This window comes from Rathayibacter sp. VKM Ac-2804 (assembly GCF_009866655.1).
Lineage (GTDB): Bacteria > Actinomycetota > Actinomycetes > Actinomycetales > Microbacteriaceae > Rathayibacter.
Window position 1 is genome coordinate 2,079,537 of record NZ_CP047420.1, and the last position, 57,264, is coordinate 2,136,800.

Sequence of the window (57,264 nt, forward strand, 5' to 3'; positions counted from 1 at the left end):
GCTCGTGCGGATGGACGACGTCTACCCCGGCTGGTCGGGGCTGGACCGCTCGGTCGCGATCGCAGCGGAACGGATCGTCCGGCCGCACGCGCTCGGGCTCGGCGCGCGCTGGCAGACGTGGAACTGGGCGGCCGACACGACCGGGGGGCCGCGCACGGCCGGTGCACCGCTCCTTCTGCTGGAGGGCTGCGGCGCCGCGGGGGAGCGGAGCCGGCGCTTCGCCGATCTGACCGTGTGGATCGAAGCGGACGAGGCGCAGCGGAAGCAGCGCGCGCTCGCCCGCGACGGCGCGCTCTTCGAGCCGCACTGGGACTCCTGGGACGAGCAGTTCCGGCGCTACTGCGCGCGGGAGCGACCGCGCGAGGGTGCTGACCTGGTGCTCGACTCGAGCGACCCCGTAGGCGTTCGGGAGGACTGAGGAGTCAGGCCCAGCCGAGCTCGTGCAGCCGGTCGTCGTCGATCCCGTAGAAGTGCGCGATCTCGTGGACGAGGGTGACGTGGATCTCGTCGCGCAGCTCGTCGAGAGTCTCGCAGGCGGCGAGGTGGGGCTCGCGGTAGAGGATGATCCGGTCGGGCATCTCGCCGAAGCCGTAGCGCTCGCGCTCGGTCAGCGCGACGCCGTCGTAGAGGCCGAGCAGGTCGAGCGAGCCGTCCTCCGGGCGGTCCTCGACGACGAAGACGACGTTCTCGAGTCCGTCGACCATGTCGTCCGGGAGGGCGTCGAGCTCGGCGACGACCAGCGTCTCGAACCCGGCCTCGTCGAGGGTGAGCATCGCCTGGCCTCTCGTCGTCGATCGGGTCGTGTCGCCGGTCTGCTCGTGTCGTCGGCCGGGAGGAGCGGCGGGAAGACGGAAGGCCCGGAGTCCACGACTCCGGGCCTTCTCGACTGGGGTGAGTAACGGGGCTCGAACCCGCGACCTCCTAGACCACAACCAGGCGCTCTGCCAACTGAGCTATACCCACCAGGACGGTGTTCCGCGGGGGTGACCCGCGAAGCAACTGTACGAGAGTACTACATCCGCGAGGCGAACTCGTCCACGACGGCGGCCGAGATCGCCTGCACCTCGGCGGAGGTGGGGCCCGGCTCGGGGACGAAGACGGCCCGCCGGTAGAAGCGGAGCTCGCGGATGCTCTCGAGGATGTCGGCGAGGGCGCGGTGGCCGCCGTGCTTGGCCGGGGCGTTGAAGTAGATGCGCGGGAACCAGCGGCGGGCCAGCTCCTTGACGGTCGAGACGTCGACGTTGCGGTAGTGCAGGTGCGCGTCGAGACGCGGCATGAACTTGACCAGGAAGGCGCGGTCGGTGCCGATCGAGTTGCCGGCGAGCGGCGCCTGCTGCTCGGCGGGGACGTGCTTGAGCACGTACTCGAGGACCTCGTACTCGGCCTCGGCGACGCTCACGCCGTTCGGGATCTCCTTGAGGAGGCCCGAGGTCTCGTGCATGTTCCGGACGAAGTCGCCCATGTTCTCCAGCGCCGAGGCGTCGGGGCGGATCACGATCGACAGCCCCTCGTCGAGGGGTTCGAGATCGAAGTCGGTGACGATCACGGCGATCTCGACGAGCTCGTCGACGGCGAGGTCGAGTCCCGTCATCTCGCAGTCGATCCAGACAAGACGGTCGGGGGCGCTACTCATGCGCCGCAGTCTATCCGCGGCCACCGACACGGCCGCGGCGCCGGGGGAGCGCCTCCTAGACTCGGTCTCCGTGATGATCCTCGTCTGCGTGCTGCTGATCGCCAACGCCGTCTGGAACGCCGTCGTCTGGCCGCCGTTCCTCCGCCGGGTGCGCAAGGACCCGCGGGCCCGTGACGCCTCGGGCCGGGCCACGACCTTCCTCCGCGTCCACACGGTCCTGATCGGGATCTCGCTGCTGCTCGCGGTCGTCTCACTGGTCGTCGGCGTGCTGGGGCTCGTCCGGGGCGCCTGAGGTCGCTCTTCCTCCGGCGCCGTGGCGACGCCGCCCCCCGGAAGCCCCGTAGTACCCTGGCGAGACGCCCCCGTAGCTCAGCGGATAGAGCAGCAGCCTTCTAATCTGACGGTCGCAGGTTCGAGTCCTGCCGGGGGCACTTCCGCGTCCGCGGGCCCCGTGCCGGCTCTTCCCCGGGGCCTCGTTCTCCGTCGCCCGTCACCGGCTCGCGGACGTGCCCCGGACGCGGGCCAGGACGTCCCCCGGACGCGGGCTCGCGGTCCGGGTGCCGCTAGCACAGTGCAGAAATCTGAGCAACACCGGCGTGTTTCGTCGCATCAGCGGTTCCGGCCCTCCACCCGCCCCTAGGCTGGGCGAGCACCGGAATTACAACGACGTAAGAAACGGAGGTACGACCATGTTGCTCCTCGCCATCCTCGGCGGAATCGCCGTCGCGTGGACGATCATCGCGGCGCCCCTCGCTGTGCTGGTCGGTCGAGTCGCTCGTGCTCGAGATGCGCACGTCTGAGGCGTACGAACTGCACCACGGAGAAGGCCCCGATCGCACTCGCGATCGGGGCCTTCTCTTCGTCCCGGAGGTCGGCTACTCGGCCGGGCGGGCGGTCGCGGTGCTCTGATCCCGGTCCGCCGGAGTGTCGTCCGACTCGTCCGCGGGGGTCGCCGGGGTGCTCGCCGCGGGCTGCTCGACGGGCGGGAGCTCCTCGACGGTGCGCTCCCGCGAGGGGACGTCGAGGCGGTCGACGTCGGCGAGAAGTCGGCGCGTTTCGTCGGTGTGGGGGCCCTCCGCGGCGGGCGGCAGGACGATGGTCGGCGTCGACGGACGCTCGAACGCGGCGGTCGGCTCCGACGATGCGGCTCCGATGACGACCGGGGTGGCCGCGGCGGCGGGAGTGGAGCGCGCCGGCTCCGGGGCGCGGTCGCTCGACGTCTCCGTCGAGGCGCCGGTCTTCGGCGTCTCGGGACGCGAGGTCTCCGAGAAGCGCCAGCGCTCGAGGTCGGCGAGGAAGGCCTTGCGGGCGCGGTTCGGCTTGTCTCGCCAGAGGACGAGGCGGTCGCGGAACTCGCCCACGCTCGCCTGCGTCTGGTAGCCGCCCGTCGACGAGGTGTGCTTGAGGTCGGCGAGCTCGTGCGCGGCCCAGTTGGCCGCCACTCCCGAGCCCTTGACCGGCAGGAGGCGGAGGTGCGTCTCGGCCTGCGCCGCGGCGCGGTCGCTGAGGATGCGCTCGGACTGGCTGAGCACGTTCCACGCCGACGCGTCGACCGCGGCATCGATGAGCGTCGCGATGACCGCGTTCTTGCGCTCGTGCTCCTGCTGCCGGATGAGGCGCGCGACCGCCGAGCGGAGGACGAGCGCGGCCACGATCACCCCGACGATCACGGCGAGGAGGACGAGCGCGGCGACGAACACCGACTGGCGCCCTTCGGCCGTCTGGACCCAGGTCACGAATTCGTTCCACCACTGCATGAGCCGAACGTTAGCCCGGGGCCCGGCGGCAGGCGGGTCAGGCGCGCCGACCCCCGGGGGATCGGCGCGCCGAGCCGGGGCTCAGGCGACCCGGAAGACCTCGATCGCGTCCTCGACGCTCCAGAACTCGCCGATCTCGGGTCCGGACGGCATCCCGGCACGGAGGAGCCGGGCGCGGTACTTCTCGCCCTGCGGCCCCTCGACGAGCTCGACGTGGCCCACGATCGAGCCCGCGCCGGTGCTCACGCGCCAGAGGCGCGCGTTCACGCGGGTGAGGGTGGGCGGGACGCGGGTGGCGTGAAGGGTGGTGAGGGACACTGCTTCCTCCTGCTGGTCGTCGTGTGCGGGAGCACCCACCGGCCGAGTGCTCTCGCAGACTACGAGCGACCACCGACATCGCCGCCGGCCCGCCGCGGTCGGTTCGGAACGTCAGTTCAGCGACGTCCCGTGCACCGCGAACTCCTCGATCGCGGCGGTCTCCGACTCCGTCAGGGGTCCGGCCTCGAGGGCCGCGATGTTCTGCTCCAGCTGGGCGACGCTCGAGGCGCCGATGATCGCGCTCGTGACCGTCGGCACGCGCAGCACCCAGCTCAGGGCGAGCTGCGCGAGGGTCTGACCGCGGCCCTGGGCGATCGCGTTCAGGCCGCGCGCTCGCTCGAGGTACTTCTCGTCGATCCGGTCGGAGGAGAGGAAGCGCGACGTCGCGGCGCGGGAGCCCGCGGGCACCGTGCCGTCGAGGTAGCGGTCGGTCAGCAGCCCCTGCGCGAGCGGCGAGAAGACGATGCAGCCCGTGCCGATCTCGTCGAGGACCGGGAAGAGGCCGTCCTCGATGTGGCGGTCGAAGAGGGAGTAGCGCGGCTGGTGCAGCAGCAGGTGCACGCCGCTGCCGGCGAGGGCGGCCTCGGCGGCGCGGGTCTGCTCGGGGCTGTAGTTCGAGATGCCGACGTACAGCGCCTTGCCCTGCTCGACGGCCGAGACCAGCGCGCCCATCGTCTCCTCGATCGGCGTCTCGGCGTCGGGGCGGTGCGAGTAGAAGACGTCGACGTAGTCGAGCCCGAGCCGGGTCAGGCTCTGATCCAGCGAGGAGAGCAGGTACTTGCGCGAGCCGCCGTCACCGTAGGGGCCGGGCCACATGTCGTAGCCGGCCTTGGAGGAGATGACCATCTCGTCGCGGTAGGGGCGGAAGTCCTCGGCGAACAGGCGGCCGAACGCGGTCTCCGCGGCGCCGTAGGGCGGTCCGTAGTTGTTCGCGAGGTCGAAGTGGGTGATCCCCAGATCGAACGCGCGGCGCAGGATCGCGCGCTGGGTGTCGAGGGGGCGGTCGGATCCGAAGTTGTGCCAGAGGCCGAGCGAGAGGGCGGGCAGCATCAGCCCGCTCCGTCCTGCGCGTCGGTAGTCCATGGCGTCGTAGCGGGCGGGGGCGGCGTCGTAGCTCACCCGGCGACTCTATTCCAGGGGGTGAGCGCTGCGGAATGCGGACGCGGCGGAGCGTGTTGGATCGGAGGACGCGCCCGGCACCCCGGCCGCGTCGATGCGACAGGAAGTGAGTCACACGCAATGCGCACATTCGTACTCGCCGGAGGATGCTTCTGGTGTCTGGACGCCGTCTACCGCGTCCTCGACGGCGTGACCGACGTCGTCTCCGGCTACACCGGCGGAACCACCCCGAACCCCGATTACGAGTCCGTCTGCACGGGCCGCACCGGGCACGCGGAGGCCGTCGCCGTCACCTTCGACCCCGAGGTGATCCCGGAGCAGGTGATCCTCGACGTGTTCTTCACGCTGCACGACCCGCGGCAGCTCAACCGCCAGGGCAACGACGTCGGCACCCAGTACCGCTCGGCGATGTACTACTCCTCCGACGAGGAGAGGGAGCTGTTCGAGACCGCTCGCGACCGCGCGTCCGAGTGGTGGGACGGCCCGATCGTCACCGAGATCGCGCCGCTGGGCGCCTACCACGAGGCCGAGGACTACCACCAGGACTTCTTCGCCAAGAACCCCGGTCAGGGCTACTGCCTCGCCGTGGCGCTGCCGAAGGTGAACAAGATCCGCAAGTCCTACTCGAAGTACATCCTCGCGTCCTAGCGCTCCTCCCCAGGCGACGATCTCGCCGGGTCTCCACCGAAGGGCCCGCCTCCACCACGGAGGCGGGCCCTTCGTCGCGACACTGTCCCTGCGTCGCCCGGGTGGTTCCAGCCCCCTCCGCCCGGGCGGCGCCCCCGTCGCAGTCGCGTCGGGAGCAGAGGAGCGTCGCCCGTAGCGGCGACCGAGGAGAGGACAGCAGCATGACCGACACCCTGACCGTCATCGGAGTCATCGGCACCGAGCCGCGCAGCGTCGACACGACGAGCGGCACCGCGATGACGACCTTCCGCCTGGCGTCCGCCCAGCGGCGCTACGACCGCTCCACCCAGCGCTGGGTTGACGGCGCGACCAACTGGTACACGGTGAACGCCTTCAACGGGCTGGCCGGCAACGCCCTGGCGTCGCTCGCCCGCGGCGACCGCGTCCTGGTGACCGGTCGCCTCTCCGTCCGCTCCTGGGAGTCCGGCGGCAAGGCGGGCACCGACGTCAGCGTGATCGCCGAGGGCCTCGGCCACGACCTGGCCTGGGGCACCACGCGCTGCACCCGGACGGTCGGGCGGGCGAAGGCGGCACCGCCCGAGTCGGCAGCGCCCGAGTCGGCGACGGCCGAGGCGGCAGCGCCTGAGGCGGTCGCGACCCGCGCGAGCGGCTGGAGCGCGGAGGCGCCGGCCGCCGTCGAGAGCGCCTCCTCCGGCTCCTCCTCCGGCGCCTCCTCCGGCTCCTCCTCCGGCTCCTCCGGCTCCTCCGGCGGCGACTGGGGCGCAGCGCGCGCCTGCGCGCCGGAGCCGTCCGAGGCGTCGTTAGAATCGGTCGACGCCCCGTTCTGACGCGGCGTCCGGCGCGCGTCCGGCCGCCGCGGGAGGGATTCGAGTGAGCACACGGACCGTCGTCCGCGCCGGCCTGCGAGCGGGAGCGGTGCTCGCGCTGCTCATCGGGATCGCCGGCTGCACGTCCCCCGCCGCGCCGCCCGCCGCCGAGAGCCCGTCGGCCTCCGCCGCCCCGTCCGCACCCGAATCGGCCGCTCCCGTCGCGCTGGTGCCCGGCGGCACCGCCGAGGAGAACCTGCCCTTCTTCCGGCAGATCGTCACCGCCGCCGCCGGCTCGGATCCCGAGACCCCGGGCCGGAGCGTCGTCGACGCCCTCGTGGCCGCCGGCTTCGCGAAGGAGTCGATGCAGCTGACCGCCGACGAGACGTCGGTCGGCCTCGAGGCCGACTCCGTCCAGGTCTCGGTGAAGGCGAGCGACGCCTGCCTGATCGGGCAGTACGGGCCGAATGTGGACGGCGTGCGCGCGATCGTCGCCGCGCCGATCGCGACCGGCGCCTGCCTCATCGGCAGCACCGTCCCGCTCGACGGCTGAGCCGACGGCAGGAGCCGGAGCACGGAGCCGAACGCCACGAGCCTCCAGCCGGTATCCTCGGTACCGGCCCGGCCTCCGACCTTCCCGCCCGCGCTCCCGCGTGCGGTGGTCGATCACCGGCGACATTCCGGCCGAGGGGCACCCGAGCAACGGGGCGCCCGCGGCGGAGAGCGGGGCTCCGAGAACGTACGAGCGGTTGAGGGACTGAAGTGGCTGAATACATTTACTCGATGGTGCGCGCCCGCAAGGCGGTCGGCGACAAGCTGATCCTGGACGACGTCACCATGTCGTTCCTGCCCGGAGCGAAGATCGGCGTGGTCGGCCCGAACGGCGCCGGCAAGTCGACGATCCTGAAGATCATGGCGGGGCTCGACACCCCCAGCAACGGCGAGGCGCGGCTGAGCCCGGGCTACACCGTCGGCATCCTGATGCAGGAGCCGGAGCTCGACGAGACCAAGACGGTGCTCGAGAACGTCCAGGAGGGCGTCGGCGAGATCAAGGGCAAGATCGACCGCTTCAACGAGATCTCGCTGGCGATGGCCGACCCGGACGCCGACTTCGACACGCTCCTCGCCGAGATGGGCACCCTGCAGGAGGCCATCGACGCCGCCGACGCCTGGGACCTCGACTCGCAGCTCGAGCAGGCGATGGACGCGCTGCGCACCCCGCCGGGAGACTCGCCCGTCACCAGTCTCTCCGGCGGCGAGAAGCGCCGCGTGGCGCTGACCAAGCTCCTGCTGCAGAAGCCCGACCTGCTGCTGCTGGACGAGCCCACCAACCACCTCGACGCCGAGAGCGTGCTCTGGCTCGAGCAGTTCCTCTCCAAGTACCCCGGCGCCGTCCTCGCCGTCACCCACGACCGGTACTTCCTCGACAACGTCGCGGAGTGGATCGCCGAGGTCGACCGCGGCCACCTCTACCCGTACGAGGGCAACTACTCGACCTACCTCGAGAAGAAGAGCGCGCGCCTCGAGGTGCAGGGCAAGAAGGACGCGAAGCTCGCCAAGCGCCTGACCACCGAGCTCGAGTGGGTCCGCAGCAACGCCAAGGGCCGCCAGACCAAGTCGAAGTCGCGCCTCGCGCGCTACGAGGAGATGGCGGCGGAGGCCGAGAAGACGCGCGTCCTCGACTTCGAGGAGATCGTCATCCCGGTCGGCCCGCGCCTGGGCTCGCAGGTCATCGACGCGAAGAAGCTGCACAAGTCCTTCGGCGACCGCGTCCTGATCGACGACCTCAGCTTCACACTGCCGCGCAACGGCATCGTCGGCGTCATCGGCCCGAACGGCGTCGGCAAGACCACGCTGTTCAAGACCATCGTCGGCTTCGAGCCGCTCGACTCGGGCGACCTGCGGATCGGCGAGACGGTCGACATCTCCTACGTCGACCAGACCCGCGGCGGCATCGACCCGAACAAGAACCTGTGGGAGGTCGTCTCCGACGGGCACGACTACATCCAGGTCGGCAAGACCGAGATCCCCTCGCGGGCCTACGTCTCGCAGTTCGGCTTCAAGGGCCCGGACCAGCAGAAGCGCGCCGGCATCCTCTCCGGTGGCGAGCGCAACCGCCTCAACCTGGCGCTGACGCTCAAGCAGGGCGGCAACCTGCTCCTGCTCGACGAGCCCACCAACGACCTGGACATCGAGACGCTCGGCAGCCTCGAGAACGCGCTGCTCGAGTTCCCCGGCTGCGCCGTGGTGATCACCCACGATCGCTGGTTCCTCGACCGGATCGCGACGCACATCCTCTCCTACGAGGGCACGGAGGACGACCCGGCGAACTGGTACTGGTTCGAGGGCAACTTCGAGTCCTACGAGCAGAACAAGATCGAGCGCCTCGGCCCGGACGCGGCGAAGCCGCACCGCTCCGCGTACCGCAAGCTCACCCGCGACTGATGCGCCTGCACGTCGCCATCCCGCTGCGCTGGTCGGACTTCGACGCCTACGCGCACGTCAACAACGCCGAGATGCTGCGCCTGCTCGAGGAGGCGCGCATCCAGGCGTTCTGGCGCCCCGACTCCCCGGAGCCGGGCGGGAGGGCGACGGCGGTGCTCGACGCCCGGCCGGGCGCGCGCACGATCAGCCTGATCGCGCGCCAGGAGATCGAGTACCTCGCGCCGATCCCGTACATGCGCGCCCCGCTCGACATCGAGCTGTGGATCGGGCGGATCGGCGGCGCGAGCCTCGAGGTCTGCTACGAGCTGTACTCCCCGGTCGGCGTCGAGCCGCGCGTGCTCTACACCAAGGCCGCCACCACGCTGGTCATGGTGACGGCCGCGACGGGCCGCCCCGAGCGCATCCCGGAGGAGCTCCGCGAGGTCTGGGCGCCGTACGTCGAGGAGCCGGTCGCCTTCTCCAAGCGGAGCTGACGGCGGCCCGTCGGGCGGGCGGCAGCGGCGCGAGCCGGGCCGCTCAGCCGAGCGGGACGCGGACCATGCCCTCCTGGGCGACGCTCGCCACCAGGCGGCCGTCCCGAGAGTAGATGCGGCCGAGCGAGAGACCGCGCCCGCCCGAGGCGCTCGGCGCCTCCTGGACGTAGAGCAGCCACTCGTCGACGCGGGCGGGGCGGTGCCACCACATCGCGTGGTCGAGACTCGCGATCCGCAGCCCCGGGGTGATCCAGGCCGCGCCGTGCCGCCGCAGCGTCGACTCGAGGATCGTGTAGTCGCTCGCGTAGGCGAGGGCGGCGCGGTGCAGCAGCGCGTCGTCGGGCAGCGGCCCGAGCGCGCGCATCCACACGCACTGGTGCGCGGTGCGGTTCGGATCCGCGCGCAGGTAGACCGGCTGCTCGACGTGGCGGACGTCGAACGGCCGCTGGGTCGCCCAGAAGCTGCCGACCGGGTGGTCGACGCCCTTCAGCACCTCGGCGGTGCTCGGCAGCGACTCGGGGTCGGGGACGCCCTCCGGCATCGGCGTCTGGTGGTCCAGGCCCTCGTCCTCGGTCTGGAACGACGCGATCATCGAGAGGATCGGCGCGCCGTTCTGGTAGGCCTGCGTCCGCCGGGTGGCGAACGATCGGCCGTCGTGGATCCGGTCGACCGAGAAGGTGATCGGCAGCGAGACGTCGCCCGGCCGGAGGAAGTAGCCGTGCATCGAGTGCACGCTGCGCTCGTCGACGGTCCGGCCCGCCGCGATCAGCGACTGCGCCAGCACCTGGCCGCCGAAGACGCGGCCCTCCGGCATCCACTGCGAGGGACCGGTGGAGATGTCCTCGCTGGTGCGCGCGCCCGTGTCGACGAGATCGAGGGCGGTGAGGAACGAGGAGAGCGGATCGGACACGGGACCTCCGGGGTGTCTGCCGATCAGGAGAGCGGCCTCGGGTAAGTTTATCGACGCGATGATGTCGTCCTTCTCCCTGGCGGATCCGCCCAGCCTCTCCGATCTGCGCGTGTTCCTCGGCCGGTCCGCGCGCGTCGAGGACGGCGCCGTGCGCCTGCTCGCCCAGGACCGGATCCTGGCGGCGTACACCGCGATCCTCCAGCCGCGCGGCCTGCTCGACCGGTCCTCCACCGTGCTCGGCCTGCGCGTCTTCGCGCTCGACGAGCCCACCTCCTTCGATCGGGTGGTGCCGATCCGCGCCCTCTCCGACCGGCTCGCCCGCCTGCAGTGGGAGCCGGGGGGAGCGGACGGCAAGCCGGTCGTGCTGCCCGACGGCGACGACGCCACCGCGGGCGCCTGGGCCGGCATCTCGCCGCCGCGCGGGGGCTGGCAGCGGCGCGAGCCGGTCGATCCGGCGTTCCTCGAGAAGGTCGCCCGCGACGGCATCGACGAGATCGCCGCGGCCGTCGGCTCTGAGACCGGCGAGCAGATCGTCGGCCGCGTGCGCTCGACCGTCTGGGGCCGTCCGCTGGACGGCCTGGAGGATGTGCCCGCCGGCGCCGCCTTCGCGCTGTTCGCCCTCGGCTTCCTCGGCGCCGACGACCCCGTCGCGCTGCTCGAGAGCGGGCAGTGGCGGCGGCTCACCTCGCGGCGCGGGCACGTGCTCGTCCGCACCCCCGCCTGATCCGAGGCCGGCGGGAAGCGCCGAGCGCTACTCCTCGAAGGTGTTGACCATCGCGTGCGCCGCGCGCTCCAGGTAGTCCCAGAGCATCGCGTCGTCCGCCGGAGCCAGCTCCAGCTCGTCGACCGCGACCCGCATGTGCGCGAGCCAGTGGTCGCGGGCCTCGGGGTTCACCTTGAACGGCTGGTGGCGCATCCGCAGCCTCGGGTGCCCGCGCTCCTGGCTGTAGGTGCCGGGGCCGCCCCAGTACTGCTCGAGGAAGCCGGTGAGCCGCTGGATCGCGCCCTCGAGGTCGTGCTCGGGGTACATCGGCCAGAGGACCTCGTCCTCGCGGACGCCCTCGTAGAAGCGGCGGACGAGGCGCTCGAAGGTCGGTCGTCCACCGAGGTGCTCCCAGAAGGAGCGCATCGGGGGAGTGCCGCCGATCTGCAGCCCGCTCACGAGCGCGGTCCCGTCTGGGGCGGCACGGAGCCGCCGTCCTGCGGGCGCTGAGCGGGCTCAGCCGCCTTCGGCCGTCGCAGCGCCCTCGGCAGGCGCACCGGCTTGCCGTGCTCGGTCGTGACCGTGGCGGTCGGCGTCGTGCGCGGTCCCTTCACGCCGCCGACGCTCGTCGCGCCCTCGAAGCCGCTGAGCACCACCGCGCTGAGCGAGGGCAGCTTCACGTCGAGGCTGTCCAGCGCGCGCTTCAGGCGGATGCGGAGCTCGCGCGCCACGTCGTCCTTCGCGGTGGTGCGGGTCTTCAGCACCACGCGGATGACCAGCGCGTCGTCGGCGATCGACTCGAGGCCCCAGAGCTCGGGCTTGTCGATGATCCGCGCCCGCCAGCGGCTGCTCGAGGCGAGCTCGTTCGCGGTGCTGAGGATCGTGCTCTGCACGGATTCGAGGTCGGTCTCGTAGGGCACGGCCAGGTCGATGATCACTCGCGACCAGCCCTGCGACATGTTGCCGACCCGGACGATCTCCCCGTTGCGGACGAACCAGAGTGTGCCGTTCACGTCGCGGATCTGCGTGATCCGCACGCCGACCGCCTCGACGACGCCCGTGGCCTGACCGGTGTCGACGACGTCGCCGACGCCCAGCTGGTCCTCCGCGACCATGAACAGGCCGTTGAGGACGTCCTTGACGATGTTCTGCGCGCCGAAGCCGAGGCCGGCGCCGAGCGCGGCGGTCAGCAGCGCGAACGAGCCGATCAGGGTGTTGTCGATGGTGTTCACGATCATCACCACGGCGACGACGACGATCAGGATCGAGCTGATGTTGTTGAGGATCGAGCCCAGCGTCCTCGTGCGCTGCACGACCCGGACGGCCGCGAGCGGAGAGGCGGCGATCGCCTGGGTGTCCTCGACCCGCTGGCGCTTCTTCACCCCCGAGACGATCTGATCGACGACGCGCCCGACGACGAAGTGCGCGATGACGCGGGCCAGCAGGGCGCCGAGCACGATCGCGAGGACGGCGACGCTCTTCCAGAAGAGCTCGGAGTCGAAGAAGGAGATGGTCGCGGCGACGGGGTCTGGGGTGGAGGTCTCGAGTAGCAGCATCCCGTCCAGGCTAAGGGACGGGCGCCTGCGAGCTCGGGTGACGCCGGAGGGACGCGAGGCGGCATCCGGGGGATAGATTCGACGGGGGCCGGCCCGGCCTCCGCACTCCGCACCCGAACTCCGCACCAGGGGAAGGACGCCCGATGCTCCACTCCACCCGGACTCCCGCCGAGAAGCGCCGCCTCTTCCGCGAGCGGCTCGCGACCGACGAGCTGCTGCAGCTGCCGGGGGCGTTCACCCCGCTGTCGGCGCGGCTGATCGAGGAGAAGGGCTTCGACGGCGTCTACGTCTCGGGCGCGGTGCTCTCGGCCGAGCTCGGCCTGCCGGACATCGGCCTGACCACGCTGAGCGAGGTCGCGAGCCGCGGCCAGCAGATCGCGCGGATGACCGACCTGCCCGTCCTGATCGACGCCGACACCGGCTTCGGCGAGCCGCTCAACGTCGCGCGCACCGTGCAGATGCTCGAGGACGCCGGAGTGACGGCCCTGCACATCGAGGACCAGGTCAATCCCAAGCGCTGCGGACACCTCGACGGGAAGGCCGTCGTCGACGAGAGCACCTCCGTGCGGCGCATCGCCGCTGCGGTCGACGCCCGCCGCGATCCGGGTCTCGTGATCATGGCCCGGACCGACATCCGCGCGCTCGACGGGCTGCAGGCCGCGATCGACCGGGCGAAGCGCCTCGTCGACGCGGGCGCCGACGCGATCTTCCCCGAGGCGATGCGAGACCTCAGCGAGTTCGAGGCCGTCCGCGCCGCGATCGACGTCCCGGTGCTGGCGAACATGACCGAGTTCGGCAAGAGCGAGCTCTTCACGACGCAGCAGCTCGCCGACGTGGGGGTGAACATCGTGATCTACCCGGTGTCGCTGCTCCGCATCGCGATGGGCGCGGCGATGCGCGCGCTCGACGCACTGAAGGCCGAGGGCTCGCTGCAGTCCGAGGTCGCCGGGATGCAGACGCGGGCCGAGCTCTACGAGCTGCTCGACTACTCGTCCTACAGCCGCTTCGACGAGGGCGTCTTCGACTTCAGCCTCGCCGGCCACCACGGCGTCTGAGCCACGACCCAGCCGGCGGCTCCGGTCGCCGATCCGATCGCGAAGGAGCGAGCGATGAGCACCACCGAGCAGGACATCCGCAAGGGACTCGTGGGGGTCGTCGTCGACGCCACGGCGATCTCGAAGGTCGATCCGGAGTCGAACTCGCTGCTGTACCGCGGCTATCCGGTGCAGGAGCTGGCGGCGTCCTGCTCCTTCGAGGAGGTGTCCTGGCTGCTGTGGAAGGGCGAGCTGCCGACGCCGGCCGAGTCCGAGCAGCTGCGCGCCTTCGAGCGAGCGCACCGGGAACCGGCACCGGAGGTGCGCGCGGTGGTCGAGCTGCTGCCGGTGACGGCGCATCCCATGGACGTCGTGCGCACCGCGGTGAGCGTGCTCGGCGCGCTCGAGGATGACCCGGACGACGAGTCGCCGGAGGCGGTCCTGGAGCGCTCGATGCGGCTCTGGGCGGTGCTGCCCGCGGTCGTCGCCGCGATCCAGCGCCGCAGGCACGGGCAGGAGCCGATCGCCGCGCGCGACGATCTCGACTACTCCGAGAACTTCCTCTGGATGACCTTCGGCGAGCTGCCCGATCCGGTGGTCGTCGACGCCTTCCGGGTGTCGCTCGTGCTGTACGCCGAGCACTCCTTCAACGCCTCGACCTTCACGGCGCGCGTGGTCACGTCGACGCTGTCGGACGTGCACTCCGCCGTGACGGCGGCGGTCGGCGCGCTGAAGGGCCCGCTGCACGGCGGGGCGAACGAGGCCGTCCTGCACGTCTTCGACGAGATCGGCATCGGGCCGGAGGCGGGGCCGCGCGCGCGGGCCTGGCTGGCGGAGGCGCTCGGGGCGAAGCGCAAGGTGATGGGCTTCGGCCACCGCGTCTACAAGTCGGGCGACTCGCGCGTGCCGACGATGGAGGCGGCGCTCCGCCGGGTGGCGGAGCAGACCGGGGCGGACGACATGCTCGAGCTCTACGACGCGCTGGCCGCCGAGATGAGCGAGCGCACGGGGATCCTGCCGAACCTCGACTACCCGTCCGGTCCGGCCTACCGCCTGATGGGCTTCGATACGGAGCTGTTCACGCCGCTGTTCGTCGCGGCCCGCGTCGTCGGCTGGACCGCGCACGTCCTGGAGCAGCGCGCCTCGAACGCGCTCATCCGCCCGCTGTCGGCGTACGACGGGCCGGCCCGCCGCTCGGTCCCGGAGCGCTGACCCCGCGCCATCTCGCTGTCCAGCGGAGCCGGCGCGGCCGGCGCGGTTCCCATCGTGCGCTGTGCGCGCTCCGCATGCTGGTCGAGTAGCCGCGGAGCGGCGTATCGAGACCCACCCCTCCTGGTGGCGGGGGACCTCGATACGCCGCTGTGCGCGCTACTCGATCAGCAGGGCCGGCGTGCTCAGAGCGCCGCGTCGCGCTCCTGCGCGCGCAGGGCGCGCTCGACGCCGGCCAGGTTCTCGATGACCAGACGGCGCAGCGCCGGCACATCCGGGTTCGCGTCGAGCCACGCGCGGGTGGCGTCCACGATCGCCGGCGTCGGCGTCGCCGCCGGGTAGAAGCCGACGACGAGGTACTCCGCGATCTTGTAGCTCTTCGCGTCCCACAGCGAGCGGAGGGCATCGAAGTACACCGGCACCATCGCCTCGAGGACGGCGGGGTCGCTGGTGTGCTGGAAGCCGAGACCCGTTGCGCGGACGATCGTGTTCGGTGCCGAGTCGTCGAGCGTCACCGAGTCCCAGGCCGCGCGCTTGGCCTCCGCCGTCGGGATCGCCGCGCGGGCGTTCGCCGCGGACTGCGCTCCCGTCGCGGTGTTGTCGGCCGCGAGGGCCGCGTCGATGTCCGAGGCGTCCGCCCGTCCGCCGGCCACGAGAGCGATCAGCAGCTCCCAGGAGAGATCGGTGTCGATCTCGAGCCCCGGCAGCGTCGTGGTCCCGTCGCGCAGCGCCTGCACCGCGTCCAGGTGGGCCGGCGTCGTGGCGACGGCGGCGAGCACCTTCACGAACTGGAACTGCGCGTCGCTGCCGGCCTCGGCGCCCTGCGCGAGGGTCCACAGCCGGTCGCCCACCTCCGCGAGGACCTCGTCGCGGTGCTCCGGCGCGACGTACTGCGAGGCGGTGCTCACGAGCTGGCCGAGGACCGTGCGCAGCGTCGTCGACTCCGTCTCGGTCGCGATGTTGCCGAGCACGAGGCGGACGAAGTCGCGCGGCGCGGACTCGGCGTCGCGCGTCGCGTCCCAGACCGAGCCCCAGACCAGCGAGCGCGCGAGCGGGCTCGAGATGCTCGCGAGGTGCTCGATCGCCACGGCGAGCGAGGCGTCGTCGAGCCGGATCTTCGCGTAGGCGAGGTCGTCGTCGTTGAGCAGCACCAGCGCGGGGCGGGTGCGGCCGATCAGCTCGGGCACCTCGGTGCGCTCGCCGTCCACGTCGAGCTCGAGCCGGTCGACGCGCACGAGGCGGTCGCCCTCGAAGTCGTAGAGGCCGATCGCGAGGCGGTGCGGGCGGATGGTCGGGTAGTCGGCGACCGCGCTCTGCAGGATCGCGAACGAGGCGATGGCGCCCTCGTCGTCGACCTCGATCTCGGGGCGGAGCGTGTTCACGCCGGCCGTCTCGAGCCACTGCGCCGACCACTCGGTCAGGTCGCGGCCGCTGGTCGCCTCGAGCTCGACCAGCAGGTCGCGCAGCTCGGTGTTGGAGAACGCGTGCTTCACGAAGTACTCGTGCACGCCGGCCAGGAACTCCTTCTCGCCGACCCAGGCCACCAGCTGCTTGAGCACCGAGGCGCCCTTGGCGTAGGTGATGCCGTCGAAGTTGACCTGGACGTCCTCGAGGTCGTTGATCGTCGCGACGATCGGGTGCGTCGAGGGCAGCTGGTCCTGGCGGTAGGCCCAGCTCTTCTCCATCGCGGCGAAGGTGGTCCAGGCCTCGGTCCACTCGGTCGCCTCGGCGGTGGCGAGGGTCGAGGCGTACTCGGCGAACGACTCGTTCAGCCAGAGGTCGTTCCACCACTTCATCGTCACCAGGTCGCCGAACCACATGTGCGCGAGCTCGTGCAGGATCGTGACGACCCGGCGCTCCTTGACCGCGTCGGTCACCTTCGAGCGGAAGACGTAGGTCTCGGTGAAGGTGACGGCGCCCGCGTTCTCCATCGCACCCGCGTTGAACTCGGGGACGAAGAGCTGGTCGTACTTCGCGAACGGGTACGGCACCCCGAACTTCTCCTCGTAGAAGGCGAAGCCCTGCTTGGTCTTCTCGAAGACGTAGTCCGCGTCGAGGAACGGCGCGAGCGAGGCGCGGGCGAACACGCCCAGCGGCACGGTGCGGCCGTCGGAGGAGACCAGCGAGTCGGTCTCGACGACGTAGGGGCCCGCGATGAGCGCGGTGATGTACGAGGAGATCCGCGGGGTGGGCTCGAAGCTCCAGGTCGCGACGCCGTCGCCGGCGGGGACCGGCTCGGGGGTCGGCTGGTTGGAGACGACCTGCCAGGCGGCGGGCGCGGTCACCGTGAAGGAGAAGGCGGCCTTGAGGTCGGGCTGCTCGAACACCGCGAAGACGCGGCGCGAGTCCGGGACCTCGAACTGCGAGTAGAGGTAGACCTCGCCGTCGACCGGGTCGACGAAGCGGTGCAGGCCCTCGCCGGTGTTCGTGTAGAGCGCATCGGCATCGACGCGCAGCACGTTCTCGGCCGCGAGAGAGTCGAGGCGGATCCGCACGCCGTCGGCCACGTCGGCCGGGTCGAGCTCCACGCCGTTCAGCGTCACCGTGTGCACGGTCTTCGTGATCGCGTCGATGAAGGAGGAGGCCCCCTCCGTCGCCGTGAAGCGCACGGTCGTGGTGCTGCGGAAGGTCTCGGCCCCCCGCGTGAGGTCGAGGGCCACGTCGTAGGCGTCGACCTGGATCAGTGAGGCGCGCTCCTGCGCTTCGCTCCGGGTGAGGTTGTCTCCAGGCACAGGGTGCTCCATCCGTTCGTCTCGGCGCTGCCGCTTCGGCGCCGGGGTGCGGGCGCCACCGAACCACCCTAGGGCCGTGCCGGGCCTGCGCACCCGGGAGGCGCCGAGAGGCGTAGCGTGGCCTCATGACCGCCGTTGACTTCTGGTTCGATCCCTCCTGCCCGTGGGCCTGGATGACCTCCCGCTTCGTGGACGAGGTGACGCCCGGCCGCGACCTCGACGTCACCTGGCACATCATGAGCCTCGCCGTGCTCAACGAGGACCAGGACGTGAGCGACGACTACCGCGCGTTCTTCCCGCGCGCCCTGCGCTACACGCGCCTCGTCGCCGCCGTCGGCGAGCGCGAGGGGCAGGACAAGGTCAAGCCGCTCTACGACGCGCTCGGCACGCGGATCCACAACGGCGGCCGCACGGACGTCGACGCGGTCATCGCCGAGTCGCTCGCCGAGGTCGGCCTCGATGCCGAGCTCGCCGCCTACGCCGACACCGACCAGTACGACGAGCCGATGCGCGCCTCGCACTTCGACGGCATCGGCCGGGTCGGCCAGGACGTCGGCACGCCCGTCATCGCGATCGGCGACATCGCCTTTTTCGGACCCGTCATCTCGCCGATCCCGCGCGGCGAGCAGGCGCTCTCGCTCTGGGACGGCCTCGTCGCCGTCGCGTCCTACGACGGCTTCTTCGAGCTCAAGCGCTCGCGCACCCGCGACCCGATCTTCGACTGAACCGCGGTCCGCGCGGGGGCCCGGTCCTCTTCTGAGGACCGGGCCCCCGCGCGAGCGGTACCCTGACTCCCGGCCCCGGATCCACGGGCCACGAACGGCTTTCCGGAGGACGAGCGCGTGCGCATCCACATCGCAACGGACCACGCCGGGCTGGACTTCAGCCGGCACCTGATCGAGCACCTCGGTGCCGCCGGCCACGACGTGGTCGACCACGGCCCCACCTCGTACGACCCGCTCGACGACTACCCCTCGTTCTGCATCAACGCGGCCGCCGCGGTCGTGCGCGACCAGGAGGCCGGCGTCGAGGCGCTCGGCGTCGTCTTCGGCGGCTCGGGCAACGGCGAGCAGATCGCGGCGAACAAGGTCGCCGGCGTCCGTGCCGCCCTGGTCTGGAGCCTCAGCACCGCGGTGCTCGCCCGCCAGCACAACGACGCGAACGTGATCTCGATCGGCGCGCGCCAGCACTCGGTCGAGGAGGCGACGGACTTCATCGACGCCTTCGTCGCCGAGCCGTTCTCCTTCGAGGAGCGCCACGTGCGCCGCATCGCGCAGCTCGCCGAGTACGAGGCCACGGGCGACATCGCCGGCCGCACGGTCGACTCCGCCGCGAGCGGCCGCTAGGTGCCCGAGGGCCACTCCGTCCACCGCATCGCGCTGCAGTTCGAGCGCGACATCGTCGGTCACGCCGTCGCGACCAGCAGCCCGCAGGGCCGCTTCGCCGAGGGCGCCGCGCTGCTGGACGGCCGGACCGTGCTCGAGTCGACCGCGGTCGGCAAGCACCTGCTGCTGCGCTTCGAGGGCGACGCGACGCTGCACGTCCACCTCGGTCTGTACGGGGCCTGGGACTTCCTCGGCCGCGTCTCGCCGCTCTTCGACGACGGCAAGGCGGGCAGCAGCATCGGCGCCCCGCGTCGGCGACGGGCCGTCCGGCTCTCCGAGACCGAGCACGAGACCGACAGCGATCTCGAGGAGTTCCCGCCGCCGCCGATCGGTGCCGTGCGCGTGCGCATCCAGACGGAGGAGACCGTCGCCGACCTGCGCGGCCCGACCGCCTGCGAGGTGATGGACCCCTCCCAGGTGGAGGTGCTGCTCGCCCGGCTCGGACCGGATCCTGCGGCGGACGACTCCGACGAGGCGCGCGACCGCTTCGTGAACCGGCTGCGCAAGACGGCCACACCGGTGGGCCTGGTGCTGATGGACCAGTCGGTCGTCAGCGGGATCGGCAACATCTACCGCGCCGAGCTGCTCTACCGCGCCGGCCTCGACCCGCACACGCCCGGGAAGCTGGTGCCCCTCGAGCTCGCCCGCGAGCTCTGGGCCGACTGGGCGCTCCTGCTCGAGGACGGCATCCGGACCGGGATGATGATCACCCGCCGGGGGCTGACGAAGACGCAGCGCTCCGCGGCCGTGCGCAGCCGCGCCGAGCGCAACTACGTCTACAAGCGCGAGGGACTGCCCTGCCGGGTCTGCGGCACGAACGTCCTGCTCGAGGAGATCGGCGCCCGCAAGCTCTACTGGTGCCCGGTGTGCCAGTCGTGACCGCCTGATCTGCTCTCCGTGACCGACGATCGAGAGGATCCCGTGACTCCGAGCCTGCTCCTGCGCACCGCGCGGCTCCTCGGCCAGGACGAGCCCGTGTCCGTGCTGCTCCGCGAGGGGCGGGTCGAGGCGATCGCTCCGGACGGCGCTCTCGACGCCGCCGGGGCGGGGGACACCGAGGTCCTCGACCTCGACGGCCGCTGGCTGCTGCCGGGTCTCTGGGACGAGCACGTGCACTTCTCGCAGTGGTCGATGACCGCACCGCGCCTCGATGTCTCCACGGCGCGGTCGGCGGCGGAGACGGTGGAGGCGGTCCGTGCGCGGCTCGCCCTCGCACCCGACTCGCCGGCGACCCTCGTCGGCTTCGGCTTCCGCGACGGACTCTGGCCCGATCTGCCGACGACGGCCCTGCTCGACGCGGTGGCGCCGGAGCGACCGGTGGTGCTGGTCAGCGGCGACCTGCACTGCGCCTGGGTCAACTCCGCCGCGCTGCGTCGCTACGGCTTCGCGCCACAGGACGACATCCTCCGCGAGGAGCCCTGCTTCCGCCTCGTCACCGCTCTCGGTGCGCTGAGCGACGAGGAGCTCGACGATCTGGCCGACGAGGCGGCGCGCCGTGCGGCCGCCCGCGGCGTCGTCGGGGTCGTGGATCTCGAGATGCGCTGGAACGCGGGGGACTGGATGCGGCGGATCGCCCGCGGCACCCGCGCGCTGCGCGTCGACATCGGCGTGTACCGCGATCACCTCGACCGCGCGATCGTGGAGGGGCTGCGCACCGGGGACGAGATCGCCGGCGGCGAGGGGCTGCTCCGGATGGGCCCGCTCAAGGTGCTGATCGACGGCTCGCTGAACACCCGGACCGCCTACTGCGTTCATCCGTACGCCGGGCACGAGGGCCGCGGCGTCCTCACCGTGGACCCCGTCGAGCTCGACGAGCTGCTCGCCCGGGCGGCCGCGGCGGGCATCCGCCCGACGGTGCACGCGATCGGCGACGCGGCCGCGACGGTCGCGCTCGACGCGCTGGACAAGGTCGGCGGCGGCCGGATCGAGCACGCGCAGCTGCTCTCGGACGCCGACCTGCCCCGCTTCGCCGGGCTCGGCGTCGTCGCGGGAGTGCAGCCGGCGCACGCGCTGGACGACCGGGAGGTCGCCGACCGCTACTGGGCCGGACGCACCGGCCGGGCCTTCGCGCTGCGCTCGCTGATCGACTCCGGCGCGACGGTCGTGCTCGGCTCCGACGCCCCGGTCGCGCCGCTGGACCCGTGGGTCGCGATCGCGGCCGCCGTCGCGCGGGCCCGCGACGGTGACGAGCCGTGGCACCCGGAGCAGGGGGTCACGATCGCGGAGGCGCTCGTGGCGTCGACCCGGACCCGCCGCCTCCGTCCCGAGGCGGGCGACGTCGCGGATCTGGTCGCCGTCGAGCGCGACCCGCTCGCCTCCGACGGGGAGCAGCTGCTCACCATGCCGGTCGCGGCGACCCTGCTCGCCGGTCGGCTGACGCACCACGGCTGACCGGCCGCGAGTGCCGGGACGACGAACGGCCCGCCGGATCCGAGGATCCGACGGGCCGTCGCAGCGCGGTCGGCGCCTGCTCAGCTCTCGCTGACGTGGGCGAAGAGGAACCAGCGGTCCTTCTCGAGACCGCGGCCGATCTCGATCGCGACGTCCTGGCTGCTCGCGTCGATGTCGGCGAGCTCGGCGATCGCGGTGTTGACCGTGGTGATCGCGACGTCCATCAGGCCGATGACCTCGACGATGGCGTTCTCGGAGCGCTGGAAGCCCGGGGTGAGCGGGGCGGTCTGCGTCGCCGAGGCGACGGTCTGGATGCGGGCGTCGACGGGGAGGCCGAGGGCGACGACGCGCTCGGCGGCCAGGTCGGCCCACTCGATGGCGTGGCCGACGACGACGTCGAGCAGCTCGTGCACGCCGATGAAGTTGGCGCCGCGCACGTGCCAGTGCGCCTGCTTGCTGTTGACGGCCAGGGCGGTCATCTCGACGACGACCGGGCTGAGGAACTGAGCGACTCCGGATGCGACGTCCGGGTTCGACGAGGTGAGCGACGTGACGGATGCAGTGGACATCGTCTGTTCCTTTCGAGAGGGGGTGACTGATCGTCAACACTACGCCGCAGCCCAGTGTTCGCAAGGAAGTGCAGGCTCGGCTTAGGCGGGAGAAGGCGAGCCTGGCCTGTGCTCGGGGAGCGTCCCGACGGCCGCCGGGGCCGGTTCGGGCAGTCGTCCCTGGCAGCCGTTCCGGGGGTCAGCCCCCGCCTCGCGCGCACGGGCCGCCGGTACCCTCGAGAGGATGCCCGCCACCCGCGCGGGCCGGGGGAGGAGACGCGCGTGCCCGCAGCGCCGACCGCCCTCGGAGAAGCCTCCGCCGCCTACCTCCGGCTCTGGCGCGATCTGCCGCGCGAGGCGCTCTCGCTCCTGCTCGCCGTGCCGCTGGCGCTGATCGGAGCGCTCGCGACCGGCCTCGCCCTCGCCCTGGGGCTCGGCCTGATCGGCGTGCTGATCGGCGCGGTCTTCCTCCCGCTGGCGCTGCACACCGCCCGCGGCTTCGGCCGCGCGTCTCGCGCGCTCGACGTGCTCGCCGGCCGTCCGCGGATCGACGAGCCGCAGTGGCGCCGGCCGCCCGGCTCCGTCGCCCCCGCCACCTTCGCGCTCTACGGGCCGGTCGTGGACGGGCACTACTGGCTCGCGCTGCTGCACACGCTCGTGGTCGCGCCGCTGCTCGCGCTCGTCTTCGCCGCCGTCCTCGGCCTCTGGAGCTGGGCGGGCTCCGACTCGCTGGCGGCGCTGATCAGCGGCGACTCCTCGTCGGTCGTCCGGCTCGTCTCCGGGCAGTCGAGCGCGGTGCTCGGCGTCCCCGGTCCTCCCGCTGTCCTCCTGGTCCTCGCCGATGTCGCTCTGGTCGTCGTGCTCGTCTCGACGCTGCCGTTCGTCACCCGCGGCCTCACGCTCGGCCGCTTCCTCGTGGATCGGCTCCTGCTCGGGCCCTGGGGCTCGGAGGCGCTGCAGCGCGAGGTCGCGGAGCTCAGCGTCTCCCGCGGCGCGGCGGTCGCCGCCGAGGACCGGGCGCTGCGCCGGCTCGAGCGCGACATCCACGACGGTCCGCAGCAGCGCCTGATCCGGGTGCAGATGGACCTCGGATCCGCTCTCAACCGGGTGCGCTCCGATCCCGACTCGGCGGCGGCACTGATCGACGAGGCGCGCGAGCACGTCCGCTCGGCGCTCGACGAGCTGCGCGCGCTCTCCCGGGGAGTCGCGCCGCCGATCCTGCAGGACCGGGGCTTCACCGCTGCGGTGCACTCGCTCGCCGCGATGAGCCCGGTGCCGGTCGAGGTGCTGGTCGAGCATCCGGTGGCGGAGGTGCCGCCCGAGGTCGAGCGCAGCGTCTACTTCGTCGTCGCCGAGCTGCTCGCGAACGCGTCGAAGCACGCGTCGGCGCGGTCGATCCGCGTGCACCTGGACGTGCGCGGCGTCGGCGGCGCGGGTGAGCGCTGGCTCGACGTCTGGGTCGTCGACGACGGAGTGGGCGGCGCCTCGCCCCGGCCCGGGCACGGCCTGGAGGGAGTCGCCGGGCGCGTCAGCGGGCTCCGCGGGCTGTTCACCGTCGATTCGCCCCCGGGCGGCCCGACCACGGCGGGCGTGCACGTGCCGTTCCTGCCCGCACCGCCGCCCGCCCTATCCTGAGGGCGTGCCGCCCGCCTCACCGATCCGCGTCGCCCTCGCCGAGGACTCCGTCCTCCTCCGCGAGGGCCTGGTCCGACTGTTCGAGGACGCCGGGTTCGCCGTCGTCGGCGCGCACGGCGATGCCGAGGGACTGCTCGCGGCCGTCGCCGCGGAGCCGACCTCGGTCGACGTGGCCGTGCTCGACGTGCGGATGCCGCCGACCTTCCGCGACGAGGGCGTGCGCGCGGCCCTCGATCTGCGCCGCCTGCATCCGCGGATCGCGGTGCTCCTGCTCAGCCAGTACGTCGAGGTGACCTACGCGCACGAGCTGCTCGGCTCGGGCGAGGGCGGCATGGGCTACCTCCTCAAGGACCGCGTCGCCTCGGTGGAGGAGCTGCGCGACGCCGTCGAGCGCGTCGCCGCGGGCGGGACGGTGCTCGATCCGCAGGTCGTCGCCTCGCTGCTCCAGCGCAACCGCGACCCGCTGGCCCTCCTGACCCCGCGCGAGCGCGAGGTGCTCGAGGCGATGGCCGAGGGGCGCACCAACGCCGGCATCGCCGCCGCGCTCTTCATCGGCGTCGGCGCGGTCGAGAAGAACGTCACCTCGATCTTCCAGAAGCTCGGGCTCGAGGACTCCGGCTCGGACCACCGCCGCGTCCTCGCCGTCCTGACGTGGCTCCGCTCGGCGCGTTGAGCCGCTGCGAGCCCCGCTCGCGCGCCCTGCCGACCGGATAGCCGAGCGCCCGCCTCCCTTGCTGGTCGAATCCGCCCCACGGTGGTGAGGGCCTCCCCTGCTGGCCGAGCAGCCCCGCAGGGGCGTATCGAGACCCACCGTCGTCCGCAGGGCGCGTCTGCAGGCTCGTCCTTCCGACGCGGGTGGATCTCGACGCGCCCGCTGCGCGGGCCGCTCGATCAGCATGGGCTCGCCCACGCGGACGAGGCCGTCCTCGCGGGCTCAGTTCAGGGCCGTGCGCTCCGTGTCGTAGAGCGCCTTGACCTGGTCGGCGGTCAGCGCCCTGTCCCAGACCCGGATCTTCGCGAACGTGCCCTTCGCGTAGTTGCCGGGACCCGAGGTCAGCTCGACCGCGCCGACCGTGAAGTCTCCGGCGTCGGGGTTGAGCCCCTCGGTGAAGAGGTACGGGTTCTTCGCGTAGGTCGCGCCCTTGTTGTCGACGAAACGGGGGTAGGCGACGGAGGTGCCGTCGAGGTACGAGACCGCGTAGGTGCCGTCGTAGGTGCCGACGTGCAGCTGCCAGGTGTTCCGGGTGAACTTCTCACCCGAGGCCGAGTAGTCGCGGGAGTAGGGGTAGCCGGGGGTGGGCCCGCCCGTGCGCGAGACGTGGAAGTTCGATCGCTCGTCACCCCCGTAGAGGCCGAGATCGTAGAACAGTCCGTAGGAGCGGCCCGCCCGCTCGCCGTGCTCGTTCCAGGCGCCGGCCACGTACCCCGTGCTGTCGTCGGTCATGTAGACCCAGCTCGCCACGGTGACCGCGTTGCCCGTCGCGCCGATGGTCAGGCGTCCGGCGGACTCGAGCGGCACGCGGAGGAAGCTCGTCCCGGTCATCGTGATGCCCGAGCCCCAGGGAGTCGTCGCCGTCGTCGCCTTCGTCTTTCCCGCCTGCATCAGCGGCAGGTCGTTCGAGGTGGAGTAGTAGGGCGCCGCGGGCTGGGTGAAGTCCCACTGCGCGAGCGGGGCCGGCACACCCGGAGCCTTGGGGGGAGTGGTCGGCGTCGCAGTGGGGGTCGGGGTGGCCGTCGGCGTCGGCGTCGGCGTGGCGGTGGGAGTGGGCGTGGCGGTAGGAGTGGGCGTGGCCGTCGGGGTCGTCGTGGGCGTGGCGGTCGGCGTCGGGGTGGCCGTCGGCGGCGTCGTCGGTGCCGTCGCCGAGACGGTGAGCGCGATCGAGCCGCTGCTGCCGATGTTGCCGGCGGCGTCGCGGGCCTTGGCGATGATCACGTGCGAGGTCGCGGTGAGGCTCGAGGTGGTGAGCGACCACTCGCCGGAGGCCTGCTGCACGGCGTTCCCGACCCGGGTGGAGCCGGACCAGAACGACACGGCCGTGACGCCGACGGCGTCCGACGCGGTGGCGACGAGCGTCACGGTCCGCGGGACGGTGCTCCCGGTGGCGGGCGAGGTGATCCGCGCGGTCGGCTTGGTCGTGTCGGGCTTCGGGGTGCCGGAGGCGGTCGGCGTGGCGCCGGGGGTCGGCGCGGTCGTCGGGCTCGCCGTCGGCGAGGCGGTGGCCGTCGCGGTCGGCACGGGGGTCTGCGTGGGGGAGGGGCTCGCCGTCGGAGTCGGTGTCGCGCCCGAGTTCTGCACGGTGACGCGGGTGGCGGCGCTGTTGCCGATGTTGCCGGCGGCGTCCTTGCCCTTGGCGACGAAGACGTGCGAGCCCTCGGCCAGCGTCCGCGTGTCGAGCGGCAGGGTCCAGACACCGGCCTGCACGGTCGCGTAGCCCATGCGGCGGGTGCCCTCCCAGAACGAGAGCTGCGTGGTCCCGACCGCGTCCGTCGCGATCGCCGTCAGGGAGATCGTCCCCGCGACCGTCGATCCGCTCGTCGGCGCCGTGATCGTGACCACCGGCTTCACCGTGTCGGCAGCGGCGCTCGCGGCACTGCCCGGGGCGGTCGCCACCATCGGCACCAGGAGGAGGGCCGCGAGAGCCCCCATGATCGATGCCCGTGCGGTTCGTCGTCGCATTGCCGTCCCCTTGGTCCGTCGCCGCGGAAATCCCCCCGTAGCCCGGAAAGCCTAAGCCGTGCTCCCTCCGCGGCGCGTGCCCCGGATGGGGACACGTCGCGCCCGGGACCCGACGACCGGCCAGGATCCGCACTCCTGCCGTGCGCCGTCGCCCTGCGACACTGGGATCCGGCGTCCGTCGCGTCCGCCGAGGAGGAGGACCGATCGCCGTGGCACGAGGAGCGCACCCGGACGCCCGACTGATCGCGCTGCCGGGAGGATCGCCGGTCGTCGCCGACTCGGCCTGGGTCGCCCCGGGCGCCACCCTCGTCGGAGCGGTCGAGCTCGAGGAGGAGTCGAGCGTCTGGTACGGCGCGGTCCTCCGCGCGGAGAGGGCGCGCATCCGGATCGGCCGCGGCAGCAATCTGCAGGACGGCGTGATCGTGCACGTCGACGAGGGCTTCGACGCGACGCTCGGGTCGGGCGTCTCGGTCGGCCACAACGCCGTCCTGCACGGCTGCACCCTCGAGTCCGACGTGCTCGTCGGGATGAACGCGACCGTTCTGAACGGCGCGGTGATCGGCTCCGGGTCGCTCGTCGCCGCGGGCGCCGTCGTCCTCGAGGGCACGGTCGTGCCGCCCGGCTCCCTCGTCGCCGGCGTGCCGGCGAAGGTCCGCCGGGACCTGTCCGAGCAGGAGCGCGACGGGATCCGCGGGAACGCCGCGTCGTATCTCGTCCTGGCCGATCTGCATCGGGGAGCGGCCACCGCCGGCGGAACGGCCTGAGGCGGTCAGGGAGCGCCAGGGGACCGAACGGCGCCAGAAGTTCCGGAGCCGGCGGGGCCGTTCTCTATCGTTCGGGGACAGGTTCCGCCGACGCTCTCCGGTGCGCGGTCGCCGCCCTCGGATCGACGGCTCTCACGTCGATCGGACACCTCCGTCTCCGTCCCCGACCACTCTTCTCGAGGAGAACCGTGTCCCAGCACCGACCCCGCCGTTCGCCCCTGATCGCCCTCGCTCTCGCCGCGGCGGTCCTCGCCGGAGGGGCGGTCGCCCCGGCCGCGTCCGCTGCGGCGCCGCCCGACCTGTCCGTCGTCGCCTTCGGCGACTCGATCACCCGAGCCGCGGCGACCTGCGGCACGGAGGACGACTGCCCGGTCAACTCCTGGGCGACCGGTTCCGCGCCCGAGGTCCGCTCCATCGCGACCCGCCTCCAGGAGGTGGACCCGCAGCGCACGGTCACGACCGACAACCGCGCGAAGTCCGGCAGCCGGATCGCCGAGGTCTCGGCGGCGGTCACCGCGGCACAGGCGGCGGGAGCGGCCCCGGACGTGGTCACTCTCCTCATCGGCGGGAACGACCTCTGCAGTCCGGAGGTCCCGGCCGGGCCCGACGGCTACGCGATGACGACTGCCGCGGACTTCTCCGCCTCGGCGTCGACGCTGCTCGGGCAGATCAGCTCGACGTGGCCCCGGGCGACCGTGCTCCTCGGGTCGATGCCGGACATCGCGTCGGAGTGGCAGGCCGTCCAGGGGACACCCGGGAAGCTCTTCTGGGGGCTGTTCAGCGTCTGCCGGACGACTCGCGGCGCCAAGGCCGACAACCACGTCCAGAAGGGGGCGGCCTACGAGGCGGCGGTGGCCGCCGCCGCGGAGCGCACGCAGCAGTACAACGACGCCCTCGCCGCGGCGTGCTCCGCAGCGGGACCCCGCTGCGTCTGGGACGGCGGCGCTCTCACGCGGACGCCCGTCACGAAGGACGTCCTCTCGACCGTCGACTACTTCCACCCGAACGTCGCCGGCCAGGCGCTGGTCGCGAGCGTCCTGTGGGGCCCGGCGGCGGTCCCCGGCTGGGCGGTTTCACAGCCCTCGGCTCCTCCGGTCCCTGCGGACATCCCGACCCTGGACGAGATCGGCACCGCCGATTCGAGCGACGGCGCTCCCGACCACTCGAGGACGCGGGTCGGCATGCCCGAGAACGTGACCGAGAGGGTGAAGCTCGGCCGCCCGGCCGGAGCGCAGCCGTCCGAGGGAACCGGGTCTCCGGCGGAGATCCCGCAGCCCGTGAGCGTCGGCCGCTAGCCCCGAGGCGGCGCGATCGTCATCGGATCACGCCAGATGATCAGGAACGGACAGGGGCCCAGGAAGCGCCAGTTGATCGGTTCGCGCCACAAGGTGGCGGGAGGTGGACGGCCGGAATTACCGTTCCCCACTAGGTTCCGCCGACCTCGTCGCGAGCCGTCCTGCGGCCACCCGGCCGACGGAGCCGAAGGCCGATCGGTCTCGCTCCGCCCTCCTTCATCACCGCCTTCGAGAAGAGCCATGTCCGTCCGTTCCCGCCTGTCCACCCTCGCCCTCGCAGCTCTGCTCCTCGCCGGAGGAGCGGCCGCCGCCCCGTCCGCCGTCGCCGCGGAGGCCCCCGCGCTCTCGGTCGCCTCGTTCGGCGACTCGATCACCCGCGCCGCCACCACCTGCGGGGGCCGGGGAGACTGCCCCGTCAACTCCTGGGCCACCGGGTCCGCTCCCGCCGTCCACTCCGTCGCGACCCGCCTTCAGGAGCTGAACCCGGGTCGTCGCGTCACGGCGACGAACTACGCGAAGTCGGGCAGCCGGGTCGCGGGAGTCGCCTCGGCGGTCTCCGCCGCGGCGGCCGCTGGGGCCCGGCCCGGCGTCGTGACGCTGCTCATCGGCGGCAACGATCTCTGCCACCCCGATCTCCGCGCTGCCGCCGACGGCTACGCGATGACGCCCGCCGACGCGTTCGCCGCGTCCGCGACGAGTGCGCTGCACCGGATCAGGTCCGCCTGGCCGGAGGCGACCGTCCTCGTCGGGTCGGTCCCGGACGTGGCGTCCGAGTGGGCTGCGGTGCAGACCGGCGCGGGTGCGAGGACCTGGCCGTCGGCCAAGCTGTGCCGGACGACGCGAGGAGCCCTCGCCGACGACGTCGTCCAGACCGGTGACGCCTTCACCTCGACGGTGGCGGCCGCGGCCGAGCGCACCCGTCAGTACGACGACGCCCTCGCCTCGGCGTGTGCCGCCCTGGGTCCGCACTGCGTCTGGGACGGCGGCGCCCTCAGTCGCACGGAGATCCGCCCGGAGATCGTCTCGAGCGTCGACTTCTTCCACCCGAACGTCCAGGGCCAGGCCCTGATCGCGCGGGTGCTCTGGGGTCCGGACGCGATACCCGCCTGGGCGGCGCAGCTCACGTCGAGGGCCTCTGCTCCGACCAGCACCTCTGCTCCGACCAGCACCTCTGCTCCGACCAGCACCTCTGCTCCGACCAGCACCCCTCTTCCGACGAGCTCTCCTGCTCCGACGGCGGCTCCTGCTCCCAGCGGCACTCGCCGAGCGGCGAAGACGGTGACTCCCGCACGACCCGCCACTCCCGCGCCCGCGGCCTCACGCACGCCGGCGCCCCGTCCGGCCCCCGAGTCGTCCGGTCGAGCGCTGGTCGGCGCGAAGGACTCGACCGCCCCGGCGGTGCGGATCACGAGCCCGATCACCGGAAGCACCGTCACCGGGAACGCCGTGCTGACGGCGGTCTCGGACGCCGACACCGCCTCGCTCGTGTTCTCGAGCGGTGGCCGCCGGATCGGCGCGGCGAAGCAGGCCTCGAGCGGTGACTGGTCGCTGACGGTCTCGACGAGGGGCTTCCCGAAGGGCGAGCACGACCTCGTGGCCATCGCGACGGACCGCTCGGGCGACACAGGGACGAGCGCCCCGGTCACCGTCACGATCCGCTGAACCGGCCGGACACCTCCGCGCGGGGGAGCGAGGCCTTGCCGCGCGGACGCCGCCGCGCCATGCTCGTCTCAGCTCCCCTCGTCCCACCCCGCTCAGCGGCGGATCACGCCCGGCTCGCCGTGCCGTGCGACCTCCCCTCGACGCTCCACGAAGGCACCGCCATGCGCGCGCGTCCGAACCGCCACCCGCTCCGCTTCGCCGTCGCCCTGGCGGCCGCGATGCTCGTGCTCGCGAGCGCGGCCGTCCCGGTCGCCGCGGCCGAGCGCGCCACGATCTCGGTCCTCGCGCTCGGCGACTCCATCAGCCAGGGGAGAGCCAGCTGCACGACCAAGGCCGACTGCCCGGTCAACTCCTGGTCGACCGGTTCCGCGCCCGCGGTCCGCTCCATCGCCACCCGGTTGCAGGAGATCGCTCCGGGCAGCGTCGTCAGCACGGCCAACTACGCGAAGTCCGGGAGCAGGATCCGTGCCGTCGCTGCCATGGTGACCACCGCGGCGGCGGCGGGAGCGTCGCCCGACGTCGTGACCCTGATGATCGGCGGCAACGACCTCTGCCACGGCGACCTCTACCCGGCGGCCGACGGCTACACGATGACGACGGCGGCGGCGTTCTCGACGTCCGCCTCCAGTCTGCTGCAGCAGATCGGCAGTACCTGGCCCACCGCGACGATCCTGCTCGGCTCGGTTGCGGACGTGGCCTCGGAGTGGGCGGGACTGCGCGGGGGACCGGCGGAGCCCGTCTGGGTCGCCGGCAAGCTGTGCCGGACGACCCGCGGTGTGACCGACACGGGCGTGCCCTTGACCGGCGAGGCGCAGACCGCCTCGGCGGCGGCCGCGGCCCTGCGCACCGAGCAGTACGACCGCGCGCTGGCCTCGGCCTGCGCCGCGGTCGGTCCGCGCTGCGTGTGGGACGGCGGCGCCTTCACCGCGACGCCGCTCACCCCCGACATCGTGTCGACCGTGGACTGGTTCCATCCGAACGCGCGCGGTCAGGCGCTGATCGCCGACGTGCTCTGGGGCCCGGAGCGAGTGCCGGCCTGGGCAGCGCGCTTCGCCGCGCCGCCGTCCCCGCCGCTTCCGTCCGTGACGCCGGCACCGACTCTCGAGCCGACGGCGACTCCGACTCCGGCTCCTGAGCCGACGGGTACCCCACTGCCGACGGACACTCCGGTTCCGGCGGGCGGTCCCCTTCCGACGGTCACGCCCACGGCGACCGCACCGGCGGAGCCCGAGCCCGCCGCCGCCCCGACAGCGCAACCGACCTCCGCGCCCACCTCGCCCGCGACACCTGCGCCCACTCCGTTCGCGACGCCGACGGCGGACACTCCGGCACCGACTCCGATTCCGACCGCGGCGCCGACGCCGACTCCGAGCCCGACCTCGACGCCGACTCCGACGCCTACGCCGTCCGCGACGCCGACGCGCACGCCGACGGCGACCCCGACCCCGACCCCGACGCGCACGCCGACGGCGACCCCGACCCCGACGCGCACGCCGACGGCGACTCCGACCCCGACGCGCACGCCGACCCCGACCCGCACTCCCTCCGCGACACCGACGCCGACTCCGGTCCGCGACACGACCGCCCCCGTCGCGCGCATCACCAGCCCGGCCGCCGGCAGCACGGTCGTCGGAACGGTCACGCTGGTCGCGGTCTCCGACCCCGACTCCGCCTCGCTCGTCTTCTGGTCCGGCACGACCCGCATCGGAGCCGGGAAGCAGGCCGCTGACGGCAGCTGGGCGCTCACGGTCTCGACGGGCGGATTCGCGAAGGGATCGCACCCGGTCACCGCGAAGCCGGTCGATCGCGCGGGCAACACCTCGACGAGCGCGGCCATCACCGTCACCGTCCGCTGACCAGGGGCGGCGCACCGAAGGATTCGACTTGTGCCGCGCCTCACCTATGGGGGGAGCAGTCCGGTCGTGAGGCGGCATCGCGCTGCGGTGGTGTCGGCCAGGCTCGGATCAGCCGGCCCCGCCGGAGAGGTCCGGCTCCCGCAGCGGTCCTTCGTCGGGCGGGATCCGGCCGTTCCCCTCCCCGTCCCCCCGGTCGCCCGGTCGACTGAGCCCGCGCCCCCGCGGTGCTCCCTCGCCGCGGCGCCACGTCGTCCCACGAGAGCAGAGTCATGCCTCCGCGCCCGGCCCGCCGTTCCCCCCTGTCCGTCCTCCTTCTCCTCCTCGCGCTCCTCGCCGGCGGTGCCGCCGTCCCCGCCGCAGCCGCCGAGTCCGCGTCCACCCTCTCGGTCGTCTCCTTCGGCGACTCCATCACCCGCGGCGCCTCGAGCTGCGGCACACGAGCCGACTGCCCGGTCAACTCCTGGTCGACCGGGAGCGCGAGCGCGGTCCGCTCGATCGCCACCCGGCTCCAGGAGGTGAACCCGGGCAGCGTCGTCACGACGGCGAACTACGCCAAGTCGGGCAGCCGGATCAATACCGTGCCGGCGACCGTGACCGCCGCTGCCTCGGCCGGCGCGGACCCCGACGTCGTGACCCTCCTCGTGGGCGGCAACGACCTCTGCCACCCCGACCTCACCGCAGCCGCCGACGGGTACGCCATGACTCCCGCCGCATCCTTCGCCGCGTCGGCGTCGAGCATCCTGCGCCAGATCGGCTCGACCTGGCCCGAGGCGACCGTCCTCGTCGGCTCGATGCCGGACATCGCGTCCGAGTGGGCCGCCCTGCGCGGAGGCCCCGCTGAGGCGGGCTGGCCGGCGAACCGCCTCTGCCGCACGACCCGCGGCGCGACGGCCGACAACGTCGTCCAGACCGGAGACGCCTTCGCGGCGGCGGTCACCGCCGCAGCGCAGCGCACGCAGCAGTTCAACGAGGCGCTCGCCACGGCCTGCGCGGCCGTCGGCCCCCGCTGCATCTGGGACGGCGGCGCCTTCACCGCCGCCGGAGTCTCGCTCGACATCGTCTCGACCGTCGACTACTTCCACCCCAACGTCCGCGGGCAGGCCTTCCTCGCCGGCATCCTCTGGGGCCCCGAGGCGGTGCCCGCCTGGGCCGCCCCCGCGGGCACGCCGACGGCCACGCCGACGCCGACGGCGACCGCCACGGCGACCGCGACGCCCATGGCGACCGCGACGCCGACGCCGACCGCGGCGCCGACGGCGACCGCGACGCCGACGGCGACCGCGACGCCGACGCCGACCGCGACGCCCACGGCGACCGCGACGCCGACGCCGACCGCGACGCCCACGCCGACGGCCACGCCCCTCCCGACCGCGACTCCGACTCCGACTGCCACGTCGGCTCCGAGCGCGACTCCGACAGCGACACCGGAGCCCGCCGACTCGCCCGTGCCGACGGCGACCCCCGCGCCGACCGCCGCTCCGAGTCCCACCGCAACGGCGACTCCGGCGCCCACGGCGACTCCGACGCCCACGCCCACCCCGGCTCCGACGCGCACGCCGACGCCCACCCCCGCTCGCGACACGACGGCGCCGACCTCGCGGATCACCAGCCCGACCGCGGGCAGCACTGTCGTCGGCACGACCACCCTCGTCGCGGTCGCGGACGCCGACACCGCGTCGCTGGTCTTCTGGACCGGCAGCACGCGCATCGGGACGGCGAAGCAGGCGGCCGACGGCACCTGGAAGCTGACCGTCTCGACCAAGGGCTTCCCCAAGGGCGAGCACCAGGTGGTGGCCAAGGCGACGGACGCGGCAGGCAACACCGGGACGAGCGCCCCGGTCGCCGTCACCGTCCAGTGACCTCCGGCCCCGCCTGCTGATCGAGTAGCCCTCGCAGAGGGCGTATCGAGGTCCACCCTGCTCGGCACGGCGGGTCTCGATACGCCGCTGCGCGGCTGCTCGACCAGCAGGGGGCAGGCGCGCCGAGTCGCCTGCTGATCGAGTAGCCCTCGCAGAGGACGTCTCGAGATCCACCCCTGCTGGGTACGGCGGCCTCGATGTGCCGCTCTGCGGCTGGTCGACCGGCATCGGGGAAAGGAGGAACTGGAGGGGCTGACGAGAATCGAACTCGCATCATCTGTTTGGAAGACAGAGGCTTTACCACTAAGCTACAGCCCCGGAATCGGCGGTGGAGGTGCTCCGCCCCGGGTCGCCCTCTCGAGCGAGGCCCGTCGTCTCGACCGGGCACCAGGACACTGTAGTACAGGACGGGGAGCGGCGGCGACGCCGTCCCGCCCGCGGGTCCCGCGAGACTGTTCCGGGCGCAGGAGTGCGGTGCAGTACACTTGCGAAGGCCATTTCGGCGTGTCGCGCCAGTGACCGTGCAGGAAGGGCTCGACGAGAGTCCTCATCGGCACGGTGCACAGCCCGCGCAACCGGGGCGTAGCTCAGCTTGGCTAGAGCGCCCGCTTTGGGAGCGGGAGGTCGCAGGTTCGAATCCTGTCGCCCCGACCACGAGTACTCATCGTGACGACATCGACCCGTGACGACCGGTCACACGGCGCCGACACCAACCAGCACAGGAGATCCCCTCACGTGAAGACCACGGTAGAAAAGCTGAGCCCGACCCGCGTCAAGCTCGCGATTTCGGTCACCCCGGACGAGCTCGGCCCCAGCATCACCCACGCGTACGGCCACATCGCCGAGCAGATCAACGTCCCCGGCTTCCGCAAGGGCAAGGTCCCGCCGGCGATCGTCGACCAGCGGGTCGGCAAGGCCGCCGTCCTCGAGCACGCGGTCAACGAGGGGCTCGACGGCTTCTACCGCGAGGCCGTCCGCGAGACCGAGGTGCGCCCCCTGGGCCGCCCGCAGGCCGACATCGTCGCCTGGCCGAGCGACAAGGACTTCACCGGCGACCTCGAGCTCGCCATCGAGGTCGACGTCCGCCCCGAGATCACCGTTCCGGACTACGACGGCCTCGCGCTGACGGTCGATGCGGCCGAGGTGACCGACGCCGATGTCGACGCCGAGCTCGACAAGCTCCGCAGCCGCTTCGGCACGCTCGTCACCGTCGACCGCCCGGCGACGACCGGCGACTTCGCGCAGATCGATCTGATCGCGACCATCGACGGCGTCGAGGTCGACACGGCCAACGCCATCTCCTACGAGCTCGGCTCGGGCGAGCTGATCGAGGGCATCGACGAGGCGCTCGACTCGCTCACCGCGGGGGAGAGCACCACGTTCACCGCTCCGCTGCTCGGCGGCGACCACGCCGGCCAGCAGGCCGAGATCGCCGTGACGCTCACCGCCGTCAAGGAGCGCGAGCTCCCCGACGCCGACGACGACTTCGCGCAGATCGCCAGCGAGTTCGACACCATCGCCGAGCTGCGCGACTCGCTCAAGGAGCAGGCCGCTCAGCAGAAGACCTTCGGCCAGGGCGGCCAGGCGCGCGAGAAGCTCGTCGAGGCCCTGCTCGAGCTCGTCGAGGTCCCCGTCCCCGCCGCGCTCGTCGAGGACGAGGTGCACCGCCACCTCGAGGGCGAGAACCGCCTCGAGGACGCCGAGCACCGCGCCGAGGTCACCGAGGCCAGCGAGAAGACCTTCAAGACCCAGATCCTCCTCGACCACGTCGTCGAGCAGGAGAAGGTCCAGGTCAGCCAGGACGAGCTCACGCAGTACCTGATCCAGGGTGCGGCTCAGTACGGCATGGAGCCGAACGAGTTCATCAAGATCCTGTCCGAGAACAACCAGATCGGCCAGATGGTCGGCGAGGTCGCCCGCAACAAGGCGCTCGCCATCGTCCTGGGCAAGGCGAAGGTCACCGACACTGAGGGCAACGCCGTCGACCTGACCGCTTTCACCGCCGTCCCCGGGGACGACGCGGACGAGACCGCCGCCGACGACGCCGCGACCGACGAGGTGGACGCCCCCGCCGCCGAGGCCGTCGAGGAGGCCGTCGTCGAGGAGGCGCCCGCCGCCGAGGCGCCCGCCGCGGAGGAGGAGGCCGCTCCGGCCCCCAAGAAGAAGCGCGCCCCCGCGAAGAAGAAGGCTCCGGCCGCCGAGGAGACCCCGGCCGCCGAGTAGTCCTCGCCGCAGAACGTCAGGAGCCGCTCCCGGATCGCCGGGGGCGGCTCTCGTCGTCCCGGCCCGGGTCCGGACGCGGGTCCCGCCCGCAGTCCGCCCGGGGCGAACACCGGCCGCTCCGGCTCCGCCCCGGGCGAACACGGCGGAGTCGGCCGGGTGCCGTCCGATAGATTCGCCTCCGAAGCGACAACTGAAACGGAGCGACACATGGCCGAAATGGCGATGCCCAACAGTGTTTTCGACCGCCTTCTCAAGGACCGGATCATCTGGCTCGGTTCTGAGGTGCGCGACGACAACGCGAACGAGATCGCAGCGAAGCTCCTGCTCCTCGCGGCCGAGGACGCCGAGAAGGACATCTTCCTGTACATCAACTCGCCCGGCGGCTCGATCACCGCGGGAATGGCGATCTACGACACGATGCAGTTCGTCCCGAACGACATCGTGACCGTCGGGATCGGCATGGCGGCGTCCATGGGTCAGCTCCTGCTCACCGCGGGGACCCAGGGCAAGCGCTACATCACGCCGAACGCCCGCGTCCTGCTGCACCAGCCGCACGGCGGGTTCGGCGGCACCGCGTCCGACATCCAGACCCAGGCGCAGCTCATCCTCGACATGAAGAAGCGCCTCGCCGAGATCACCGCGCAGGCGACCGGCAAGACCGTCGAGCAGGTCAACGAGGACGGCGACCGCGACCGCTGGTTCAGCGCCGAGGAGGCTCTGGCCTACGGCTTCGTCGACCACATCCGCTCCTCGGCGACCGACGTCGCCGGCGGTGGCGGAACCGCCGCCGACAGCTGAGTCCCCCCGACGCGCCGAGAGATCAGGAAGAGACAATGAACACACCCACCTTCGGCGGGACGGCCTTCGGCTCCGGAGCCGCGCCCTCCTCCCGCTACATCCTCCCCACGTTCGAGGAGCGCACGGCCTACGGCTACAAGCGCCAGGACCCCTACGCGAAGCTCTTCGAGGACCGCATCATCTTCCTCGGCGTGCAGGTCGACGACGCGTCCGCGGACGACATCATGGCCCAGCTCCTCGTGCTCGAGAGCCAGGATCCGGACCGCGACATCGTGATGTACATCAACTCGCCCGGTGGCTCCTTCACCGCGATGACGGCGATCTACGACACGATGCAGTACATCCGCCCGCACATCCAGACCGTCGTCCTCGGCCAGGCCGCATCGGCCGCAGCGGTGCTCACCGCGGCGGGCACGCCCGGCAAGCGCCTGGCGCTGCCGAACGCGCGCATCCTGATCCACCAGCCGGCCGTGCAGCAGGGCGGTGGCCAGGCCTCGGACATCGAGATCCAGGCCGCGGAGATCATGCGCATGCGCGAGTGGCTCGAGAAGACGCTGTCCTTCCACTCCAACCGCTCTCCGGAGCAGGTCAAGAAGGACATCGACCGCGACAAGATCCTCGGCGCCGACGACGCGCTCGAGTACGGACTGATCGACCAGATCCTGACCAGCCGCAAGGGCGTTCCCGCCCTCACGGTCTGAGGTCGGGAGACCGACCGATCGTCGAAGGGCCGGGAGGCGGAGCGATCCGCCTCCCGGCCCTTCCGCGTCCGAGGGCCGATGCGCGCCCTCGAGACTTAGCAAACCGACACGGGCGGGGCAATGGTCCGCCGATCCGGCCCGCCTGCCGAGCCGCCTCGGCTCAGCGGCTAGGCTCGGACCAGAGTTCGGCGGTTCCGCATGACCGCCCTCTGCGAGACGCCCGGGGGCACCGCCGCCCGAAGGCACCGACGCACGACAAGGAAGTGGGGCATCCCCGTGGCACGTATTGGCGAAAGCGCCGATTTGCTGAAGTGCTCGTTCTGCGGCAAGAGCCAGAAGCAGGTCCAGCAGCTCATCGCCGGTCCCGGCGTCTACATCTGCGACGAGTGCGTCGAGCTCTGCAACGAGATCATCGAGGAGCGCCTCTCCGAGTCGAGCGAGGAGACGAGCCACGAGTTCGACCTCCCGAAGCCGAAGGAGATCTACGGCTTCCTCGAGGAGTACGTGATCGGCCAGGAGCAGGCCAAGCGCGCCCTCGCCGTCGCGGTCTACAACCACTACAAGCGCGTGCGGGTGCGCAACACCATCACCGCCGCGGACGCGATCCACGACGAGATCGAGATCGCGAAGAGCAACATCCTGCTGATCGGCCCGACCGGCTGCGGCAAGACCTACCTGGCGCAGACCCTCGCCAAGCGGCTGAACGTGCCGTTCGCCGTCGCCGACGCGACGGCGCTCACCGAGGCGGGCTACGTCGGCGAGGACGTCGAGAACATCCTGCTGAAGCTGATCCAGGCCGCGGACTACGACGTCAAGCGGGCCGAGACCGGCATCATCTACATCGACGAGGTCGACAAGATCGCCCGCAAGGCCGAGAACCCGTCGATCACGCGCGACGTCTCGGGCGAGGGCGTGCAGCAGGCGCTGCTGAAGATCCTCGAGGGCACCGTCGCCTCGGTGCCGCCGCAGGGCGGGCGCAAGCACCCCCACCAGGAGTTCATCCAGATCGACACGACGAACGTGCTGTTCATCGTGGCCGGCGCCTTCGCCGGGCTGGAGGACATCATCTCGTCGCGCGCGGGCAAGCGCGGCATCGGCTTCGGCGCCCCGCTGCACAACAAGCAGGACGAGATCAACATCTTCAGCGAGGTCCTCCCGGAGGACCTGCACAAGTTCGGGCTCATCCCCGAGTTCATCGGCCGCCTCCCGGTCGTCACCACCGTCACCCAGCTCGACCAGGTCGCCCTGATGCAGATCCTGACCGAGCCGCGCAACGCGCTGGTCAAGCAGTACCAGCGGATGTTCGAGATCGACGGGGTCGAGCTCGAGTTCGACCGCGGCGCCCTCGAGGCCATCGCCGATCTCGCGGTGCTGCGGCAGACCGGGGCCCGCGGTCTCCGCGCCATCCTCGAGGAGGTGCTCGGCCCGATCATGTTCGAGGTCCCGTCCTCCGACGAGGTCGCCCGCGTGGTCGTCACCCGGGCCGCCGTGCTCGACAACGCGGCGCCGACCATCGTCCCGCACGCTCCCCGCCGCCAGGAGAAGAGCGCCTGAGTCCCTCTCGCCGGGCCGTCGCGTGACCAGTTCACGCTGATTGGCCCGGCGATCGGCGTCTCGGTGCGGACGCGGTTCCCTACTCTGGCGGAGCGCATCGCCGATGCGTCCGCCGGCCCCAGCGCCCGGGCGGGTCAGCGACCGGAGGCACCGCCATCGTCCAGCCGCTCCTCGCCGGGATCGTCGCCGCTCTCACCGGCTTCTCCAGCTCCTTCGCCATCGTTCTCGCGGGCGTCGTCGCCGTCGGCGCGACCGACGCGCAGGCCGCCTCCGGTCTTCTCGCGGTCTGCGTGCTGCAGGGTGTGCTCTGCATCGCCCTGAGCGTGCGCTACCGGGTGCCGATGACGTTCGCCTGGAGCACCCCGGGCGCCGCGCTGCTCGCCGCCACCGCGACCCTGCCCGGCGGCTTCGACCGCGCGGTCGGCGCCTTCCTCGTCGCCTCCGCGCTGATCGTCGTGACCGGGCTCTGGCCGGCGCTCGGCAGGCTCGTGGCGCGGATCCCGCGGCCCCTCGCGAACGCGATGCTCGCCGGCATCCTCTTCCCGCTCGTCCTGGCGCCCGTGCGGGCCGCGGTCGAGATCCCGCTGCTCGCGCTGCCCGTCATCGCGCTCTGGCTGATCCTGCTCCGCCTCCTGCCGCGCTGGGCGGTGCCGGCGGCGATCGTGCTCGCGATCGTGCTGCTGCTCGTCACCGACGGCGCCGCCCTCGCGGGGGCGCCGCTGCTGCCGGTGCCGGTGCTCGTCGCCCCGGTCTTCGAGATCGGCGCGATGGTCGGCATCGGCCTGCCGCTCTACGTCGTGACGATGGCGGGGCAGAACATCCCCGGCATCGCGGTGCTGTCGAGCTTCGGGTTCGAGGCGCACTCGCGGCCGGCGATCGTCTCCAGCGGTCTCGCCTCGGGCGTCTCCGCGGTGTTCGGGGGAGTCCCGGTCAACTATGCGGCACTCAGCGCGGCTCTCACCGCGGGGCCGGAGGCGTCGCCGCAGCCGGAGCGCCGCTGGATCGCGTCGGTCTCGGCGGGGGCGTCCTACCTGGTGCTCGGCACGGTCGCCGGAGCGGCCGCCGCCCTGGTCTCCTCGGCCAGTCCGCTGCTGATCGAGGCCGTCGCCGGGCTCGCGCTGCTCGGCGTCTTCGTCTCATCGGTGCAGGCCGCCGTCGAGGACGCGCGACTGCGCCTCCCCGCGGCGGCGACCCTGCTCGTCACGGCGTCCGGCATCGCGGTCGCGGGGATCGGCTCCGCGTTCTGGGGACTCGTGGTGGGGCTGGTCGTGCTCACCTGGCTGCAGCCGCGCCGGGACGCCCGCCACTCCTGACCCGGGGGAGGTGCGGGAGCAGCCGTCGGCTCAGGCGAGTCCGCGGCGCCGGAGAAGCGGTTCGGTGCGCGCATCCCGCCCGCGGAACACGCGGTAGGCGACGAGCGGATCCCGCGAGCCGCCGATCTCGAGGATCTGCCGGCGGAACCGCTCGCCGGCCGCGCGGTCGAGTCCACCGTTCTCCTCGAACCACTCGACCGTGTCGGCGTCGAGGATCTCGCTCCAGATGTAGGAGTAGTAGCCCGCGGAGTAGCCGCCCGAGAAGACGTGCTTGAAGAACGTGCTGCGGTAGCGCGGCGGGATCGCGGGGATCAGCAGTCCGGCGGCGTCCAGCGCGTGCGCCTCGAACTCGCCGACGTCGACCCGCGGGGCCCCCGCCGGCGTCTCGTGCCAGGCGAGGTCGAGCAGCGCGGCGGCGAGGTACTCCGTGGTCCCGAAACCCTCGCCCCAGAGCGCGGCAGCCTCGAGCTGCTCGACCACCGCAGGCGGCAGGGACTCACCGGTCTCGACGTGCCGGGCGTAGGCGGGCAGCAGCTCCGGGTGCCGGATCCACATCTCGTTGACCTGGCTGGGGAACTCGACGAAGTCGCGGAACACGCTCGTCCCGCCGAAGCGCGGGTAGCGCGTGGTCGCGAAGAGGCCGTGCAGCGCGTGCCCGAACTCGTGGAAGAGGGTCTCGACCTCGTCGAGGCTCAGCAGTGCCGGCTCGCCGTCCCCGGGCGCCGAGATGTTCAGCGTGTTCACGACGACGGCGGAGTCGCCGAGCAGCGTCGTCCGGGTGCGGAGGGAGTTCATCCAGGCCCCGCCGCGCTTGGAGTCGCGCGTGAACGGGTCGAAGAGGAAGAGGCCGAGCGGCGCGCCGTCCTCCTCGACGACCTCGAAGACCCGGACGTGCGCGCTGTGCCCGATCAGGTCGGGCCGCTCCGCGAACCGGACGCCGTAGAGCCCGGTGGCGGCGGCGAAGACGCCCTCGCGCAGGACGCGCTCGAGCTCGAAGTACGGGCGGAGCGCGCTGGAGTCGACGGCGTAGCGGGCAGTGCGGACCCGCTCCTCGTAGTAGGCGCGGTCCCAGGCCTCGAGCGTGAAGCGCGGCCGACCAGCGGCGTCCTGCTCGGCGTCGGCCTGCTGCTGCATCTGCGCGAGCTCGGCGCGGGCGTTGTGGGCGGCGGGGATCGCGAGCTCCTCGAGGAGGGCGCGGACGCGCTCCGGAGTGCCGGCCGTCTGGCCCGAGATCACGTACTCCGCGTGCGAGGAGTACCCCAGGAGTGCGGAGCGCTCGGCGCGCAGGGCGACGATGTCGAGCAGGAGCTCCCGGTTGTCGTGCGGTCCGCCCTCCTCGGCGCGGCCGAGGGAGGCGCGCAGGATCCGCTCGCGGACGGCGCGCTCGCGCAGGCGCGCGAGCCACGGGTGCCCGGAGTAGAGGGGGAGCGTGACGAGGTAGCCGTCGGCACCGCGATCCGCGGCGGCGCGGGCGGCGGCGGAGATCTCGGACGCGTCGAGCCCGTCGAGCTCCTCGGCGCGCTCGAGCAGCACGGCCCGGTCGTTGGTGTCCGCGAGGAGGTTCTTGTCGAATCGCGTGGTGAGGCTCGAGAGCTGCTCGTTGAGCGCGCTGAGGCGCGACTTGCCCGCGTCGTCGAGGAGTGCGCCGGCGCGCTCGAAGCGCAGGAGGACGCGTTCCAGCAGGTAGGCGGTCTCGTCGTCGAGGTCGAGGTCGGCCGCCCCGTCCGCGAGCGAGCGGACGCGCGCGTACAGGCGCGGATCGAGGGTGATCGCATCGTCGTGCGCGGAGAGGAGCGGAGCGAGCTCCTCCTCCACGGCGTCGGTCAGCGGCGTGCGGTCGGAGGCGCCCACGGTGAAGAAGACCGCGCTGACCCGGCGCAGCTCCCGGCCGGAGCGCTCGAGCGCCACGAGGGTGTTCTCGACCGTCGGCTCGTCCGGTGAGGAGGCGATCGCCTCGATCTCGGCCCGGTGGCGCCGCAGTGCCTCGTCGAAGGCCGCGCGGTACGCCTCCGGATCGACCGCCGCGAAGTCGGGCAGCCCGTGCGGCAGCCCGCTCGGCTCGAGGAGGACGGCGACGGCGGCGGGAGTGCTCATCCAGCGAGCCTAGGGGCGCCGACGCTGCGGGCGGGGTCGGCAGTCCGCCCCTGCTGGTGAAGGCGGGCCTCGATGCGCCGCTGCGCGGCTACTCGACCAGCATGAGGGGAGCACGCTGATCGAGTGACCCGCGCAGCGGCCCGCTCATGGTGATCGAGTAGCCCCGCAGGGGCGTATCGAGATCCACCCGCATCAGGACCTGCGGAGCGGGTCAGCCCCAGTCCTCGTCCTCGCCCTCGACGCGGCCCTGCGGCTGCGTGATGTAGGCGGCGTCCTCGTCCGGGCGGTAGGTGATGGTGGTGCCGTCGTCGAGCTCGAGCACCGGCTTGCCCTCGAGCCAGGTCAGCGTCCAGCGCCAGGCGGAGCTGTCCGTGCCGGCGGAGGCGAGCTCGCCCTCCACGTCGCGGACGGCGGTGACGACGATCTCGGGCAGGGTGGACGGCGTGTCTCCGCCGACCGGCCAGCGCGTTCCGAGCTGCATGGGGTGTTCCTCTCGAGAAGAGGGGGAGCGGACCGGAGCCCGCTCCCCGGGTGATCAGGCGGTCGGCTCGGTCTCGAGCTCGATCTGCACGGACAGCGCATCGCCCTCGGCGAAGTCGAGCGCGGCGATCCGGCCGACGGCCGCGAGGTCGCCCACGGCGAGCCGCAGGGACGCCACCAGCTCGGCCGGCGCGGTGACGACGGCGGAGCGGGCGGGCGTCTTCTGCGAGGCCTTCGCGTCGGTCTTCGCCCGGCGGATCGCGGTGAGCACGGTGCTGGCGGCGGTCAGCACGGCCGGGTCACCGCCGAGCGCGGCCTGCTCCGGCCAGGGCTGCAGGTGCACCGAGCCGTCGTGCGACCAGGACCAGGTCTCCTCGACCGCGAACGGGATGAACGGCGCGAACAGCCGCTGCAGCACGTCCAGCGCGCGGTGCAGGGCGGCGGCCGCGGAGGCGCCGTCCTCGCCGTAGGCGCGCTCCTTCACCAGCTCCAGGTAGTCGTCGCAGAACGTCCAGAAGAACGCCTCGGTGGTCTCGAGCGCACGGGCGTGGTCGTAGTTCTCCAGCGCGGTCGTGGCGTCCGCCACCACGCCGTCGAGAGCGGCGAGCATGCTCAGGTCGAGCGGGTCGCTCACCGTCGCGCCCTCCGGCAGCGGGAAGCCGTGGATGAACTTCGCCGCGTTGAGCACCTTGATCGCCAGACGCCGGCCGATCTTGATCTGCGTCGGGTTCTGCGGGTCGAACGCGGCGTCCGTGCCCAGGCGCGAGGAGGCGGCCCAGTAGCGCACCGCGTCCGAGCCGTGCTGCTCGAGCATTCCGGCCGGCGTGACGACGTTGCCCTTCGACTTCGACATCTTCTTGCGGTCGGGGTCGACGATGAAGCCGGAGACCGTCGCGGTGCTCCACGGCGCGCGGCCGTCCTCGAGCTGCGAGCGCAGCAGGGTCGAGAAGAGCCAGGTGCGGATGATGTCCTGACCCTGGGGGCGGAGGTCGTAGGGCGCCACGAGCTGCCAGAGCTCGTCGTCGCGCTCCCAGCCGCCGGCGAGCTGCGGCGTCAGCGACGAGGTCGCCCAGGTGTCCATCACGTCGAGCTCGCCCTGGAAGCCGCCGGCCGTGCCACGCTGGTCCTCCGAGTAGCCGGGGGCGGCGTCCGAGGACGGGTCGACGGGCAGCGACGACTCGTCGGGCACGATCGGCGCGTCGAAGACCGGGTTGCCGTCGCCGTCGAGCGGGTACCAGACCGGGATCGGCACGCCGAAGAAGCGCTGGCGCGAGATCAGCCAGTCGCCGGCGAGGCCGTTCACCCAGTTCTCGTAGCGGACGCGCATGAACTCGGGCACGAACCGCACGTCGCGGCCGAGCTCGAGCAGGCGCTCCTTGAGCCCCGCGTCGCGGGCGCCGTTGACGATGTACCACTGCCGGGTCGAGACGATCTCGAGCGGCTTGTCGCCCTTCTCGAAGAACTTCACCGGGTGCACGATCGGGCGGGGCTCGCCGACCATCTCGCCCGACTCGGTGAGCAGCGCGACCACGGTCTGCTTCGCGGAGAACACCGTCTTGCCGGCGAGCTGCGCGTACGCGGCCCGGCCGGCCTCGCTCTCGATGGCGGCGGGCGCCTCGGAGATCAGGCGGCCGTCGAAGCCGATGACCGCGCGATTGGGCAGGTCGAGCTCGCGCCACCAGACGACGTCGGTCAGGTCGCCGAAGGTGCAGATCATCGCGATTCCCGAGCCCTTGTCCTTCTGCGCGAGGTGGTGCGCGAGCACCGGCACCTCGACGTCGAAGAGCGGGGTGCGCACGGTCGTGCCGAAGAGCGCCTGGTAGCGCTCGTCGTCCGGGTGCGCCACGAGGGCGACGCAGGCGGGCAGCAGCTCGGGGCGCGTCGTCTCGATGAAGACGTCCTCCGCGCCGTCGCGGTGGAAGCCGATGCGGTGGTACGCGCCGGGCTGGTCCTTGTCCTCCAGCTCGGCCTGCGCGACCGCGGTGCGGAAGGTGATGTCCCAGAGGGTCGGCGCCTGCGCCTGGTAGGCCTCACCGCGGGCGAGGTTGCGCAGGAACGCGCGCTGGGAGGCGGCCTGCGACTCCTCGCCGATGGTGCGGTAGCTCTGCGTCCAGTCGACCGAGAGGCCGAGGGTGCGCCAGAGGTCCTCGAACTGCTTCTCGTCCTCGACGGTGAGGCGCTCGCACAGCTCGATGAAGTTGCGGCGCGAGATCGGCTTCTGGTCGGCCGCCTTGCTGCTCTTGTTGTCGCCGCCCTCGAACGGCGGCACGAAGTCCGGCGTGTAGGGCAGCGTCGGGTCGCAGCGGACGCCGTAGTAGTTCTGCACCCGGCGCTCGGTGGGCAGGCCGTTGTCGTCCCAGCCCATCGGGTAGAAGACGCTCTTGCCGCGCATGCGCTGGAAGCGCGCGACGACGTCGGTGTGCGTGTAGGAGAAGACGTGCCCGATGTGCAGCGAGCCGGAGGCGGTCGGCGGCGGGGTGTCGATCGAGTAGACGTCGGCGCGGGAGAGCCCGGTGCGATCGAACCGGTAGGTGCCGTCCGTCTGCCAGACGAGGCCCCACTTGCTCTCGAGGCCCTCGAGGGCGGGCTTGGCGGGGAGGCGGTCGGCGACGGTCATGGTTCTCCGGTTCGATATGGGCGGCACCGCGTCGGTGGTGATGATGCCTGGGTGGGGGCTCTCGGAGCGTGTCGCTCACCGGCCGCGACGATCCTACCGCGGGGCCGGGGAGGCGCGGCGGGCGGGCGCGGTCAGCCGACGACGGGCGCGAAACCGCGGCAGACCGGCGTCAGCGCCTCGTCGAGGTAGGGCACGAGCTCGCCCCGTGTCGGCCCTGCGGCCGCCCAGGCCTGCACCGCGGCGACCGCCGCGCCGACGCTCGCGTAGGCGATCGCGTGCGCCACATGGGCCGGCAGCGGACGACCGGCGCGGGCGCGCACGAACTCCGCGACGACCGCCGCCTGCCGCGCGAGCCGCGAGAGCGCCGAGGCCTGCAGCTCGTGCACGCTGCCGATCAGCTCGGTCTGGGTCAGCGCCCAGGGCACGCTGGACGGACCGAAGCCCGCGCCGACCGCGAGCAGCGCGCCGCGCAGGGCGTCCATCGTCGACGCGTCCCGCGACGCGGCCTCGAGCGCCGCCGGGAGCTCGGCGAGCCGGTCGTCGACGAGCACCCAGAAGACGTCGCTCTTCGAGGCGAAGTAGTTGAAGAAGGTGTTGCGCGAGACGCCGGCGTGCTGGGCGATCTGCTCGACCGTCGTCCCCGCGTAGCTCTGCTCGACGAAGAGATCGAGGGCGGCGTCCTCGAGCATCGATCGCGACGACGCGCGCGGCCGCCCGCGACCCGCTCCCGCTGTCCGCGCCATGACCGCCTCCGCCCCTGCCCGGCGACCGCCGACGCGCTAGGATAACGGGTGGACGACTTCGACCCGGCCATCACCGGTGAGTCTCCGGAAGAACAGCCCGGCTCCGGCCGCGGCCCAGTAGACCCGGACGGGTACGGCCCGTGACAGCCGATCGAGTGGGAACGACCAGGGACAGTCCGCGAGGGCCGGTCCTGGGCGGTTCAAGCGAGGTGGTACCGCGACCCGGCCCGGGGTCTGAGATCCGGGCGGGCCGTCCTCGTGCAGACCAGCAGCACTGCCAGGAGACCGCACGTGACCTACCCCCTGACCCCGCCCACCCCCCGCGACGCCGAGAGCACCGGCGATTCCGAGCGCATCGGAGTCGCCGCGAGCACCGGCTCCGCCTTCGGCCGCGGCGTCCCCGCGTCGCCGCGCTTCCCGGAGATCGAGGAGAAGGTCCTCGCCTACTGGAAGGCGGACGACACCTTCCAGGAGTCGATCCGCTCCCGCGAGGGCGCCCGGGAGTGGGTGTTCTACGACGGCCCGCCCTTCGCCAACGGCCTGCCGCACTACGGGCACCTGCTGACCGGCTACGCCAAGGACGTCTTCCCCCGCTTCCAGACGATGCGCGGCAAGCAGGTGCACCGCCGCTTCGGCTGGGACACGCACGGCCTGCCCGCCGAGCTCGAGGCGGAGCGGCAGCTCGGCATCACCGACAAGTCGCAGATCGAGGAGATGGGCGTCGCCGCGTTCAACGCCGCCGCCAAGGAGTCGGTGCTCCGCTACACGGGGGAGTGGCAGGACTACGTCACCCGCCAGGCGCGCTGGGTCGACTTCGACGACGACTACAAGACCCTCGACCCCACCTTCATGGAGTCCGTGATCTGGGCCTTCAAGCGGCTCTACGACAAGGGCCTCGCCTACGAGGGCCACCGCGTGCTGCCCTACTGCTGGCGCGACCAGACGCCGCTCTCGAACCACGAGCTGCGGATGGACGACGACGTCTACAAGACGCGCCAGGACCAGACGGTCACGGTCACCTTCCCCCTCGTCGGCGAGACCGCCGAGGCGCTGAACCTCACCGCCGTCCGCGCCCTCGCCTGGACGACGACCCCGTGGACCCTGCCCACCAACGCCGCCCTCGCCGTCGGCCCCGACATCGAGTACGCCGTGCTGGCGGCCGGGCCGAACGGCGCCGCCGACGGCAAGGGCGAGCCCGAGGAGCGCGAGCTCTCGGCCGAGTACCTGCTCGCCATCGACCAGGTCGGCGCCTACGCCAAGGAACTCGGCTACGAGGACGCGGAGTCGGCGCTGGCCGCCGTCTCGCGCACGCACCGCGGCAGCGAGCTCGAGGGCATCAGCTACGACCGCCTCTGGGACCACTACGCCGACATCGAGCAGTGGGGCACGCAGAACGCGTGGCGCATCCTCGTCGCGGACTACGTGACCACCAGCGAGGGCACCGGCATCGTGCACCAGGCGCCGGCCTACGGCGAGGACGACCAGAAGGTCTGCGAGGCGGCGGGGATCCCCGTCATCATCTCCGTCGACGACGGCGGCCGCTTCCTGCCGCAGATCAGCGAGGTCGCCGGCCTGCAGGTCTTCGAGGCCAACAAGCCGCTGACGCAGCTGCTCAAGGCGCAGCACCGCCTGCTCCGCCAGGCCAGCTACGAGCACAGCTACCCGCACTGCTGGCGCTGCCGCAACCCGCTGATCTACAAGGCCGTCTCCAGCTGGTTCGTCCGCGTCACCGCGATCCGCGACCGGATGGAGGAGCTCAACCAGGAGATCACCTGGGTCCCCGAGAACGTCAAGGACGGCCAGTTCGGCAAGTGGCTCTCCGGCGCCCGCGACTGGTCGATCAGCCGCAACCGCTACTTCGGCTCGCCGATCCCGGTGTGGAAGAGCGACGACCCGGACTACCCGCGCATCGACGTCTACGGCTCGCTCGACGAGCTCGAGCGCGACTTCGGCGTGCGCCCGGAGGACCTGCACCGCCCGTACATCGACGAGCTCACCCGCCCGAATCCCGACGACCCGACCGGCCGGTCGACGATGCGCCGCATCAGCGACGTGCTCGACGTCTGGTTCGACTCCGGCTCGATGCCGTTCGCACAGGTGCACTACCCGTTCGAGAACTCCGACTGGTTCGACTCGCACAACCCGGCCGACTTCATCGTCGAGTACATCGGGCAGACCCGCGGCTGGTTCTACACGCTGCACGTGCTCTCGACCGCGCTCTTCGACCGGCCGGCCTTCCGCAACGTCGTCAGCCACGGCATCGTGCTCGGCAACGACGGGCAGAAGATGTCCAAGTCGCTGCGCAACTACCCGGACGTCGCCGAGGTCTTCGATCGCGACGGCTCCGATGCGATGCGCTGGTTCCTGATGTCGAGCCCGGTGCTGCGCGGCGGCAACCTGGTCGTCACCGAGGAGGGCATCCGCGAGGGCGTGCGCCAGGTGCTGCTGCCGCTCTGGAACACCTGGTACTTCTTCTCGCTCTACGCCAACGCGTCCGTCGACGCCGCGGGCGAGGGCTACAGCGCGACCCGCCGCACCGACTCCGGGGACGTGCTCGACCGCTACCTGCTGGCCAAGACGCACGACCTGATCGAGACCGTCACCGGCCACCTCGAGGCGCTTGACTCGACCCTCGCGGCGGCCGCGCTGCGCGACTTCGCCGACGTGCTGACCAACTGGTACGTCCGCCGCTCGCGCGACCGCTTCTGGCAGGGCGTCGACGCCGAGGGCCGCGGCACGGAGGCGTTCGACACGCTCTTCACCGTGCTCGAGACGGTCTGCCGGGTCGCCGCGCCGCTGCTCCCGCTGATGACCGAGGAGATCTGGCAGGGGCTGACCGGCGGGCGCAGCGTGCACCTGGCCGACTGGCCGGACGCGGCCGAGTTCCCGGTAGACGAGTCGCTCGTGCACGCGATGGACGCCGTCCGCGGCATCTCGTCGACGGCGCTGTCGCTGCGCAAGCAGGCCGGCCTCCGAGTCCGCCTGCCGCTCGCGCGGCTCACCGTGGTCGTCGAGGACGCCGCCGAGCTGGCGCCGTTCGAGGCGATCCTGCGCGACGAGCTGAACGTCAAGGAGGTGTCGCTGGTCCCGCTGGTCGAGTCCAGCGCGGCCGACTACGGCGTCACCTCGCGCCTCTCCGTCAACGCGCGGGCCGCCGGTCCGCGCCTCGGCAAGGGCGTGCAGACCGTCATCAGGGCCGCGAAGGCCGGCGACTGGAGCGAGACCGACGGCGTCGTCACCGCCGGCGGCGTCGAGCTCGTCGAGGGCGAGTACGAGCTGACCCTCGAGGTCGGCGGCTCCGGTGCCGACGACCGCGCGATCGCGCTGCTGCCCCGCGGCGGCTTCGTGCTGCTCGACACCGCGACCACGCCGGAGCTGGAGGCCGAGGGCCTGGCCCGCGACCTGATCCGCGCCGTGCAGGACGCCCGCAAGGCCGCCGGACTCGAGGTCAGCGACCGCATCGAGCTCGAGATCGTCCTGGACGAGATGAGCATGGCGGCCCTCGAGCCGCACGCGCTCTGGATCGCCGAGGAGACCCTCGCGACCGGCTTCGCCTTCGCCGCGCTCACGACGGCGCTGGAGGGCGGCGAGGGTGCGATCGCCTTCGGGCCCGCCGGCACCGCCATCATCCGCGTCGAGAAGGTGGAGGCCTCCGATGTCTGACAAGGACCGCTACTCCGAGGAGGACGCCCGGCTCGCGCGTGAGGCGGCCGACGCCGTCTACGCGAGCCTGCTGAAGCGGCTCGGCGAGGCGAACCCCCGCCCGCGGCTCGCACCGACGCGGCGGGCCGTCGACTACATGGGCGACCCGCAGCAGGCCTACCCCGTCATCCAGGTCGCCGGCACCAACGGCAAGACGTCGACCAGCCGGATGATCGAGAGCCTGCTCCGCGCCCACGGGCTGCGGGTCGGCCTCTTCACCAGTCCGCACCTCGAGCGCTTCAACGAGCGCATCGTCATCGACGGCGAGCCGATCTCGGACCTGAGCCTCGCCACGAACTGGATCGACGTCGAGCCCTACCTCACCATGACCGACGCCGAGCTCGTCGGCCGGGGCGAGAGCACGCTCTCGTTCTTCGAGGCGCTCACCGTGCTGGCCTACGCGGCCTTCGCGGACGCCCCGGTCGACGTCGCGGTGATCGAGGTCGGCATGGGCGGCGAGTGGGACTCCACGAACGTCGCGGACGCGCAGGTCGCCGTCTTCACGCCGATCGCGCTCGACCACACCCGGCAGCTCGGCGCGACGATCGAGGAGATCGCCCGCACCAAGTCCGGCATCGTGAAGCCCGCCGCCGCCGTGGTGTCGGCGAAGCAGACCAGCGAGGCGGAGGCGGTGCTGCGGCAGGCGGCCGAGCTGACCGAGTCGACGATCGTGTTCGAGGGCGCCGACTTCGACGTCGAGTCGACCACGGTCGCCGTGGGCGGCCAGCTCGTCTCCGTCCGCGGTCTCGTCACCCGCTACGAGCAGCTGCTCCTGCCGTTCTTCGGCGATCACCAGGCCGAGAACGCGGCGGTCGCGATCGCCGCGGTCGAGACGTTCCTCGGCGGCGGCACGCAGGAGCTGACCGGGAACGTCCTCGACGAGGGCTTCGCCGCCGCGACCTCGCCCGGCCGCCTCCAGATCGTCGGCCAGTCGCCCCGCACCGTCGTCGACGCCGCGCACAACCCGCACGGCGCCGCCTCCCTCGCCGCCGCGATCGAGCGCTACTTCGACTTCGACCGGGTCACCGCGGTCATCGGCGTCCTCGCCGAGAAGGACGCGGAGGGCATCCTGCGCGCTCTGCTGCCGGTGGTCGACGAGCTGATCGTCACCACGGCGCCGAGCGACCGCGCGGTCCCGGCCGAGGAGCTCGCCGAGCTCGCTCGCACCGTCTTCCCTGCAGAGTCCGTCCGCGTCGCGGCGGACGCCGACGGCGCCCTCACGGCCGGCCGGCTGCTCGCCGCCCGCACCGACAAGGGCGCCCTGCTCGTCACGGGCTCGATCACCCTCGTCGGCCGGACGATCACCGTCGCCCGCGACGAGAACTGGCTCGGCGCGTGAGGGCCGGCCGGCCGCGCCGCACCCGGACCGTCCGCGAGAGCCTCGGCTCGATCGTCCTCGGCTTCGAGTCCGTCATCGTCTTCCTCGCGACGCTCGTCGCCTTCGGGCTGAAGGCCGCCGATCCGGTCGTCGTGCTCGTCGGGGGAGCGGTGGTCTGCCTCGCCCTCGTCGCGACGCTCGGCCTGCTGAACCGGCCGGCCGGCTTCCGGCTCGGCTGGATCCTCCAGTTCGTTATCGTGGCCACCGGTGTCCTGGTCCCGATCATGTTCGTCATCGGTGCGGCGTTCGTCGCCCTGTGGACGTACTGCATGGTCACCGGCACCAAGCTCGACACCCAGGACCGCCGCGCGGCGGACGGGCCCACCGACCCCACCCCCACCTAAGGAGACCGCTGAACCATGGCCATCCAGGAGACCCTCGTCCTCGTCAAGCCCGACGGCGTCGCCCGCAACCTCACCGGCGAGATCCTCCGCCGCATCGAGGCGAAGGGCTACTCGCTCGTCGACATCAAGCTCGTCGAGGCCGACCGCGAGCTGCTCGCCACCCACTACGCCGAGCACGAGGGCAAGCCGTTCTACGAGCCCCTCGTCGAGTTCATGGAGAGCGGCCCCATCGTCGCCCTCCGCATCGCCGGCGACCGCGTCATCGAGGGCTTCCGCTCCCTCGCGGGCACGACCGACCCCACCACCGCCGCCCCCGGCACCATCCGCGGCGACCTCGGCCGCGACTGGGGCCTCAAGGTCCAGCAGAACCTCGTCCACGGCAGCGACTCCGCTGAATCCGCGGAGCGCGAGCTCTCGCTCTGGTTCGCCTGAAAGGCCAACCTCCGCGAGAGCTCGCGCTCCGCGGTGTTTCGCGGTAATCCGCGAAACCGCGGTCGGCTCTAGGAGGCGGGCGCGTTCCGCAGAGCGTCCTGCGCTCGGCGACGGGAAAGCGCTGACACGCGCTTTCCCGGATGCGCCTCCGAGGCGGTCGCCCGCGTGCTCAGGTCCTTCGGCGAGAGCTGCCCGAGCGGGCTGGTCCTCTCAGGTGGGGACGGGAGCGCACATGCTGATCGAGTAGCCCGCGCAGCGGGCGTATCGAGATCCACCGGGGTCAGCAGGCGGGTCTGCAGGCTCCCGTCCTGACGACGGTGGGTCTCGATACGCCGCTGCGCGGCTACTCGACCAGCATGGAAGGGCGCGCCCCGCGGCCTGGCCCCCAAGCATGCTGTCGGCAGCGCGATGGCCCCCGCGCATGCTGAAGGCAGTGCGCCGGCCGGCGACCATGCTGATCGAGTAGCCCGCGGAGCGGGCGTATCGAGATCCTCCGCCCCCCGGGGGCGGCGTCGGCTGTCAGCCCGGCAGCGTCAGAGGTAGGACAGCACGTCCAGGCGGATCTGTGCCATCACGGCGATCGCCAGGTAGCAGACCAGCGTGATGAACGGCACCCAGCCGTACGCGGCGCCGGCGAAGCGCCGGACGGCGGCGGGGACCGGGAACACGCCCTCGCGGAGGTTGCGGAGCGTCACCAGCCAGAAGGCGGGGATGACGACGGCCCAGGTGAGCATGCACCAGGGGCAGAGCGTCCCCAGCGCGAAGATGCTCGTCGCGACGAGCCAGCCGACGAAGCCGAGCGCGAAGACGAAGCCGAGGTTGAACAGCGCCCAGAACCAGCGGTCGAAGCGCGCCCCCGCGAGCAGCCCGGCGCCGACGACGATCGGGGCGATCCACGCGGCGACGCCGATCAGCGGGTTCGGGAAGCCGAAGATCGCGCCCTGCGCCGACTTCAGGTTCGCGCTGCACTGCACGAGCAGGCTGAAGTCGCAGCCGAGGGCCTCGGACGACCCGCTCAGCGAGGTGAACTTGTCGAGCGTCAGCGTGAACGCGGCGATCCACCCGATCACGCCGAGCACGATCAGGAGCACCGCGAAGAGGACCGGACGCTGCTGGCGGGGGGCGCTCGGCACCTCGGGATCGCTGGACACCGGGGGATTATGGCACGCGGCGAATCGGCGCCTCTGGGAATGCGTGCGATAATCGGAGCCGTCGGCCCGGAAGATCCCGCGCCGGCGCGAAGAAGGTTTACCGGGCGAGCACCGGGCCACAGGAGATCGACAGCGTTCCGCGAATGAGCGCGATGGATCCCCACGTGTCGGATAGTCAGTTCCGAGGAGAAGCTGCAACCGGAGTCCTGCGCCACGTGAGCGACGGGACCGGGGGAGCGGAAGGATTCGCGGCGGGCCGAGGCCCGTCGCTCGAGAACAGCATCCGGGTCGACGGCGCGGCGCACGACCCGGCCGAGGAGTGCACCAGGAATGGTGGAAGACAACAACACAGGCGGATCCGAACCGGACCGCGACGAGCCCCGCAGCGGGGCCAGGAAGATCAGTCGCCTCTTCGGTGGCCGTCGGACGAATCGACGGGCCGGATCGAGCGCATCAGCGACAGGGGAAACGATCATCGACACGAACGAGACCGAGCAGAACGGGTCGGACACGACCGCCGCCGACACCACCGCGGAGGTCGCAGAGACCGAGGAGTCGGTCCCGACCGGCGCCGTCGACACCCGGACGGAGACGCCGGCGGACGCCGAGCCGGCCGCGCCGCAGGAGTCGGCTCCCCGCCGTCCGCCGCTGCCGAGCACGTCGCTCCTGTTCCAGGCGCCGATCCTGCCGGACTACGTCCAGCTCACGCCGCTCCCGCCCCGGGGCGCCCCGCTCGGCGTCCGCGACGAGCGCGACGAGCCGGAGGAGGAGCAGGGCTCCGTCCGCCGCCGGTCGCGCCGCCGCAGCGGCGAGAGCGACCGCACCGGCTCCGACGACCCCGAGAACACCGTCGTCCGGGTCCGCCAGCCGCGCGAGCAGCGCGAACCCCGTGAGGCCCGCGAGCCGGAGCTGATCACCGAGCCGCAGCGCATCAAGGGCTCGACCCGCCTCGAGGCGAAAAAGCAGCGCCGCCGGGACGGGCGCGACGCCGGCCGCCGCCGCACGGTCGTCACCGAGTCGGAGTTCCTCGCCCGCCGGGAGGCCGTGGATCGCGTCATGGTCGTCCGCTCGAAGGAGGACAGCATCCGCATCGGCGTGCTCGAGGACGGCGTCCTCGCCGAGCACTACGTCGCCCGCTCGCAGGAGGCGTCGCTGATCGGCAACGTCTACCTCGGCCGCGTGCAGAACGTCCTGCCCAGCATGGAGGCGGCCTTCGTCGACATCGGACGCGGCCGCAACGCCGTGCTCTACTCCGGCGAGGTCGACTGGGACGCGGCGAACAACGCCGGCGGCCCGCGCCGCATCGAGCTGGCGCTCAAGCCCGGCGACCGCGTGCTCGTCCAGGTCACCAAGGACCCGGTCGGTCACAAGGGCGCCCGCCTCACCAGCCAGATCTCGCTGCCGGGCCGCTACCTCGTCTACGTGCCCAACGGCTCGATGAACGGCATCTCCCGCAAGCTCCCGGACACCGAGCGCGCGCGTCTGAAGAAGATCCTCAAGGAGGTCCTGCCGGAGAACGTGGGCGTCATCGTCCGCACCGCCGCGGAGGGCGCCACGGAGGCGCAGCTGACCGTCGATGTCGAGCGCCTCACCGCGCAGTGGACCGCGCTCAGCACCAAGGCCGCGACCGGCCAGGCGCCGGCGCTGCTGCACAGCGAGCCGGACCTGCTGATCAAGATCGTCCGCGACGTCTTCAACGAGGACTTCGAGAAGATGGTCATCGCCGGCGACGACGCCCGCGAGACCATCGAGCTCTACCTCAGCCAGGTCGCCCCCGACCTGCTCGAGCGCGTCGAGGTCTACGGCGGCGAGCAGGACGCGTTCGACGAGTTCCGGATCACCGAGCAGATCGAGAAGGCGCTCGAGCGCAAGGTCTGGCTGCCCAGCGGCGGCTCGCTCGTGATCGACCGCACCGAGGCCATGACGGTCGTCGACGTGAACACCGGCAAGTTCGTCGGCTCCGGCGGCAACCTCGAGGAGACGGTCACCAAGAACAACCTCGAGGCCGCGGAGGAGATCGTCCGCCAGCTCCGCCTGCGCGACATCGGCGGCATCATCGTCGTCGACTTCATCGACATGGTCCTCGAGTCCAACCGCGACCTCGTGCTCCGCCGCCTCGTCGAGTGCCTGAGCCGCGACCGGACGAAGCACCAGGTCGCCGAGGTCACCTCGCTCGGCCTCGTGCAGATGACCCGCAAGAAGCTCGGACTGGGCCTCCTCGAGACCTTCAGCGAGAACTGCGAGGTCTGCGCGGGCCGCGGCGTGATCGTCCAGCACGACCCCGTCGTCAAGCACCGCTCGACCGCCGCCCCGCAGCAGGAGCGCCGCCGCGGCGGCAAGCCGGTGAACGAGCAGCCCTCGAACGGCCGCAACGGCTCGGCCGGGCAGAACGGCTCCCCCGCCCAGAACGGCACGGGCGGGCAGAGCGGCTCCAAGCCGGTCAGCACCCACGCCATCACCGACGACGCCAAGAACGCGCTGGCCCAGATCGCCGCCAGCACGATCCATCCGGCCGCCGTCCGCCATGCCGCGGAGGAGGCCGTCGCCCTCGTCGACGAGGCCACGACCACCGCGGCGGAGTCGGAGCCGATCGAGCAGCCGGCCGACCAGTCCGCGGAGCGTCAGGGCGACTCGTCCGGCCGCCGCGAGCGTCCCGCCCGGGGCGAGCGCCGTCGCCGCGGTCGCGACCGCGAGCCGCGCCAGGAGACGCCCGAGTCCGGCGAGCAGCAGGAGTCCGCTCCCGCCGCCCGCGACACGACCCAGGAGGCCGCACAGGCGCCCGCGGCCCGGGCCGAGGCTCCCGTGGCTCAGGCCCCGGTCGTCCCGATCCTCGACATCCCGATCCCGCCCGCTCCGGTCGTCGCCGAGCGCCGGGTCCCCACCGCGGTCGCCGAGCACCTGCTCGACTCCGTCCTCGACGCGCTGCCCGCGCCCAAGCAGCCCGGCCAGGGCCGCGCCAAGAGCCGTCGCGTGACCACGGCGGCGCTCACCGGGATCGCGGTCGTGCCCGAGCAGACGCCGCGCCGCGCGCAGTAGCGGTCGCTCGCGAGAGTCAGTGGGGCCCGGTGCCCGGCGCGAGCCGGCGCCGGGCCCTCTCCGCGTCCCGGTCGCGGCCCTTGACCCGCAGTCCGCTGTCCCGGAGCCGCTCGACGAGCTCGCGGCTGCCTACCGGCAGCGCACCGGCCGCGAGCAGCTCCTCGCGGCGCGCCGCGGGCACGTCGTAGTGATCGAGGTCGAAGCCGCGCTCCGGCAGCCCGACCCGGCGGGCGAAGGCGTGCAGCTCCTCCAGGGAGGAGTCGCTGACGAGGTGGGCCCAGAGGGTGTCGTGGGCGGGCCAGCGCGCCGCGTCGAGGAGGATCGCCATCCGTCGATCGTAGGCGGCGCGCCTGCCCGATCCGCGGTGCGGCCTGCACTATCGTGACGGGGTCGTCGGTCGGACGGCGCCCCCTCCGGGGCGGTGCCCGTTTGACCGGGGAGCACGGATCCCGTACTCTTGACCGTTGGTGTGGCGCGATCCATGTGCTCACGCAGATTTCCGTTGCCGCTCGGCCCCTCCCGGGGTGCGAGCCGCGGTGCCGGTCCCCTCGTCTCGTACGAGAGGCGGGTACGACCGGGAAGACCGGGGTCCGACCCCGTCCTTACAAGCCCCGGACAGCGCTCACGCGCCGTCCAGATGAGAAACAGGTACGAGAAGTGGTTTACGCAGTTGTGCGCGCCGGTGGCCGGCAGGAGAAGGTCGAGGTCGGCACCATCGTGACGATGGACCGCATCAAGGCCGACGAGAACGGCACCGTGCAGCTGGCTGCCGTGCTGCTCGTCGACGGGGACTCCATCACCTCGGACGCCGCGGCGCTCGAGAAGGTGTCGGTCACGGCCGAGGTGCTCGAGGAGCTCCGCGGTCCGAAGATCATCATCCAGAAGTTCAAAAACAAGACCGGGTACAAGAAGCGCCAGGGGCACCGTCAGGACCTCACGCGCGTCAAGGTCACGGGCATCAAGTAACACCCACACTTCGCTGATCTGCGGCGGGAGCCATCGCTCCGCAGAGCATCAGCACGGGGCTGCGGCCCCCGGTCTCGAGGAGATGAGAAATGGCACACAAGAAGGGCGCAAGCTCCACCCGCAACGGTCGCGACTCGAACGCGCAGCGCCTCGGCGTGAAGCGCTTCGGCGGTCAGGTCGTCAGCGCGGGCGAGATCATCGTCCGCCAGCGCGGAACCCACTTCCACCCCGGCGTCAACGTCGGACGCGGTGGCGACGACACCCTGTTCGCCCTCTCGGCCGGCGCGGTCGAGTTCGGCCAGAAGGGCGGCCGCAAG

The 57,264-nt window shown here is 72.3% G+C and carries 50 protein-coding genes and 4 tRNA genes (2 of these 54 running past the window's edge); 35 read left to right on the plus strand and 19 right to left on the minus strand.

Going from position 1 to position 57,264, the window contains the following annotated elements; all coding sequences use genetic code 11:
- Positions 1-418, plus strand: partial view of an ATP-binding protein gene (locus GTU73_RS09820; RefSeq protein ID WP_160089041.1) — the 3' portion only. It extends 173 nt beyond the left edge of the window; 418 of the gene's 591 nt are visible here — the last part of the coding sequence; the start codon falls outside the window, past its left edge; it ends in the stop codon at positions 416-418.
- Positions 419-422: 4 nt separating this feature from the next.
- Here the strand turns inward: GTU73_RS09820 and GTU73_RS09825 are convergent, their stop codons facing one another.
- From GTU73_RS09825 to orn, 3 genes are all read right to left on the minus strand, one after another.
- A complete protein-coding gene (locus GTU73_RS09825) occupies positions 423-773 on the minus strand; it encodes a metallopeptidase family protein (protein ID WP_160089043.1) in 351 nt (116 codons plus the stop codon).
- Positions 774-887: 114 nt separating this feature from the next.
- Positions 888-963 (minus strand) — tRNA-His (locus GTU73_RS09830).
- A 49-nt stretch (positions 964-1,012) separates the two neighbouring features.
- Positions 1,013-1,633: an oligoribonuclease gene (gene orn, locus GTU73_RS09835; RefSeq protein WP_160089045.1), complete on the minus strand. Its 621-nt coding sequence runs from the start codon at positions 1,631-1,633 to the stop codon at positions 1,013-1,015.
- A gap of 73 nt (positions 1,634-1,706) precedes the next feature.
- Between orn and GTU73_RS09840 the strand changes: the two genes are divergently transcribed.
- On the plus strand, positions 1,707-1,925 hold the full coding sequence (locus tag GTU73_RS09840; RefSeq protein ID WP_160091311.1) for a hypothetical protein: 219 nt from the start codon (positions 1,707-1,709) through the stop codon (positions 1,923-1,925).
- A 66-nt stretch (positions 1,926-1,991) separates the two neighbouring features.
- A tRNA-Arg gene (locus GTU73_RS09845) sits at positions 1,992-2,064 on the plus strand.
- A 444-nt stretch (positions 2,065-2,508) separates the two neighbouring features.
- Here the strand turns inward: GTU73_RS09845 and GTU73_RS09850 are convergent.
- From GTU73_RS09850 to GTU73_RS09860, 3 genes are all read right to left on the minus strand, one after another.
- Entirely contained in the window at positions 2,509-3,390 is an 882-nt protein-coding gene (locus GTU73_RS09850; protein ID WP_160089047.1) for a hypothetical protein, read from the minus strand.
- 81 nt (positions 3,391-3,471) lie between these two features.
- Positions 3,472-3,708, minus strand: coding sequence for a hypothetical protein (locus GTU73_RS09855; protein ID WP_160089049.1), 237 nt, complete (start codon positions 3,706-3,708; stop codon positions 3,472-3,474).
- Positions 3,709-3,819: 111 nt separating this feature from the next.
- The gene (locus GTU73_RS09860; RefSeq protein ID WP_160089051.1) at positions 3,820-4,827 is read right to left on the minus strand and encodes an aldo/keto reductase; all 1,008 of its coding nucleotides are present in this window, start codon (positions 4,825-4,827) and stop codon (positions 3,820-3,822) included.
- Positions 4,828-4,947: 120 nt separating this feature from the next.
- On the opposite strand from GTU73_RS09860, the gene msrA reads away from it, so the two are divergent.
- The 5 genes from msrA to GTU73_RS09885 all read left to right on the plus strand — a co-directional run bounded on the left by msrA (position 4,948) and on the right by GTU73_RS09885 (position 9,199).
- Positions 4,948-5,475, plus strand: a complete 528-nt coding sequence (msrA, locus tag GTU73_RS09865; protein WP_160089053.1) for a peptide-methionine (S)-S-oxide reductase MsrA — start codon at positions 4,948-4,950, stop codon at positions 5,473-5,475.
- 200 nt (positions 5,476-5,675) lie between these two features.
- On the plus strand, positions 5,676-6,302 hold the full coding sequence (locus GTU73_RS09870) for a single-stranded DNA-binding protein (protein WP_160089055.1): 627 nt from the start codon (positions 5,676-5,678) through the stop codon (positions 6,300-6,302).
- A gap of 43 nt (positions 6,303-6,345) precedes the next feature.
- Positions 6,346-6,834, plus strand: a complete 489-nt coding sequence (locus GTU73_RS09875) for a hypothetical protein (RefSeq protein WP_160089057.1) — start codon at positions 6,346-6,348, stop codon at positions 6,832-6,834.
- A gap of 209 nt (positions 6,835-7,043) precedes the next feature.
- Positions 7,044-8,726: an energy-dependent translational throttle protein EttA gene (ettA, locus tag GTU73_RS09880; RefSeq protein WP_160089059.1), complete on the plus strand. Its 1,683-nt coding sequence runs from the start codon at positions 7,044-7,046 to the stop codon at positions 8,724-8,726.
- Positions 8,726-9,199, plus strand: a complete 474-nt coding sequence (locus GTU73_RS09885) for a thioesterase family protein (RefSeq protein ID WP_160089061.1) — start codon at positions 8,726-8,728, stop codon at positions 9,197-9,199. Before ettA ends, GTU73_RS09885 begins: the two co-directional genes overlap by 1 nt.
- Before the next feature lie 43 nt (positions 9,200-9,242).
- Here the strand turns inward: GTU73_RS09885 and GTU73_RS09890 are convergent, their stop codons facing one another.
- Complete coding sequence (locus GTU73_RS09890; RefSeq protein ID WP_173250116.1) at positions 9,243-10,109, minus strand: acyl-CoA thioesterase II; 867 nt, start codon at positions 10,107-10,109, stop codon at positions 9,243-9,245.
- A gap of 61 nt (positions 10,110-10,170) precedes the next feature.
- Here GTU73_RS09890 and GTU73_RS09895 point away from each other — a divergent pair, with 61 nt between their 5' ends.
- The gene (locus GTU73_RS09895; RefSeq protein ID WP_347877735.1) at positions 10,171-10,833 is read left to right on the plus strand and encodes a hypothetical protein; all 663 of its coding nucleotides are present in this window, start codon (positions 10,171-10,173) and stop codon (positions 10,831-10,833) included.
- Positions 10,834-10,860: 27 nt separating this feature from the next.
- Here GTU73_RS09895 and GTU73_RS09900 read toward each other — a convergent pair whose 3' ends face one another.
- Positions 10,861-11,238 carry a globin gene (locus tag GTU73_RS09900; protein WP_123446018.1) on the minus strand — a complete coding sequence of 126 codons (378 nt, stop codon included), beginning with the start codon at positions 11,236-11,238 and terminating at the stop codon, positions 10,861-10,863.
- A gap of 29 nt (positions 11,239-11,267) precedes the next feature.
- On the minus strand, positions 11,268-12,368 hold the full coding sequence (locus tag GTU73_RS09905; protein ID WP_160089065.1) for a mechanosensitive ion channel domain-containing protein: 1,101 nt from the start codon (positions 12,366-12,368) through the stop codon (positions 11,268-11,270).
- Between the two features lie 143 nt (positions 12,369-12,511).
- Between GTU73_RS09905 and prpB the strand changes: the two genes are divergently transcribed.
- Both prpB and GTU73_RS09915 read left to right on the plus strand, forming a co-directional pair.
- Complete coding sequence (gene prpB / locus GTU73_RS09910; RefSeq protein WP_160089067.1) at positions 12,512-13,423, plus strand: methylisocitrate lyase; 912 nt, start codon at positions 12,512-12,514, stop codon at positions 13,421-13,423.
- A 54-nt stretch (positions 13,424-13,477) separates the two neighbouring features.
- Positions 13,478-14,614 (plus strand): bifunctional 2-methylcitrate synthase/citrate synthase, encoded by a 1,137-nt coding sequence (locus GTU73_RS09915; RefSeq protein WP_160089069.1) that lies wholly within the window; start codon positions 13,478-13,480, stop codon positions 14,612-14,614.
- A gap of 182 nt (positions 14,615-14,796) precedes the next feature.
- Here GTU73_RS09915 and pepN read toward each other — a convergent pair whose 3' ends face one another.
- On the minus strand, positions 14,797-17,343 hold the full coding sequence (gene pepN / locus GTU73_RS09920; RefSeq protein WP_160089071.1) for an aminopeptidase N: 2,547 nt from the start codon (positions 17,341-17,343) through the stop codon (positions 14,797-14,799).
- A gap of 125 nt (positions 17,344-17,468) precedes the next feature.
- Here pepN and GTU73_RS09925 point away from each other — a divergent pair, with 125 nt between their 5' ends.
- The 4 genes from GTU73_RS09925 (at position 17,469) to GTU73_RS09940 (ending at position 21,119) form a co-directional block, all read left to right on the plus strand.
- Positions 17,469-18,068 (plus strand): DsbA family protein, encoded by a 600-nt coding sequence (locus GTU73_RS09925; protein WP_160089073.1) that lies wholly within the window; start codon positions 17,469-17,471, stop codon positions 18,066-18,068.
- 117 nt (positions 18,069-18,185) lie between these two features.
- Positions 18,186-18,689: a ribose-5-phosphate isomerase gene (locus tag GTU73_RS09930; RefSeq protein ID WP_160089075.1), complete on the plus strand. Its 504-nt coding sequence runs from the start codon at positions 18,186-18,188 to the stop codon at positions 18,687-18,689.
- Positions 18,690-19,607 (plus strand): DNA-formamidopyrimidine glycosylase family protein, encoded by a 918-nt coding sequence (locus tag GTU73_RS09935; protein WP_160089077.1) that lies wholly within the window; start codon positions 18,690-18,692, stop codon positions 19,605-19,607.
- A 42-nt stretch (positions 19,608-19,649) separates the two neighbouring features.
- A complete protein-coding gene (locus GTU73_RS09940; RefSeq protein ID WP_244231589.1) occupies positions 19,650-21,119 on the plus strand; it encodes an amidohydrolase family protein in 1,470 nt (489 codons plus the stop codon).
- Between the two features lie 80 nt (positions 21,120-21,199).
- Here GTU73_RS09940 and GTU73_RS09945 read toward each other — a convergent pair whose 3' ends face one another.
- Positions 21,200-21,688 (minus strand): DNA starvation/stationary phase protection protein, encoded by a 489-nt coding sequence (locus GTU73_RS09945; protein WP_123445793.1) that lies wholly within the window; start codon positions 21,686-21,688, stop codon positions 21,200-21,202.
- A gap of 261 nt (positions 21,689-21,949) precedes the next feature.
- Here GTU73_RS09945 and GTU73_RS09950 point away from each other — a divergent pair, with 261 nt between their 5' ends.
- On the plus strand, positions 21,950-23,302 hold the full coding sequence (locus GTU73_RS09950; protein ID WP_208543653.1) for a histidine kinase: 1,353 nt from the start codon (positions 21,950-21,952) through the stop codon (positions 23,300-23,302).
- Between the two features lie 4 nt (positions 23,303-23,306).
- Entirely contained in the window at positions 23,307-23,975 is a 669-nt protein-coding gene (locus GTU73_RS09955; RefSeq protein ID WP_160089079.1) for a response regulator transcription factor, read from the plus strand.
- 261 nt (positions 23,976-24,236) lie between these two features.
- On the opposite strand, the gene GTU73_RS09960 is transcribed toward GTU73_RS09955, so the two are convergent.
- Positions 24,237-25,979: an Ig-like domain-containing protein gene (locus GTU73_RS09960; protein ID WP_160089081.1), complete on the minus strand. Its 1,743-nt coding sequence runs from the start codon at positions 25,977-25,979 to the stop codon at positions 24,237-24,239.
- A gap of 209 nt (positions 25,980-26,188) precedes the next feature.
- Between GTU73_RS09960 and GTU73_RS09965 the strand changes: the two genes are divergently transcribed.
- From GTU73_RS09965 to GTU73_RS09985, 5 genes are all read left to right on the plus strand, one after another.
- On the plus strand, positions 26,189-26,743 hold the full coding sequence (locus GTU73_RS09965) for a gamma carbonic anhydrase family protein (RefSeq protein ID WP_244231590.1): 555 nt from the start codon (positions 26,189-26,191) through the stop codon (positions 26,741-26,743).
- Between the two features lie 188 nt (positions 26,744-26,931).
- Positions 26,932-28,038, plus strand: coding sequence for a GDSL-type esterase/lipase family protein (locus tag GTU73_RS09970; RefSeq protein ID WP_160089083.1), 1,107 nt, complete (start codon positions 26,932-26,934; stop codon positions 28,036-28,038).
- A gap of 240 nt (positions 28,039-28,278) precedes the next feature.
- Positions 28,279-29,700: a GDSL-type esterase/lipase family protein gene (locus GTU73_RS19490; protein ID WP_160089085.1), complete on the plus strand. Its 1,422-nt coding sequence runs from the start codon at positions 28,279-28,281 to the stop codon at positions 29,698-29,700.
- Between the two features lie 161 nt (positions 29,701-29,861).
- Entirely contained in the window at positions 29,862-31,556 is a 1,695-nt protein-coding gene (locus GTU73_RS09980; protein ID WP_160089087.1) for a GDSL-type esterase/lipase family protein, read from the plus strand.
- A 269-nt stretch (positions 31,557-31,825) separates the two neighbouring features.
- Complete coding sequence (locus tag GTU73_RS09985) at positions 31,826-33,415, plus strand: GDSL-type esterase/lipase family protein (protein ID WP_160089089.1); 1,590 nt, start codon at positions 31,826-31,828, stop codon at positions 33,413-33,415.
- A 244-nt stretch (positions 33,416-33,659) separates the two neighbouring features.
- Here GTU73_RS09985 and GTU73_RS09990 read toward each other — a convergent pair.
- Positions 33,660-33,733 (minus strand) — tRNA-Gly (locus GTU73_RS09990).
- 258 nt (positions 33,734-33,991) lie between these two features.
- On the opposite strand from GTU73_RS09990, the gene GTU73_RS09995 reads away from it, so the two are divergent.
- The 6 genes from GTU73_RS09995 (at position 33,992) to GTU73_RS10020 (ending at position 40,004) form a co-directional block, all read left to right on the plus strand.
- Positions 33,992-34,069, plus strand: a tRNA-Pro gene (locus tag GTU73_RS09995).
- An 81-nt stretch (positions 34,070-34,150) separates the two neighbouring features.
- On the plus strand, positions 34,151-35,638 hold the full coding sequence (gene tig / locus GTU73_RS10000; RefSeq protein ID WP_160089091.1) for a trigger factor: 1,488 nt from the start codon (positions 34,151-34,153) through the stop codon (positions 35,636-35,638).
- Between the two features lie 156 nt (positions 35,639-35,794).
- The gene (locus GTU73_RS10005; RefSeq protein WP_279630792.1) at positions 35,795-36,436 is read left to right on the plus strand and encodes an ATP-dependent Clp protease proteolytic subunit; all 642 of its coding nucleotides are present in this window, start codon (positions 35,795-35,797) and stop codon (positions 36,434-36,436) included.
- A 35-nt stretch (positions 36,437-36,471) separates the two neighbouring features.
- Entirely contained in the window at positions 36,472-37,137 is a 666-nt protein-coding gene (locus GTU73_RS10010; protein WP_123445811.1) for an ATP-dependent Clp protease proteolytic subunit, read from the plus strand.
- Between the two features lie 276 nt (positions 37,138-37,413).
- Positions 37,414-38,691 (plus strand): ATP-dependent Clp protease ATP-binding subunit ClpX, encoded by a 1,278-nt coding sequence (gene clpX, locus GTU73_RS10015; RefSeq protein ID WP_123445812.1) that lies wholly within the window; start codon positions 37,414-37,416, stop codon positions 38,689-38,691.
- Between the two features lie 155 nt (positions 38,692-38,846).
- Complete coding sequence (locus tag GTU73_RS10020) at positions 38,847-40,004, plus strand: benzoate/H(+) symporter BenE family transporter (RefSeq protein WP_160091316.1); 1,158 nt, start codon at positions 38,847-38,849, stop codon at positions 40,002-40,004.
- 30 nt (positions 40,005-40,034) lie between these two features.
- Here GTU73_RS10020 and GTU73_RS10025 read toward each other — a convergent pair whose 3' ends face one another.
- The 4 genes from GTU73_RS10025 to GTU73_RS10040 all read right to left on the minus strand — a co-directional run bounded on the left by GTU73_RS10025 (position 40,035) and on the right by GTU73_RS10040 (position 45,938).
- A complete protein-coding gene (locus GTU73_RS10025) occupies positions 40,035-42,098 on the minus strand; it encodes a M3 family metallopeptidase (protein WP_160089095.1) in 2,064 nt (687 codons plus the stop codon).
- A gap of 211 nt (positions 42,099-42,309) precedes the next feature.
- Positions 42,310-42,579: a hypothetical protein gene (locus GTU73_RS10030; RefSeq protein ID WP_160089097.1), complete on the minus strand. Its 270-nt coding sequence runs from the start codon at positions 42,577-42,579 to the stop codon at positions 42,310-42,312.
- Positions 42,580-42,633: 54 nt separating this feature from the next.
- Entirely contained in the window at positions 42,634-45,195 is a 2,562-nt protein-coding gene (gene valS / locus GTU73_RS10035) for a valine--tRNA ligase (RefSeq protein WP_160089099.1), read from the minus strand.
- 131 nt (positions 45,196-45,326) lie between these two features.
- The gene (locus GTU73_RS10040) at positions 45,327-45,938 is read right to left on the minus strand and encodes a TetR/AcrR family transcriptional regulator (protein WP_160089101.1); all 612 of its coding nucleotides are present in this window, start codon (positions 45,936-45,938) and stop codon (positions 45,327-45,329) included.
- Positions 45,939-46,292: 354 nt separating this feature from the next.
- Here GTU73_RS10040 and ileS point away from each other — a divergent pair, with 354 nt between their 5' ends.
- From ileS to ndk, 4 genes are read left to right on the plus strand one after another with little or no spacing between them, the layout of a single operon-like run.
- The gene (gene ileS / locus GTU73_RS10045; RefSeq protein WP_160091317.1) at positions 46,293-49,601 is read left to right on the plus strand and encodes an isoleucine--tRNA ligase; all 3,309 of its coding nucleotides are present in this window, start codon (positions 46,293-46,295) and stop codon (positions 49,599-49,601) included.
- Complete coding sequence (locus tag GTU73_RS10050) at positions 49,594-50,979, plus strand: folylpolyglutamate synthase/dihydrofolate synthase family protein (RefSeq protein WP_160089103.1); 1,386 nt, start codon at positions 49,594-49,596, stop codon at positions 50,977-50,979. Before ileS ends, GTU73_RS10050 begins: the two co-directional genes overlap by 8 nt.
- Positions 50,976-51,362 (plus strand): DUF4233 domain-containing protein, encoded by a 387-nt coding sequence (locus GTU73_RS10055; RefSeq protein ID WP_244231591.1) that lies wholly within the window; start codon positions 50,976-50,978, stop codon positions 51,360-51,362. Before GTU73_RS10050 ends, GTU73_RS10055 begins: the two co-directional genes overlap by 4 nt.
- Before the next feature lie 15 nt (positions 51,363-51,377).
- Complete coding sequence (gene ndk, locus GTU73_RS10060) at positions 51,378-51,794, plus strand: nucleoside-diphosphate kinase (RefSeq protein WP_160089105.1); 417 nt, start codon at positions 51,378-51,380, stop codon at positions 51,792-51,794.
- 533 nt (positions 51,795-52,327) lie between these two features.
- Here the strand turns inward: ndk and GTU73_RS10065 are convergent.
- Positions 52,328-52,945, minus strand: coding sequence for a vitamin K epoxide reductase family protein (locus tag GTU73_RS10065; RefSeq protein ID WP_244231592.1), 618 nt, complete (start codon positions 52,943-52,945; stop codon positions 52,328-52,330).
- Positions 52,946-53,275: 330 nt separating this feature from the next.
- Between GTU73_RS10065 and GTU73_RS10070 the strand changes: the two genes are divergently transcribed.
- On the plus strand, positions 53,276-55,981 hold the full coding sequence (locus GTU73_RS10070) for an Rne/Rng family ribonuclease (RefSeq protein ID WP_160089107.1): 2,706 nt from the start codon (positions 53,276-53,278) through the stop codon (positions 55,979-55,981).
- A 16-nt stretch (positions 55,982-55,997) separates the two neighbouring features.
- On the opposite strand, the gene GTU73_RS10075 is transcribed toward GTU73_RS10070, so the two are convergent.
- Positions 55,998-56,309 (minus strand): DUF4031 domain-containing protein, encoded by a 312-nt coding sequence (locus GTU73_RS10075; protein WP_160089109.1) that lies wholly within the window; start codon positions 56,307-56,309, stop codon positions 55,998-56,000.
- Between the two features lie 329 nt (positions 56,310-56,638).
- Here GTU73_RS10075 and rplU point away from each other — a divergent pair, with 329 nt between their 5' ends.
- The gene (gene rplU / locus GTU73_RS10080) at positions 56,639-56,947 is read left to right on the plus strand and encodes a 50S ribosomal protein L21 (RefSeq protein ID WP_123445822.1); all 309 of its coding nucleotides are present in this window, start codon (positions 56,639-56,641) and stop codon (positions 56,945-56,947) included.
- Positions 56,948-57,036: 89 nt separating this feature from the next.
- A protein-coding gene (gene rpmA, locus GTU73_RS10085) for a 50S ribosomal protein L27 (RefSeq protein WP_123445823.1) crosses the window boundary here: on the plus strand, positions 57,037-57,264 show its 5' portion. It continues 30 nt past the right edge of the window; only the first 228 of its 258 coding nucleotides appear in the window; its start codon is at positions 57,037-57,039; the stop codon falls past the right edge of the window.

Bases quoted from the DNA above. Each gene is read 5' to 3' on its own strand.
- GTU73_RS09825 (WP_160089043.1), bottom strand. From the start codon at position 773: ATGCTCACCCTCGACGAGGCCGGGTTCGAGACGCTGGTCGTCGCCGAG.
- orn (WP_160089045.1), bottom strand. From the start codon at position 1,633: ATGAGTAGCGCCCCCGACCGTCTTGTCTGGATCGACTGCGAGATGACG.
- GTU73_RS09840 (WP_160091311.1), top strand. From the start codon at position 1,707: ATGATCCTCGTCTGCGTGCTGCTGATCGCCAACGCCGTCTGGAACGCC.
- GTU73_RS09850 (WP_160089047.1), bottom strand. From the start codon at position 3,390: ATGCAGTGGTGGAACGAATTCGTGACCTGGGTCCAGACGGCCGAAGGG.
- msrA (WP_160089053.1), top strand. From the start codon at position 4,948: ATGCGCACATTCGTACTCGCCGGAGGATGCTTCTGGTGTCTGGACGCC.
- GTU73_RS09870 (WP_160089055.1), top strand. From the start codon at position 5,676: ATGACCGACACCCTGACCGTCATCGGAGTCATCGGCACCGAGCCGCGC.
- GTU73_RS09885 (WP_160089061.1), top strand. From the start codon at position 8,726: ATGCGCCTGCACGTCGCCATCCCGCTGCGCTGGTCGGACTTCGACGCC.
- GTU73_RS09895 (WP_347877735.1), top strand. From the start codon at position 10,171: ATGTCGTCCTTCTCCCTGGCGGATCCGCCCAGCCTCTCCGATCTGCGC.
- GTU73_RS09900 (WP_123446018.1), bottom strand. From the start codon at position 11,238: ATGCGCTCCTTCTGGGAGCACCTCGGTGGACGACCGACCTTCGAGCGC.
- GTU73_RS09905 (WP_160089065.1), bottom strand. From the start codon at position 12,368: ATGCTGCTACTCGAGACCTCCACCCCAGACCCCGTCGCCGCGACCATC.
- prpB (WP_160089067.1), top strand. From the start codon at position 12,512: ATGCTCCACTCCACCCGGACTCCCGCCGAGAAGCGCCGCCTCTTCCGC.
- GTU73_RS09915 (WP_160089069.1), top strand. From the start codon at position 13,478: ATGAGCACCACCGAGCAGGACATCCGCAAGGGACTCGTGGGGGTCGTC.
- GTU73_RS09925 (WP_160089073.1), top strand. From the start codon at position 17,469: ATGACCGCCGTTGACTTCTGGTTCGATCCCTCCTGCCCGTGGGCCTGG.
- GTU73_RS09945 (WP_123445793.1), bottom strand. From the start codon at position 21,688: ATGTCCACTGCATCCGTCACGTCGCTCACCTCGTCGAACCCGGACGTC.
- GTU73_RS09960 (WP_160089081.1), bottom strand. From the start codon at position 25,979: ATGCGACGACGAACCGCACGGGCATCGATCATGGGGGCTCTCGCGGCC.
- GTU73_RS19490 (WP_160089085.1), top strand. From the start codon at position 28,279: ATGTCCGTCCGTTCCCGCCTGTCCACCCTCGCCCTCGCAGCTCTGCTC.
- GTU73_RS09980 (WP_160089087.1), top strand. From the start codon at position 29,862: ATGCGCGCGCGTCCGAACCGCCACCCGCTCCGCTTCGCCGTCGCCCTG.
- GTU73_RS09985 (WP_160089089.1), top strand. From the start codon at position 31,826: ATGCCTCCGCGCCCGGCCCGCCGTTCCCCCCTGTCCGTCCTCCTTCTC.
- GTU73_RS10010 (WP_123445811.1), top strand. From the start codon at position 36,472: ATGAACACACCCACCTTCGGCGGGACGGCCTTCGGCTCCGGAGCCGCG.
- GTU73_RS10025 (WP_160089095.1), bottom strand. From the start codon at position 42,098: ATGAGCACTCCCGCCGCCGTCGCCGTCCTCCTCGAGCCGAGCGGGCTG.
- GTU73_RS10030 (WP_160089097.1), bottom strand. From the start codon at position 42,579: ATGCAGCTCGGAACGCGCTGGCCGGTCGGCGGAGACACGCCGTCCACC.
- valS (WP_160089099.1), bottom strand. From the start codon at position 45,195: ATGACCGTCGCCGACCGCCTCCCCGCCAAGCCCGCCCTCGAGGGCCTC.
- GTU73_RS10040 (WP_160089101.1), bottom strand. From the start codon at position 45,938: ATGGCGCGGACAGCGGGAGCGGGTCGCGGGCGGCCGCGCGCGTCGTCG.
- GTU73_RS10050 (WP_160089103.1), top strand. From the start codon at position 49,594: ATGTCTGACAAGGACCGCTACTCCGAGGAGGACGCCCGGCTCGCGCGT.
- ndk (WP_160089105.1), top strand. From the start codon at position 51,378: ATGGCCATCCAGGAGACCCTCGTCCTCGTCAAGCCCGACGGCGTCGCC.
- GTU73_RS10070 (WP_160089107.1), top strand. From the start codon at position 53,276: ATGGTGGAAGACAACAACACAGGCGGATCCGAACCGGACCGCGACGAG.
- GTU73_RS10075 (WP_160089109.1), bottom strand. From the start codon at position 56,309: ATGGCGATCCTCCTCGACGCGGCGCGCTGGCCCGCCCACGACACCCTC.